Genomic DNA, 56,071 nt, shown 5'->3' on the forward strand with positions numbered 1-56,071 from the left:
GCGACGACACCCTCGGCGACCACCGGGTCGGCGAGCTGGACAAGGCCTGCGTCTCCCTGGGGGTGCGCGACCACCGGTTCCTCGGCGGCGCCGGGCACTACCGCGACTCCGGGATGGCGGGCACGCCCTCCGCGGAGCGCCCCGAGGCGTTCTGCAACGCCGACGCCGAGGAGGCCGCCCGCCTGCTCGCGGAGATCGTCCGGGAGGTCCGCCCGCACGTGGTGGTCTCCTACGACGAGTACGGCGGCTACGGCCACCCCGACCACGTCCAGGCCCACCGGATCACCCGGCGCGCCTGCGTGAAGGCGGGGGAGCGGTCGATGCCCGGCACGCCGTGGCAGGTCCGCAAGCTCTACGCGATCGCCCAGCCGGTGTCGGTGATCGAGGCGTCCATCGCCCGGCTCAACGAGGAGGCGGGGCCGTTCACCCCGCCCACGGCGGTGTCCGACATCGCCCGGGGCACCCCGGACGAGCTGGTCACCACCCGGATCGACGCCACCGACCACTGGGCGGCCAAGGCGCTGGCGATGCGCGCCCACGCCACCCAGATCACGGTGGACGGCGAGCGCTTCGCCCTGTCCAACGACATCGCCCAGGAGATCGACGCGGTGGAGTACTTCACGCTGCTGCTGGGACCCACCCGGCGCCGCGCGGCCGGAGAGTTCGAGACCGACCTCTTCGAGGGCCTGTGAGCGCGGGCGAGGGCGGCGTCCGGCCCGGCCCCGCCCCGGTGGCGGGGGCCGTCCCGGCACCCTACGAGGCGCCCGGACAGGACGACCCCGTGCTGACCGCGGTGCTGACCGCGCTCACCTTCCCCGTGCTCGCGGCGTCGGGGGCCGCGGTCGGGCTGCTGTCGGCGACCGGCGCGGGCTGGCTGACCCGCTACTGGGAGGCGGGGCCCCTCGCCCAGGTGCTGGGCGTGGCGGGACTGCTGGCACTGCTGGGGGCCCTGTACGGCCTGTGCCGCCTGTGCGCGTGGGGCGCCCGCGGGGTCTCGGGCGGGGTGGCCTTCTCCCTGGGCTTCGTGGCCGTGGCCATGGTGCTCACCATGTACATGCCGGGCGGCGACATCGTGCTGACCGGTCACCTGATCCACTACGGCTACCTCTTCGGGTCCATGGTGGTACTGGCGGTGGCGGTGGTGCGCGGCCTGCGGGGGAGCAACCCCTTCCTGGCCGGGCTCCCGGCCGCGTCCTCCCCGGCCGCCCGGAACGACCGGGCCTGACCCGGACCCGGGCGACGGCACCCCGGGGCACGACACCCCGGGCACGACGAAGGGCCACCGCCGCACGGCGGTGGCCCTTCGCGCACGTCGCGGGGGCGGCGGCTCAGGCGTTCCAGAACTGGAGCAGCAGCTCGCCCAGGAACACGGTGCCCTCGAACGTCGGGTTGGGCATGACGGTCCGGAACAGCGTGTAGACCGCGCCCACCCACAGGTCCCGCAGGGCTGGGAACCACAGGACGGCGAACACCGCCACGGAGCCGAACAGCGCGTTCACCCGGGCGGCGGACACCCACCGCCGCTCGGGCAGCGCGGCGGCGAGCACCTCGAAGCCGTCCAGGCCGGGGACGGGCAGCAGGTTGACCAGCGCCGAGGTCAGGTTGAGGAAGGCCAGGAACGCCAGCCCGGCGATCGCCCAGTTGGTGGTGTCGTTGCCCGGCGGCACCAGGACCGACACGGTGACGGCCAGCGCGGCGGCCAGCACCAGGCTGGCCAGCGGGCCGGCCAGCGCGACCATCGCCCGCCGCCCGCGCGGGATCCGGTCCCACGCCACGAACGCGGGCGGCCCGTTGAGACCGAAGGCGCCGAAGCCCAGGTAGAGCACGGGCAGCACGGTCCCGGCGAAGGCGTGCCGGAACCCGAACGGGTTGAGGCGCAGGTAGGCGCCGCCCCGCTGGGAGCGGTCGCCGGCCAGGTGCGCGGCGAGCGCGTGGGCGTACTCGTGCACGGCGCAGGAGACGATCCAGCCCAGCAGGATGAACAGCGGCGGGAGCAGCGGGGTGACGTTGGTGCCCTCGGGGGCCCAGTCCAGCTCCACGGCCCGCCAGGACAGCCACCCGGCGAACACGGTCAGGCCCAGCACCAGCACGAACACCGGGCTGGGCAGGAAGTCGAACACGCCCCCGGAGCGTTCCCCGTCCTCGCCCCCGTCCCCGGGGCCCGAGTCCTCCGCGTCGTCCCCGCCGCCCTCGCCGGGCTTCCCGGCCTCCTTGGCCGGCGCCCCGGTGCCGGGCCCGCGCTCGGCCAGCTCCGGACGGTTGAGGGCGCCCTCGGGCATGCGCTCCCAGGGGTCGGCGGTGTCCGTGCGCGGGGTGTCGGGCGCGTCGGTCGGCTCCGACCTCGGGGCCGGTTCGGGCGTGGGCATGATGCTCCTGCTGGTCGCGCGGGTTGTCCGCGCTCCAGGTTAGGCCCTGCCGGGCACCGGTCCGCAGCGGGTGCCCGGCAGCGGTGCGCCGTTCCGGCCCCCTCCCGCCGGGCCGCCGGTCAGACCACCGCGCGCGGCGCCACCGCCGACTTGTGCAGGCTGGCCAGCGCGAACACCCGCCCGGCGGCGGTCAGCTCCCGGTGGCCGCAGCCGTCGTCCTCGGTGAGCAGCCCCAGCGCGTCCAGCAGCCAGCTCACCGACATCACCATGGCGCGCACCTGGTCGGAGGCGGCCTCGGCGGTGCGCCGGTGCGAGGCGGCGTGCCGCCCCGACGGGCTCTGCGGCTCGGGCGGCGTCCACCCGGACCCGGTGAGCAGCTGCTCGGCGGCGATCATGTCCGACTCCCCGCGCCGGGAGTGCGAGCCGCTGCCCTGCGGGGTGCGCGACAGCAGCATGCCCAGCAGGGTCTCCGCGGCCGCCTGCTCGGGGCCGCCGGTGCGGCACAGGGTCTCGGTGGCGGCCCGCCACATCTCCTCGGGGTCGGCGCGCAGCTGGCGCCCGCGCCGGGTCAGCACCAGGCGGCGGCCGGACCTGCGCACCACCCGCATCCCCCGCATCATCTGGTGCAGGGCGATCAGCTGGGTGGCGTCGGTCTCGCTGCGCGGCGGCTCGGGGGAGGTGCGCCAGCCGAAGTCCTCGCACATCGACCGCACCACCCCGGGGGAGATGTAGCCGATCTGGGTGAGCGCGATCCCGTCCTCGGCCAGGTCCAGCAGCCGCTGCAGAGGGGCCATGGCGGCGTCGGCGGTGCGCGGCACGTCGGCGCCGGCGATGATCCGGCCCACCAGCGGCCACAGGTGCCTGCGGTGCGGGTGGGCGGGCGAGGACAGCCAGGCCCGCACCCGCTCCTCGCGGATCCGGTCCAGGTGGCTGAGCCCGCGGTCGTCGGGCCGGGTCAGGAAGGAGCGGGTGAACCGCTCCTGGGCGTGGCGCCAGCCCTGCTTCCCGGGCCGCACGTCGCCCAGGACGATCGCCAGCTCCAGCGCCGAGGCGGTCTCCTGCCGGGCCCGGATCTCGGCGTCGCCGACCACGGTGCCCCAGGTCAGCTCGGGCAGGTCCGGCGGCTCCACCCCGGACTCCCACATCAGCCGCTCGTACACGGCCACCCCGGCGCCGTGGTCCCTCTCGTGGGCCGACAGCAGGTGGGCGGTGGCCGGGGCCGCGCAGATCTGCGCGTACCGGTGCAGCTGGAGCAGGGAGAACAGCGAGCCCAGAGCGCGCAGCGCGGGCTCCCGGTCGGCCCGGGAGAACCGGGCGGGCAGCTCGAACCAGCAGAACCGCTGGACGGCGTGCTGGTTGAGGCCCTCCAGGTCGTTGCCCGGAGCCAGCGTGTCCAGGGCCTGCCGGGCCATCTCCGCCGACCGCCCGTCGCGCCGGGCCAGCTCGGCGAGCGCGGACGCTACTGCTTCACCCATGGACGGCGCCGACCTCCCCGAAACCCCGTGGTTGGCGCCCGCGTGTCCGCCGGGGGGTGCCGTCGGGGGCGCGGTACTTCGCGGTGCTGCGTGGTCGCGGACGGCAGGGGGGCGGCCGTCGGGACTGAGCCTGTCCTACCCCGGTGGGGCCGAAGAATGCCTCCGGGCGGACGCGACATGCACGTGCGTTCGCCCGGCGCACACCGCGGACGGGCAGGTCGGCCGCCGCCGGGCGTCCTTCAGGGGGTGCGCCCGGGGGCGCCGCCGCGCCGCCGCGGGGCGGCGTCGGGGACGACACGGCTGGCGGCGATGGACGACTCCTCGACGCGCGCCTGACGGCCGTCGCGCCGGCGCACGGTCAGTACGCCGCCGTCCCATGACTCCAGCACCCCGACGATATCGGTGAAACCCCCGTCGGGGAGGTGGATTCGGACGGAGACCCTGCTGCCCGTGTCCTCCCGGGTGATCCGGTGGACCAGGCGGCCCGCCATGTGCAACGCGCCCCCCGAATGTGCGACGACTCGCCTTCGCCGCCATACTAGGACCACGACATCTGTGCCAATCGTTCGCAGAGGCCGGGAGCAGGGTCCTGGGCGCCCGCACGCCGGACCGCGCCGACCGGCTCCTCTGCGAGGTCCCCGCCTCCCCCGTGGGAACGCGGGGGTGAGATCAAGGAGTACGACGTGACCTACGTCATCGCGCAGCCCTGTGTTGATGTGATGGACAAGGCGTGCATCGACGAGTGCCCCGTGGACTGCATCTACGAGGGCGAGCGCAGCCTGTATATCCACCCGGACGAGTGCGTTGACTGCGGTGCGTGCGAGCCGGTCTGCCCGGTCGAGGCCATCTACTACGAGGACGACCTGCCCGAGCAGTGGTCCGACTTCTACAAGGCCAACGTCGAGTTCTTCGACGACCTCGGCTCCCCGGGCGGCGCCTCCAAGGTGGGCAAGATCGACCGCGACCACCCCCTCGTCGCCAAGCTGCCGCCGCAGGCGGAGTAGCCCGGCCCCTTCCGGTCCGCGCCGGTGCGTCTCCGTGGCGCAGAGGACGTCCCCGCGCGCGACCGCACCGCCATCGCGCCGATCCCCCCGTCCCGGGAGGGTCGGCGCGATGCGTGTCAAGCCCAGCCCCGGACCGCGACGGCCCGGACGACCCGATGGAGACGCGAGATGACCCGGCGGCCCGTGACGGACAGGCTTCCCACCTTCCCGTGGGACCGGCTGACCCCGTACAAGAAGATCGCCGCGGATCACCCCGACGGCATCGTCGACCTGTCCGTGGGCACCCCCGTGGACCCGGTGCCGCCGGGCCTGCGCGCCGCGCTGGCCGACGCCGCCGACAGCCCCGGCTACCCGCTGACCTGGGGGACCCCCGCGCTGCGGGCCTCCATCACCGGCTGGCTGGAGCGCCGCCACGGTGTGAGCGTCCCGGAGGAGGGCGTGCTGCCGACGGTCGGCTCCAAGGAGCTCGTCGCCTGGCTGCCCACCCTGCTCGGCCTGGGGCCGGGCGACACCGTCGTCCACCCCGAGCTGGCCTACCCCACCTACGACATCGGCGCCCGCCTGGCCGGGGCGACCCCGGTGGCGGCCGACGGCCTGACCGCCCTGGGCCCGGCCCCGGTGCGGCTGCTGTGGGTGAACTCGCCGAGCAACCCGACCGGCCGCGTCCTGGGCGTGCCGCACCTGCGCAAGGTCGTCGCCTGGGCCCGCGAGCGCGGCGCGATCGTCGCCTCCGACGAGTGCTACCTCGATCTGGGCTGGGAGGGCGAGGCCCCGGTCTCGATCCTGCACCCGGACGTCAGCGACGGATCCCACGAGGGCCTGCTCGCGGTGCACTCCCTGTCCAAGCGCTCCAACCTCGCGGGGTACCGCGCCGCGTTCGTCGCCGGCGACCCGGCCCTGGTCCAGGAGCTGCTGGCGGTGCGCAAGCACGCGGGGATGATCGTGCCCGCCCCGGTCCAGGCCGCCATGGGCGCCGCCCTGGACGACGACGCGCACGCCCTGGAGCAGAAGGAGCGCTACCGCGCCCGCCGGGACCGGCTGCGCGCCGCCCTCACCGGCGCCGGCTGGCGGATCGACCACTCCCAGGCCGGGCTGTACCTGTGGGCCTCCCACCCCGACCACGACGCCTGGGGCGCGGTGGAGCACCTGGCCGAGCGCGGCATCCTCGTGGCGCCGGGCGAGTTCTACGGGCCCGCCGGCGGCGACAGCGTCCGCGTGGCGTTCACCGCCACCGACGAGCGCGTCGGGGCCGCCGTCGCCCGCCTGTCCGCCTGACCCGCGCCGCGTACGCCTCCGGGGCGTCCCGGCCCGCCGTCCCCGGCGCGGCCGGGACGCCCCGGGACACCGGGGGTCACTCCAGGACGAGGACGCCCCTGGTGTCGGAGACGCCGGTCTGCCACTCGGCGGCGTCCCCGGTGCCGTCGGAGGCGCGCCACACGCGGTCGTTGTAGGCGACCGAGGTCAGCCCGTACTCCTGGGCGTGGGCGACCGCCCACAGGGCCATCGCCCAGCCCCGGTCGCCGGTGGCTGCCTCGGGGGTGTCCGCCAGCGCCGCGGGCTCCACCCCGAACACACGCGCCAGCTCCTGCTCCGCGCCCGCCACGTCGGCCTCGCCCGAGGTGAGCGACTCCAGGGTCTCGCGGTCGTACCAGCAGGTCAGCGCCGGGCCGCGGGTGCCGGTGAACACCTCGTTCATGCGCTGCGACAGCTTCTCGTGCTGGTCGTAGGCGAAGCCGTCGGCGCTGCGCTGCACCGCCTGGGCGGCCTCGAACACCGGCCTGGTCTCCCAGCCCTCGACCTCCACCAGGGCGTCGTAGAAGGCGCGGCTGGAGTACACCGGGTCGAGGATGTCCTCGGGGTCGCCCCACTCCTGCGAGGGGCGCTGCTGGAACAGGCCCAGCGAGTCCCGGTCGCCGTACTCCAGGTTGTAGAACGCGGTCTCCTGCCACACCGTGGCATAGGCCACGGTCACGGCCTCCGGGGGCAGGTCCATGCTGAACGCCACCCCGCCGACGGTGGTCGCGCTCACGGCCTGTTCGACCTTCATCGAGTACTTGCCGTCGGACAGGTCCAGACGGCACATGGTCTCGGGCTCGGGCTCGGTCGTGATCGGGTCCACGCTGGTCATGACGTAGTAGCCCCCGGCGACGAGGGCCCCACACACGACGAACAGCGCGAACAGGATCTTGACGAACGCGGAGAATCTACGGCGCTTTGGCAACGGAGGACCATCGGCTAGGCAACAAGGGACGAGGCGGTCCGCGCCGTGCCGGGGAGACAGGCCGTGCGGCGCTTCGGGCGCATTGTAGTCAACGCGGCCCCGGACGTGCTCCGACCGAGGCCGCCCGGGCACGCCGACGGGGGAGCCCGGGGCCCCGGGACGCCCGGAGGACTACTAACGTGGAACCCATGACCAGCTCCTACTCCAGCCCGCTGCCCGACCGGATCGACGAACTCTGGGAGCGGCGTTCCGAACTGACCCCGGGCCACACCGAGGCGCGCGAGATCATCACCTCCGCCATCGACCAGATCGACGAGGGCAAGGCCCGGGTGGCCTTCGTCGACCCCGCCACCGACGCGGTCGTGGTCGACGAGCGCGCCAAGCGCTCCATCCTGCTCGGTTTCAAGGTCCTGGACATGAAGGAGTCGCAGGTCGGCGACTTCTACCACCACGACCGCATGCCGCTGAAGACCCGCTTCGACGGTGTCCGCGTCGTCCCCGGCGCCATCGCCCGCTGGGGCTCGTACCTGGCCCCGGGCGTCGTGCTCATGCCGTCCTTCACCAACATCGGCGCCTACGTCGACTCCGGCACCATGGTCGACACCTGGGCCACGGTCGGCTCCTGCGCGCAGATCGGCCGCAACGTCCACCTGTCCGGCGGCGTGGGCGTCGGCGGCGTCCTGGAGCCGCCGCAGGCCTCCCCGGTGATCATCGAGGACGACGCCTTCCTGGGCTCGCGCAGCATGGTCGTCGAGGGCGCCCGGGTGCGCACCGGCGCCAAGCTCGGCGCGGGCACCATCCTCACCTCGTCGACCCGCGTGTTCGACGCCGAGACCGGCGAGGAGCTCGCCCGCGGCGAGGCCCCGGCCTGGTCGGTGTGCGTCACCGCCAACCGGGTCAAGAGCTTCCCCGGCGGCGACTTCGGCATGCCGGTGCTGCTCGTCCTCAAGCGGCTCGCCGAGGGCCAGGAGCACGACAAGCTCGCCCTCAACGACCTGCTCCGCGAGCACGGCGTCAACGCCTGACCCGCGGACCCCGGTCCGTGCGGGGCGCCCTCCCACCGGGGGCGCCCCGCCCCGTTCACGCGCGCTCGGCGCGGGCGCCGAGCCGCACGAGGGCACCCACCGGACACGCCCTAGGCTGGTGAGCCGCAACGCCCTGCGGTGCCCGCCCGCGCCGCGCACCACGACCATGGAAGACGGGGACGCCCTCATGCTCGACCTGACCTCGGACGTCGCGGACCTCGCCGCCGCACTCGTGGACATCCGCTCCGAGAGCGGCACCGAGAAGATCCTCGCCGACGGGATCGAACGGGCGCTGTCGGCGCTGCCCCACCTGACGGTGACCCGCGACGGCGACGCCGTCGTCGCCCGCACCGACCTGGGCCGCGAGCGCCGCGTCGTCATCGCCGGCCACATCGACACCGTGCCCATCGTCGACAACGTCCCCTCCCACGTCGACGGCGACCGCCTCTACGGCTGCGGCACCTCCGACATGAAGGCCGGGGTCGCCGTCCAGCTCAGGCTGGCCGCCCTGGTCGCCGAGCCCGTGCACGACGTCACCTACGTCTTCTACGACAACGAGGAGGTCGACGCCGAGCGCAACGGCCTGCTGCGCCTGTCCCGCAACCACCCCGAGTGGCTGGCCGGGGACTTCGCCATCCTCATGGAGCCCACCGACGGCGTCATCGAGGGCGGCTGCCAGGGCACCATGCGGGTCGAGGTCGTCGCCAGGGGCGAGCGCGCCCACAGCGCCCGCTCCTGGATGGGCGTCAACGCCATCCACGGCGCCGGGGCCGTCCTGGACGTGCTGCGCGCCTACACCCCCCGCGAGCCCGAGGTGGAGGGCCTGCGCTTCCACGAGGGCCTCAACGCCGTCTTCATCGAGGGCGGGGTGGCCGGCAACGTCATCCCCGACGAGTGCGTGGTCAAGGTCAACTACCGGTTCGCCCCCGACCTGTCCGTGGCCGACGCCGAGGCGCACCTGCGGGAGGTCTTCGACGGGTTCGAGGTGCGCCTGGCCGACGCCGCCGCCCCCGCCCGGCCCGGCCTGGACCACCCCGCTGCGGCCGCGTTCGTCGACGCGGTGGGGGAGGGGCGGGCCCGGGCCAAGCTGGGTTGGACCGACGTGTCGCGCTTCTCCGAGCTGGGGGTGCCCGCGGTCAACTACGGCCCCGGCGACCCGACGCTCGCCCACACCCGCGACGAGTACGCCGAGATCCCGCGCATCCGCGAGGCCGAGGAGCGGATGGTCGCCTGGCTCACCGGGGCCCGCTGACCCGTCCGGTCCGGGACGGGTCCGCCCTCCCGGGAGGGAGATGGCCGCCAGTGGCCACCACCGGTCCACACCCGGTTCAGGTGTGATCCGGCCCGGCGCGGATAGCTTTAGGCCATGACGGAAGAAGCACATGGAAACGAGCAGGTGAGGAACGCGGGGCCCCTCACCTACCGCGGCGAGTCGATCCCGGGCACCACCACCGACCAGCGGCTGCTGGACCGGCGAGGCCCCGCCGACTGGGTGCACACCGACCCCTGGCGGGTGCTGCGCATCCAGTCGGAGTTCGTGGAGGGCTTCGGCCTGCTCTCCGAGCTGCCCTCGGCGGTGAGCGTGTTCGGGTCGGCCCGCATCAAGCCGGGCACCCGCTACTACGACCTCGGCGTTCAAATGGGCGCCCGGCTCGCGGAGGCGGGCTACGCCACCATCACCGGGGGCGGCCCCGGGATGATGGAGGCCGCCAACAAGGGGGCCAAGGAGGCGGGCGGGCTGTCCGTGGGGCTGGGCATCGAGCTGCCCTTCGAGCAGTCCCTCAACCCCTACATCGACATGGGGATGACGTTCCGCTACTTCTTCGTGCGCAAGACCATGTTCGTCAAGTACTCCCAGGCGTTCGTGGTCCTGCCCGGCGGGTTCGGGACCCTGGACGAGCTGTTCGAGGCGGCCACGCTGGTCCAGACCAACAAGGTGACCCGGTTCCCGGTGGTGCTGGTCGGCTCCGAGTTCTGGGGCGGGCTGGAGAAGTGGGTCCGGGAGAGCCTGCTGGAGAACGGGCTCATCAAGCCGAACGACCTGGACCTGGTCCAGGTGGTCGACGATCCCGACGAGGTCGTGGACATCATCCGGAAGGCGCACCTCGACATCGCCCGCGAACAGGACGAGCAGGAGCGCGCGCGGACCGACGGCTCCTGACGCCCGCCTCCCGGCCGCCCGCGGCTCCCGCGGGGCGGCCGGGTGTGGCACGATCGGAGCCGTGCCTTATCTCATCCTCTTCCTGGTCGCCGCGGCCGCGCTGGCCGTGCTCGTCGGCGTCGTCTACGTCGTGCTCGGCAAGGGCGGGCGCCTCGCCCGGTTCGAGGCCGACTACCCCCCGCTCGACCTGTCCGCCGACCGCCCCGTGAAGTCCGTGGAACTGGGCCGCCTGCTGCTGCCGCTGGCCATGTGGGGCTACCACGTGCGCGCGGTGGACGAGCTGCTGCTGCGGCTCACCGCCACCCTGCGCGACCGCGAGGCGCGGATCGAGGACCTGGAGTGGCGCCTGTCGCGCCTGGACCCGTCCTACGTCCCGCAGGGCACCGGGCCCACGCCGGGCTCGCACCTGCCCGGCGACGCCCCCGATGCCGAGGACTCCGGGGGCCCCGAGGCCGGGGACGACACCCCGGACCGGGACGCCGGCGCCGCCGGGGACGACACGGTCGCCGCGACCGCGGACAAGTCCGCCTAGTCCGTGCTCTTTTGAACCTCCGCTGCGCTGCGGCCCGCCCGTCGCCCGCCACCGCCCTCAACGGACGGCCTGCGGCCACAGGCTTTCCTCGAGGATGTCTCCTCCGGGCCTCCAGAACCCCGCCGGGCGCCTCACGAACCCCCGGCGGCGCAGGAGGACATCCAAGGAACAGGTCCTAGTCGGCGGGTTCGGGGGGCGGAGGGCGTCCGCCCGCGGACCGGTCCCGGTATGTCGTGCATCACACGGCCGCCGTCCTTCTCGGGCGGATCCGCCGTGTTCGTGTGCTCTATCCTCGGTCGCTGTACTCGTGTACCCCCGCCCCACCCCTGGAGCGGGCGCATTCTTTGTGAGGATGTCGAGGATGGACGCAGCAGCCGAGCTGGAGTCGGGAGCCGAGGACCGGAACGGCGCCGCCGCGCCGTCGACCTCCGCCGTTCCCGTGCAGCAGGTGTCCCTGTGGTCGCCGCCCCGCGCAGTCCAGGGCAGTGCCCGGCGCCGCCGCCGGATCACCGGGCTGGCCGTCGGGACGGCGGCGGTCCTGCTCGTCGCGGGCGGTGCCGCCGCCGCGTGGGCGCTGATCGGCGGGGACGCCGAGGACGTTCCGGACGCCGCCGTTCCGGCGGAGGACTTCGTCGGCTCCTGGGCGGGCGAGATGACCCAGGTCGACACCGAGGGCGCGCACGTCGCCGACTGGCACGCCGAGGTCCGGATCGAGGAGGGCGCCGAGCGCGGCAGCACCGCCTGGACCACCTTCACCTGCTCCGGGACGCTCGACCTGACGGCGACCGACAACGACCGCCGGGTCTACACCTACACCGAGACGGCCGACCCCGAGGAGCGCTGCGTCGACGCGGCGGAGCTGACCGTCTGGCCCGTGGCGGGCGGGCTCAACGCCGAGTGGTCCTCCGTCACCCGGGAGGGGACCCGGATGGTCTCCACCGGCCTGCTCTCCGACGGCTCCTGACGCCGCGGGCCGCCCCGCCGAGGGGGCGGCATCGTTATCGGGAAAAGCCGGTCCGGTGCGGTTCAAGCGCCCCGTGAGGGGGAGGAGAACGGTCGGCTCCCCACGCTCTCGCGGGGTTTCGGCTAGGACCGATATAACCTTACTGACCGACGATTCCTCGTTGGCCGGTGTGCGCGAAGTCCTCGGGCGCCGTGGTACGTCGCACACACGGGGGCGAACCTCCGAGATAATGGTCGAAGAGTGATTCACGCCCCTTAAGTCACACGGGCGCGAGTCGCACGGAACCGGCCCACGGTTTCGGAGCCGAGACGGACCCAGCGGATCGGCGTCGGTGCTGTGGCCCGGCCACCCGCGAGGAACACGAGAAAGGGGAATGGCATGGCGGCAATGAAGCCGAGGACCAGTGACGGGCCGTTGGAGGTCACCAAGGAGGGTCGCGGCATCATCATGCGGGTTCCGCTCGAGGGCGGCGGCCGCCTGGTCGTCGAGCTGACCCCGGACGAGGCCACCGAGCTCCGGGACGCGCTCCAGGGCGTCGTCGGCTAGCACCCGTTCTTTGAACGCCCTCCCGTGCCGCTGGGGTCCGCGAGGCGCCGGCGGGGCTCCGGAGGCTCCCGGGGAGCGGTCCGAGGACCGCGACACGGGGCCGAGGTCCCCTGCCCTCCGAGGGCGCCGACCACGGGCCGGAGCGGAGCGGGGGTTCGAAGAACACGGCCGGCACCGGCACCACCGTCCCCCACCCCGGGCCGGATGAGCCCCGAAACCCCCGAGGTGGTCACACCTCCCAACGAGTGAACGATTGTGAGCGACCTGTGCCCTTCGCCACGGAGATCAACCCCGTCACCGGGACCCTCGACGACACCGCGGCCGACCTCCTCGTCCTCCCCGTGCAGGCGGCGGACGAAGGCCCGGCGGCGGTCCAGGGGGTCGAGGAGGGCGGCCTGGGCCGGGCGCTCCCGGCCGCGCTCACCGATCTGTTCACGCATTACTCGCTCACCGGCAAGGCCGGTGAGTCGGTCCAGTTCCCGGTGTCCCGGGACCAGGGTCTGGCCAGACTGGCCCTCCTGGGGGTCGGATCGGGTTCCCCCGACGACCTCCGGAAGGCCGGGGCCGCCCTGTCCCGGGCCGCTCGGGGCCGCGAGCGCGTCGCGTTCGCGTGGCCCGCCTCCCTCGCCGACGGGGCCGCCGCCACGGCCTTCGCCGAGGGGGCGCTGCTGGCCTCCTACACCTTCACGCTGAAGACCGCGGAGCCGGAGGCCGCCCAGCGCCCCGCCCCCGCGATCGACGTCGTCGGGGACGCCCCCGCCGAGGCCCTGGCCCGGGGCGTCGTCCTGGCCCGCGCCACCGCCCTGGCCCGCGACCTCATCAACACGCCCTCCCAGACCAAGGACCCCGCCTGGATGGCCGAGCGCGCCCGCGAGGTCGCCGCCGAGTCCGGGCTCGACATCAGGGTCTGGGACGAGGAGGACCTGGAGAACGAGGGCTTCGGCGCCATCCTGGCCGTCGGCCGGGGCTCGTCCCGGCCGCCCCGGCTGGTCCAGGTCTCCTACACCCCGCAGGACCCCGACGCCCCGCACGTCGTGCTGGTCGGCAAGGGGATCACCTTCGACACCGGCGGCCTCTCGCTCAAGCCGAACGAGAACATGTCGCTGATGAAGACCGACATGAGCGGGTCGGCGATCGTGCTGGCCGTGCTGTCGGCGCTGTCCGCCGTGTCCGCGCCGGTGAGGGTGACCGGTCTGCTGGCCCTGGCCGAGAACGCCTTCTCCGGGGACGCCACCCGCATCGGCGACGTCCTCACCACCTACTCCGGCACCACCGTCGAGGTGCTCAACTCCGACGCCGAGGGCCGCCTGGTCCTGGCCGACGCGCTCGGCTACGCCGTCGACCGCCTGGGGCCCGACACCCTGGTGGACGTCGCCACCCTCACCGGCGCCGCCAAGGTCGCCCTGGGCACCGGCACCGCGGCGCTGTACAGCACCGACGACGCCCTCGCCGAGCGGATCACCGAGGCCGGGAAGGCCGCGGGCGAGCCGCTGTGGCGGATGCCCCTCACGGAGGAGTACGTCCCCACCACGAAGTCGCGGGTCGCCGACCTGGCCAACATCGGCACCCGCAAGGAGTTCGGCCCGGCGGGCGCCACCGACGCGGCCCTGTTCCTGCGCGAGTTCACCGGCGGCCTGCCCTGGGCCCACCTGGACATCGCCGGTCCGGGCCGGTCCATGAAGGAGAACGGCATCCTCACCCGGGGCGGCACCGCGTTCGCCACCCGCACGCTGCTGCGCTGGCTCGCCGGGGCCTGACCGAAGGCGCCCGCGGGGCACCGGAGGCCGGGAGCGGACATCCGGGGAACGGGGACGGCCGCGCAGGGCCGGGGGCCCCGCCCTCCGGGCGCCGCGGCGCGGCCCGAGGCGAAGCCGGGGACCGGAGCACGCACGAGGGGCCGACGCGCGCCGCGCGTCGGCCCCTCGCCGGCTCCGTGCCTCCGGTCCGTGCCCCCGGGCCGGCCCCGGTCCCCGGGCGGCGGACGCCTCCGGGGCCGCCCGGTCAGCGGCGGATGGCGGCGAGGAGGCCCTCGCCCAGCGGCATCAGCAGCGGGATGAACGCCTCGTCCTCGCGGATGCGCCCGATGACCTCGCGGACCGCCGTCTCGGCCGGGTCCGGGGCGCGCAGCGGGCCGTCGGGGCCGCCGGGGCCGGACAGGACCCCGTGCAGCACCACCATGCCGCCCGGCCGCAGCAGGCGCAGCGCCTCGTCCAGGAACGCCGGGTAGGAGCGCCGCTCGGCGTCGACGAACACCAGGTCGTAGCCGCCGTCGGTGAGCCGGGGCAGCACCTCCGCCGCCGTGCCGCGGATCAGCCGGGCCCGCCCCGCGCCGAACCCGGCGCGGGAGAACACCGACCGGGCGTGGTCCAGGTGGACGGAGTCGGAGTCCATGGTGGTGAGGATGCCCTCGCGCGCCATACCGCGCAGCAGCCACAGCCCGGAGGCGCCGTACCCGGTCCCGATCTCCACCACCGACCGGGCGCCGATCGAGGCGGCCAGGAACCGCAGGGCGGACCCCGCGGACGGATCGACCGGAGGGGCGAGCGATCCCGCCGCCGCGTCGTAGGCGTCGGCGAGAGCGTCGTCCCGCAGGGCCTCCTGCTCGAACCGCTCCTGCTCGGTGCGGACCCAGCCGAGCCGGGCCGCTGTCTCTTCCACGCCGGTGATGACGCCCTCCAGCTGCGATGGTCTGTGGGAACTGTGGCCGGGGCGTCCGACCGGCGCAGGGTCACCCACCGTGGAAGGATGATCGCGATCGGGTCACGGCCCAGGGAAAGCCTAACGTGATCCGGTGGACGGACCGAGCGTGGCGGCGGGAACTTAATCGGCGCTCCTCGGCGTTGAACCGGGAGGAACGTACGTTGATCGCCACGAAGCAGGACTCCCCCCGAGCTCACTGCCCGAGCGCTTCGACGGGATGAAGGGAGAAGCGGTGCCAGAATCCGGCCCTGCCGCGGAGTTCGAGGCATGGGAACCGCCGAGCTGGGACGAGGTCGTCCGCACCCACTCCCCCCGGGTGTACCGACTCGCCTACCGGCTGACCGGCAACAAGCACGACGCCGAGGACCTCACCCAGGAGGTCTTCATCCGCGTCTTCCGCTCCCTCGCCAACTACACCCCCGGGACCTTCGAGGGGTGGCTGCACCGCATCACCACCAACCTCTTCCTGGACATGGCCCGGCGCAAGGCCCGCATCCGGTTCGAGGGCCTGGCCGACAACGCCGACGAGCGCCTGGAGGGCCGCGAGCCCTCGCCCGCCCAGCGCTACGACGACCGGCACTTCGACGCCGACGTCCAGGCCGCCCTGGACGCGCTGCCCGCGGAGTTCCGCGCCCCCGTCGTCCTCTGTGACATCGAAGGCCTCTCCTACGAGGAGATCGCCGCGACGCTCGGCGTCAAACTCGGCACCGTGCGCAGCCGTATCCACCGGGGCCGCGCCCAGCTGCGCCGCGCCCTGGAGCACCGGCGGTCCCTGGCCGCCGCCGAGAACAACGGGGAGGCGGAGTGAGCAGAGAACACCTGGGGGAGCGGCTCTCCGCGCTCATCGACGGAGAACTGGGCCCCGCCGACCACGAGAGCGCCCTCATCCACCTGGCCAAGTGCGAGAGCTGCCGGTTCGAGGCGGACATGATGCGCCGCCTCAAGCGCCGGCTGCACGGCCTGGGCGAGCCCGAGCCCGACCTCGACTTCATGGGACGCCTCGTGGGGCTGTCCCGGGGGGACGGCCCCGGAGGTCCGGACCGGGGCCCTTCTGAGCCGCCGACCGGAGGCGCGGGCTTCGGCGCCCGACCGCCTCTGGGCTCCTCCCGCCCCCTCGGCGGCTTCCCGGACCCGGGACCGACCCCGCCTGCGGCCCCGATGATCCCCGAGGAGACCGTGGTCGCCCCGGAGCGGCGCACCCGCCGCCGCGGCGAGCGGTTCTCCCACCTGTTCCCCACCCTCCCCGGCGGCCGCTACGCGGTCGCGGGGGCCGCGGTCACCGCGGTCCTGCTGGGCGGCGCGTTCGTCGCCGGGGGAGAGACCGGCGACGCCCCGGTGGTGGAGCCCCGCCTGTCGGACTTCGCGGTCGAGCACGCGGTGACCGGCCGGGTCATCCCGGTCGTGGACACCCCGCCGTTCCCGGACCACTCCGGGCCCGGACCGGATCTGCCGACGCGGTGAGCGCGGGGGGACCCTCCGCGCACCCGGTACCGGCCGCCGTCGCGGCCGTGGTGCTCGTCTGCCTGCTGCTGACCGGCGGCGCCCACCCGTGCGCCGACGCGGTGCCCGGGGACGGCCCCGACGACGGCATGGCGGTGCTGCGCCGCTCGGCCGCCGCCGGCGTGGCCTACACCGCGGTCCGCGAGATGACCGGGGAGGCGGGCGACGGCGCCCCGCCCACCCGGGTGGTCGTCCGGCCGGGCGAGGGCGTGGCGCTCATCCCGATGAGCGGGGACTCGGTCCCCTTCGTGGCCGACGACCCGTTCAAGGAGCTCGACGAGCGGCTGCTCACCACCCTGGAGCGCGTCTACACGGTCGCCGACGCCGGGATCGAGGAGGTGGACGGCCGCCCCGCGCACACGGTGGAGGCGGTCCGCGCCAACGGCACGGTCGCGGGCCGGTTCTGGGTGGACGCCGACACCGGCGTCCTGGTGGGCGGCTCGGTGTACGAGCGCGACGGCCGGGACGTGCTCGGCTTCCGGCTGACCGACCTGGAGCCGGGGGACCGGCACTGGCCGGAGGAGGCCACCGAGGACTCCCCGTGGGGCGACGTCCTGACCCCGGACGAGCGCGAGGAGCTGCGCGCGGACGGCTGGGCCCTGCCCGAGAACCTGGCCTGGAACCTGAGCCTCATCGACGCGCGCGGCACGGTCCACGCCGGACAGAGGGTCGTCCACGCGGTGTATTCGGATGGATTGTCGCAGGTGTCGGTCTTCTCCCAACGTGGGAAGCTGGAGGAGGACGCCCGGACCGGGGTCCGCGGCGGATCCGTCGGAACCGGAACCGGGGGAACGGGCGTCACACCACAACATGACACGATCTTCGGCGGCGAGGGCGGCCGGTACCACGGCATGTGGCAGGCGGACGGGTTCGTCTACACCGTCCTGGCCGACGCACCGGAGGACCTGACCGCCTCGGCGGTGACGGCCCTGCCGGGTCCGGACGACTCCGGTTTCTGGTCCCGGGTCCACCGGGGCCTGTCGCGCCTGGGGCTGATGTAGGTCCCCGCCGCCTCCGACCGAAAGCCACAGCGACACACGGAGCAGGTCTTGACTGAGGAAAACGGCCGTTCGGAACAGGGGAGCGGCCCGGGGCGGCCGACCCCGCCGGGGGGCGCGCCCCCCGGCTTCGGCGCCCCCGAACCGATGTCGGGCCGTCCGCTCCCCGCTCACCGCCCCCACGCTTCGCCTCCCGGCAGTGGAGAACCCATGCACCCCGATCCCCAGGGCCGTCCCCCCTTCGGCGCCCCCGAACCCGCACCCGGACACCCTCCCACCGGCCGACGGCCCGCCCCCGGAACCCCCGCCCCGGGCACCCCCGGCCCCGGCGCGCCCACCGGCAGGCAGGCGTCCTTCGGCACCGGCGACCCCAACGCCCCCGGCGCGCCCGCGGGCGCCGGCGACCCCCACGTCCCCGCGGCGCCTCCCGGGCCCGGGTTCGCGGCCCCGACGGGGCAGCAGGCGTCCTTCGGCGCGGGTGTTCCCGGCGGCCCAAGCGGCCCCGGCGTTCCCGGCGGCCCCCTGGGCGGAGTCCCCGGCGACCCCGCCGGGGCGGACCCGGCCGGGCCGTACGCGTACGCGGCGGCGGGCGCGCAGAGACGGGAGAAGCGCGGCGTCCCCCTGTGGGCCGCGCTCAGCGGCATGCTGGTCGTCGCCGTGGTCGCGGGCGGCGTCGGCGGTGTGGCGGGCGGGGTCTTCGCGGGCGGCACCGCCCAGGAGGCGCAGCCCCAGGCCGAGGGCCCGACCATGAACGAGCCCCCGCCGGAGGCGCCCCAGCGCGACCCCGACACCATCGCGGGCGTCGCGCAGCGGGTGAGCCCCAGCGTGGTGTCCATCCGCAGCGCCGACCGGAGCATCATGGGCGGCGGCTCCGGGTTCATCATCGAGGGCGACTACGTCGTCACCAACGACCACGTCTCCTCCGAGCTGGAGGACGACGGCATCCTCGTCGAGTACAGCGACGGCAGCCTCTCCCCGGCCACCGTCGTGGGCGCCGACCCCAGCTCCGACCTGGCCGTGCTCTCCCTCGAAGAGCCCATCGACGTGGAGCCCCTGGAGTTCGGCGACTCCGAGCAGGTCATCGTGGGCGACGAGGTCATCGCCATCGGCGCGCCCCTGGGCTACTCGGGCACCGTCACCCAGGGCATCATCAGCGCGGTCAACCGCCCGGTGACCTCCGGCGACGGTCCCGACGCCAGCCGGTTCTACGCGCTCCAGACCGACGCGGCCATCAACCCCGGCAACTCCGGCGGGCCGCTGGTGGACACCCAGGGCCGGGTCATCGGCGTCAACTCGATGATCGTGACCATGGGCTACGCGGGCGAGAGCGCCGGCAACATCGGCCTGGGCTTCGCCATCCCCTCCGTGGAGGCCGAGCGGGTCGTGCAACGGCTCATCGAGGACGGCGAGGCCACCTACGCCGACCTCGGCGCGGAGATCGACGTGGAGCGCACCCTGGCGGGGGCGGCCGTCGACTCCGTCGAGTCCGGGGGCGCCGCCGACCGGGCCGGCCTGCGCTCGGGCGACGTCATCGTCCGCTTCGACGGCCGCACGGTCAACTCCGGCCAGGAGCTGCTGGCGATGATCCGCGACCGCTCGCCGGGCGACGAGGTCGAGGCCGAGTACGAGCGCGGCGGCACCACCGAGGTCACCACGATCACCCTCGACTCCAGCGACTGACCGCGGGAACGGCGAAGGCCCCCGGGTGCGCGCACCCGGGGGCCTCCCCACGTCCTCCCCGCCCTCTTACCTGCGCATGGGGGAGATGCCGAGCTGCATCCCGGCCAGGCCGCGCGGGCGGCCCACCAGGCTGTCGGCGATCGAGTCGATGATCTTGGACGCCTCGGCGTCGGGGTCGGTCAGCACCAGCGGCCTGCCCTCGTCGCCGCCCTCGCGCAGGCGCGTGTCGAGCGGGATCTGGCCCAGCAGCGGGATGTTCGTGCCCAGCGTGCGCCCCAGGGCGTCGGCGACGGTCTGCCCGCCGCCCTCGCCGAAGAGGGGGATCCTCTCGCCGCCGTGCTCGTAGTACGACATGTTCTCGATCACGCCCGCCACCCGCTGGTGGGTCTGGGCGGTGATGGAGCCGGCGCGCTCGGCGACCTCCGCGGCGGCCTGCTGCGGGGTGGTCACCACCAGCAGCTCGGCGGTCGGCAGCAGCTGCGCCACGGAGATGGCGATGTCGCCGGTGCCCGGGGGCAGGTCCATGAGCAGGACGTCGAGGTCGCCCCAGTACACGTCCGACAGGAACTGCTGGAGGGCGCGGTGCAGCATCGGCCCGCGCCACACCACCGGGGTGTTGCCCTGGGTGAACATGCCGACCGAGATGACCTTGATGTCGTGCGCGGTCGGCGGGATGATCATGTCCTCGACCTTGGTCGGGAAGTCCGACGCGCCGAGCATGCGGGGCACCGAGTGCCCGTAGATGTCGGCGTCGACGACACCGACCTTGTGCCCCTGGGCGGCCATGGCCGCCGCGAGGTTGACGGTGACGGACGACTTGCCCACCCCGCCCTTGCCGGACGCGACGGCGAAGACCTTGGTGAGCGAGTTCGGCTTGGCGAAGGGGATCTCCTTCTCCGCCTGGCCGCCGCGCAGCTTGGTCTGCAGCTCCTTGCGCTGCTCGTCGCTCATCACGTCGAGTTCGACGCTCACGGAGGTGACCCCGGCGACCTTGGTCACCGCTTCGGTCACGTCCTTCTCGATACGGCCACGCATGGGGCACCCGGCCACCGTCAGGTAGATGCCGACGTGCACGGAACCGTCGTCGCCGATGTCGACGCTCTTGACCATTCCGAGGTCGGTGATGGGACGGCGGATCTCCGGGTCTTGCACCGTGGCCAGGGCCTTGTGCACCTGATCGGTGGTTGGTGTGGAGGACATGTGCTCAATCGTAGGTCAGCGGGACGGGGTACTCGGTCCGTGGTCTGCCACAACGGACCGTTCATTCCAACGAGGGGGGTTCGCCCCGCTATTCCATGCCGGGCCCGCATGCCCTTCCCGGGCGGCCCGACCGGATCCGCACCGTGACCGGCCGATAACGGCACGGACTTAACGCAGGCAATACATGGCCGGATAGTAATCTCAGCGCACGATGGGAAATGTTCCGCCACCGCCGGGTTCGTCCTGGCCCGCCGCCCCGCAGGGGCAGGAGGGGCAGGCGTCGCGGACCCATGCCCAGGAGCAGACCTGGGCGGGGCCGCCCGGGGGAGGGCGGCTGACCCCGCCCGAGGGGCATCCCGCGGTGAACGCCGGCCACGGCGTGTGGGCATGGCCGCCCCCGAGCCCGGTGCGGACCAAACGGGCGCACCCGTACGCCCCCGCCGCGGCGCCGGAGGGTGAGCCCTATCACAGGCTCGGGCGGACCTCGTGGTACCGCTGGTGGACGCCGCTGCTGACTCTCATGGTGCTCGGCGTCCTGATGTTCTTCCTGTGGGTGGCCATGGCGCTGGCCGTCACCCTGGTCGCGGTGCTGGGCGGCAGCGGCCTGGCCCCGGAGTCGGTGAAGGTCGGCGAGATCGCCGGGCTCGCCTTCGGGCTCCTCAGCTCGGCCCTGTTCATCCCCATCGTCGTCTTCCTGGTGCGGGTGGTGCAGTGGCGCCGCGTGGGCTCGCTGATGTCGGTGGCCGGGCGCACCCGCACCCGCTGGCTGCTGCGCTGCGCGGCCCTGGCGGTCGCCCCGGTGGTGCTGAGCACGGCCGCCTACGTCCTGCTGGCCGACCGGTTCGACGCGGTCCCGGTCACGGCCGGGGCGGCGGGGAGCGGCCGGGTCCTGGTCGCCGCGCTGGCGGTCATCGTCCTGCTGGTGCCGTTCCAGTCGCTGGCCGAGGAACTCACCCTGCGCGGCCTGGTCATGCAGCTGGTGGGCGCGCTGGGCGCCCGCCCGGACGAGCCCCGGGGCTCCGGCCCGGTCGCCCGCGTCCTGCGCTCGCCCTGGCCCGCGATCCTGGCCGGGAGCACGCTGTTCCCCGCCATGTACGCCTCCACCCACCAGGACCAGCCCTGGACCATCGCCGCCCTGGCGGTGCTCGGGCTGGCGCTGTCCTGGCTGACCTGGCGCACCGGCGGCCTGGAGGCGGCGATCGGCCTGCACGTGGTCGCCGCGCTGGTGCAGTTCACCCTCACCGTCCTGGCGGGCGGCATCGCCGCCATCGGCACCGGCGTCGTCCTGGGCGCGGGCCTGGCCCCGGGGACGGGGACCCCGCTGGTGCTGGTGCTCACCGCCGCCCAGACCGGGCTCTACGTCCTGCTGGTGCGCCGGGCGGCGCGCCGCGCGGGCGTGGGCCGCCTGGCCGCGGCCTGACCCCTCAGGCGCTCTCCCGGACCTCGGCGGGCCGCTCGGGGAACACCCACGTCCGGTAGGAGAAGAACCGGAACAGCGTGCCCAGCCCCACGCCCACCACGTTGCCCGCGATGTTGCGCGACAGCGGGTCGTCGAACCCCAGCACGTACACCGAGAACGCCTGGCAGCCCAACTGGATGAGCAGCCCCACCCCGTTCATCGCCAGGAACAGCAGCGTCTCCCGCCCGTACCCGGTCCGGGCCCGGTCGGCGAACGTCCAGAACCGGTTCCCCACGAACGCCACCGCGATCGACACCAGCGTCCCCAGGACCTGCCCGGGCAGCGCGGCCATCCCCGCCGTCTCCCACAGGAGGTTGGTGACGGCCAGCTGCACCACGTACGCCACGGCCCCCACGGAGCCGAACTTGCCCAGCTGGGCGATGAGCGCGGCGAGCCGCGGATGCCGGGTCAGAAACGCGCGCACGGGGCCTCCGGAACGGGGATCACCTGGGGTGACGGGGCGGCTCGGGCGGGGCCCCGGGCACACCCTAGACTTCTGACCGGGGGTAGGAGCAACCCCGGCCGCGGGTTCCGAGCCGTTCCGGCCAGGCTCCGTCGTGCGCGGAGCCGTCCCGTCACCGCGGTTCGAGCAGATGAGTTGAGGAACTGTGAGCGAGCGTAACCGCACCGTCCCCCGCGTGGGAATGGTGGGAGGGGGGCAACTCTCCCGCATGACCCACCAGGCCGCGATCGCACTGGGGGTGGACTTCGGGATCCTGTCCACCGGCCCCGCCGAGAGCGCCGCCCTGGTGTGCGGGAACGTCACCCTCGGCGACGACCGCGGGCTCGACGACGTCCTGGCCTTCGCCAAGGCCAACGACGTGGTGACCTTCGACCACGAGCACGTTCCCGAGCCGGTGCTGCGCGCGGTGGAGGAGCAGGGCGGCCTGCTACGCCCGGGCCGCGACCCGCTGCGCTTCGCCCAGGACAAGCTCCGCATGCGCACCCGCCTGACCGAGCTGGGCGCCCCGGCCCCGCGCTGGCGCGCCGTCTCCTCCACGGAGCACGTCACCGCGTTCGCCGCCGAGACCGGGTGGCCGGTCGTCCTCAAGGCCGCCCGCGGCGGCTATGACGGCAAGGGCGTCTGGGTGGTGGACGACGCCGCCGGGGCCGCCGGGGTCGTGGAGCGCGCCGCGGCCGAGGGCGTCCCGCTGCTGGTGGAGGAGAAGGTCGCGTTCGAGCGCGAACTCGCCGTCCAGGTGGCCCGCTCCCCGCACGGGCAGGTCGCCGTCTACCCGGTGGTGGAGACCGTGCAGCGCGACGGCATCTGCCACGAGGTGATCGCCCCGGCCCCGGGCCTGCCGGAGGAGAAGGCCACCCGCGCCCAGCAGCTGGCCATCGAGATCGCCCACGCCCTGGACGTCACCGGCGTGCTCGCGGTGGAGCTGTTCGAGACGGCCGACGGCGTGGTCGTCAACGAACTGGCGATGCGGCCGCACAACTCCGGCCACTGGACCATCGAGGGCGCCCGCACCTCCCAGTTCGAGCAGCACCTGCGCGCCGTGCTGGACCTGCCCCTGGGCTCGCCCCGCACCAACGCCCCCTACACCGTCATGGCCAACCTGCTGGGCGGCGAGGACCCCGAGGTCTACCGCCGCTACCTGCACGTGATGGCCGCCGACCCCGAGATCAAGATCCACTTCTACGGCAAGGACGTGCGTCCGGGCCGCAAGATCGGGCATGTGACAGTGACCGGCGACGACCACCGCGACCTGCTGGAGCGGGCCCGCGCCGCCGCCGACTACCTGCGAGGAGACGACCAGTGAGCAAGGACCCCGTGGTGGGCATCGTGATGGGCTCGGACTCCGACTGGCCGGTGATGCGGGAGGCGGCCGAGGCCCTGCGCGAGTTCGGCGTCCCCTTCGAGGCCGACGTGGTGTCGGCGCACCGGATGCCGCACGAGATGGTGTCCTACGGCGCCGACGCGGCGGGCCGGGGCCTGAAGGCGATCATCGCCGGGGCGGGCGGGGCCGCCCACCTGCCGGGCATGCTGGCCTCGGTGACGACGCTGCCGGTCATCGGCGTCCCGGTGCCGCTCAAGTACCTGGACGGGATGGACTCGCTGCTGTCCATCGTGCAGATGCCCGCCGGAGTGCCGGTGGCGACGGTGGCCGTGGGCGCCGCCCGCAACGCGGGCCTGCTGGCGGTGCGGATGCTGGCGGTGCACGACCCCGCGCTGGCGGAGAAGATGGCGGAGTTCCAGGTGGAGCTGCGCGAGCAGGCGCACGCCAAGGGCGAGCGGCTGCGCCGCGAGGTCGCCGAGGGCTCCCGGCCGGCCGGATTCGGCCTGTAGGCCGGAGGCCGAGCGCCCCGGTGCCCGCTCGGGCGCCGGGGCGCCGCCGTGTCCCGGGCCCGCCCGGCCCCTCAGGAGGGCGCGGTGAGGGCGCGCAGCCCGGCCAGCGCCTGTTCGGTGGTGGGCAGGGAGTCGGGGGCCACCAGGTACTGGAGCACGTAGCCGGCCACGAGGTTGTAGAGGACGGAGCCCACCCCTGCGACGACGCCCGGGTCGATCCCGTCCGCGGGGAGGTCCAGGACGAGCGCGGCCAGCTCCCGGCGGCCCTCGTCGATCCCGGCGGCCAGGGCGGCGCGCATGGACTCGTCGAACTGGGCCTGGCTGAAGGCCTGGACGCTGGAGACCAGCAGGTCGCGCTGCTCGGGGAGGGTCTCCACCAGCGAGGTGAGCAGGACCCGCATCCGTTCCTCGGGGGCCTCGGCCCGGGAGGCGCGGACCGCCCGCGTGAAGACGTCGCCCCACTCGCCGCTGGCCTCCAGGACCGCGGCGTTCATCAGCGCGTCCTTGGAGCCGAAGTGGTAGCCGATCGAGGCCAGGTGCGCGCCCGAGGCGGCCGCGATGTCGCGCGCCGTGGTCTTGGCGTAGCCCTTCTCGACCAGGCAGCGCCGCGCTCCGGCGAGCAGGTCCTCACGTTGACTCATGGGTGCAGCCTAGCATTTTTAGACGTACGTACATATTGACGCGAGATTTTGACGTACGTACGATCAAAGCCATGGCGACCGAACCTCCTCCCCGCGCCGCGCGCGCCCTGGCCGGGCTGGCCTTCCTGCTCATCCCGGCCCTGCTCGTGTCCATGGACCTGTCGATCCTCTTCGTGGCCGCACCCGCCATCGCCGAGGACCTGGCCCCCACGGCCACCCAGTGGCTGTGGATGCTGGACGTCTACGGCTTCGTCCTCGCCGGCCTCCTGGTCGCCATGGGCTCCCTCGGCGACCGGATCGGCCGCCGCCGGCTCCTGCTCGCCGGCGCCGCGCTCTTCGGCGCGGCCTCCGCGCTGCTCGCCCTGGCCGACAGCGCCGGCTGGTTCATCGCGGGCCGGGTCCTGCTCGGCGCCGCCGGCGCCACCCTCGCCCCCTCCACGCTGTCCCTCATCCGCTCCCTGTTCGCCGACCCCCGGCAGCGGGCCACCGCGGTCGGCGCCTGGACCGTCGCCTTCACCGGGGGCAGCGTCCTGGGACCCGTCCTCGGCGGGGCGCTGCTGGAGTTCTTCCCGTGGAACTCGGTGTTCCTGGTCAACCTGCCGTTCATGGCGCTGCTGCTGGCCGGCGCCCCGTTCCTGATCCCGGAGTCGCGCGACCCCCGCCCCGGCGGATTCGACCTCCTCGGCGCGGCCACCTCGCTGGCCGCGGTGCTGGGCCTGGTCAACGCGGTCAAACGGTTCGCCGAACACGGGGCCGACCCCTACGCGGCCGCCTCGCTTGCGGCGGGCGCCCTGTTCCTGGTGCTGTTCGTCGTCCGCCAGCGCCGCTCCGCCCACCCGCTCATCGACGTGGACCTGTTCGCCCGCCCGACGTTCGCCGCGGCCGTCGGCGGCAACACCGCGGTCTCCTTCGCCGCCGCCGGGATGGGCGCGCTCACCTTCACCTTCCTCCAGACGGTCCACGGCCTGAGCCCCCTCGTCGCCGCGCTGTCCTCACTTCCCGTCTTCGTCGGCACCCTGCTGGGGGCGGTCCTGGCCGGGACCCTCGCCCACCGGGTCCGCCCCGGGTTCCTGATGGCCGGCGGCCTGGCGACGGGCGCCGCCGGCTTCGGCACCGTCGCGACCCTGGAGGCGGACACCTCCCTGTGGGTGCTCATCGCGGGGTACACCGTGATCACCCTCGGCGTCGGCGTGGTCGCCACCCTGGCCAACACGCTGGTGCTGGCCTCCGCCCCGCCCGAGCGCGCGGGGGCGGCGGCCGGCATCTCCGAGACGAGCACCGAGTTCGGTGCGGCCCTGGGCATCGCGGTCCTGGGCACGGCGGCCGCGGGCGTCTACCGCGACGCCATGCTGGCCGGTGGCGCCACCGGCCCGGCCGCCGAGACCGTCGCCGCCGCGGTGGCCGGGGCCCCCGCGGCGCCCGACCCCGGGGCCCTGCTGGAGCTCGCCTTCGCCGCGCAGACCTCGGGGTTCACCACGGCGGCCCTCACCGGCGCCGCGGTCCTGGCCGCCGTCTCCGCGGTGGTGGCCGTGGCCCTGCGCCGCCTCCCCCCGGGCACCGGGGAGCCGGCCCCGGGGGAGCGGGCTCAGGAGACCGTGTAGCCGGGGAACGCCACGCACTCCTCGACCGGGCGGCTCTCCAGGTGGCCCAGGTCGAGGAGCTCGTTCACGCGGGCGTACTCGCCCTCGACCGGCTCGGGCAGTTCCCCGGCCGGGACCAGCACCTGCCCACCGCCGCCCGGCTGCTCGAAGTGCGGGGCGATCGGGCCGGTCAGCACGGTCAGCTCCGCCGACACCTCGAAGCAGGTGTAGTTGTTCTCGGGGCCGTCCGGCCAGGTGTTCAGCGAGTCCGGCGGCAGCGCCCGCTGCGCGTACGGGGCGCCCGCCGGCGCCAGGAACGTGCCCCAGGCGGACCCGAACCGGTCCAGCATCCAGCCCTCGGGAAGGACGGTGATCTCGGTGACCGGCTCGCCGTCCACCACCTCGAAGCCCATGTGGTCCGGGTACTCCCAGCCGTCGGGCCCCCACCACCGGTCGATGAACCCGGCCGGGGACAGCCCTCCCAGCCGGTCGTAGTCCTCCAGCAGCTCCGCGACCGGCCCCTGACCGGGCAGCTCGGCCGGGCCCAGGCGGCGGTCCCCGCACAGGTACCTCTCCAGGTCCTCGGCGGTGGGCGGCGGGTCGAGCACCGGGCAGTCGGCGGGGAGGGCCGGGGCCCCGGAGGAGGGCGAGGGGGCTGCGTGGGCGGGGGCGGCCCCCGCGAGCAGGGCCAGGGCTGCCGCCCCCGCGGCCAGGCGGAAGTTCACCGGTCGGACTCCGTTCGTCACCGACGCACGGCCCGCGGCCGAACGTCATGGAATGCGTACGGAGAGTAGTCAAACACGGCCGTGTCGTATCCGGGTCGCATCCGGGGCGGGACCGGGAACGGCGACGGCCGGGACCCCGCGGGGTCCCGGCCGTCGCCGTTCGAAGAAGGGGATGGGCTACTGGCGGCCCAGCGCCCGGTAGGTCCAGCCCGAGGCCCGCCAGAAGGTCGGGTCCAGGGCGTTGCGCCCGTCCACGATCCGCTTGCGCGCCACCAGGCCGCCCAGCTCGTCCGGGTCGGCCTCGCGGAACTCCGCCCACTCGGTGAGCAGCAGCACCACGTCGGCGTCGGTGACCGCCCCGCGCATGGAGTCGGCGTAGTTCAGCTCCGGGTGCGCCGCGCGGGCCCGCTCCAGCGCCGCAGGGTCGTACACCGTCACCTGCGCGCCCAGCGAGGCGATGGTGGCGGCCACGTCCAGGGCGGGCGAGTCGCGGATGTCGTCGGAGTTGGGCTTGAAGGCCGCGCCCAGCACCGCCACGCGGCTGCCCGCGAAACCGCCGCCGATGAGCTGGCGGGCGATGTCGATGGTGCGCGCCCGGCGCCGCTGGTTGATGGCGTCCACCTCGCGCAGGAACGACAGCGCGGGCTCCACGCCCAGCTCGTCGGCGCGGGCCATGAACGCGCGGATGTCCTTGGGCAGGCAGCCGCCGCCGAAGCCCAGGCCCGGGCCCAGGAACTTGCCGCCGATGCGGTCGTCGTAGGACAGCGCCTGCGCCAACTGGATGACGTCGGCCCCGGCCACCTCCGACACCTCCGCCATCGCGTTGATGAAGGAGATCTTGGTCGCCAGGAAGGCGTTGGCCGCCACCTTGACCAGCTCGGCGGTCTGGAGGTCGGTCACCAGGAACGGGACGCCGCCGTCGATCTGCTTGTGCCACAGCGCCCGCACGGCCTTCTCGACCCGCGGCGAGTCGGTGCCCAGCACGATCCGGTCGGGCTTCAGGGTGTCCTCCACGCCGAAGCCCTCGCGCAGGAACTCCGGGCTCCAGCCCAGCTCGGCCTCCTCGCCCGCGGGCGCCAGCGCCGCCAGCCGGGCGGCCAGGGTCGCGGCCGTGCCCACCGGCACCGTCGAGCGGCCCACCACCACGGCGGGGCGGCTCAGGTGCGGCGCCAGCCGGTCCACGGCGGAGTTCACGTAGCTCAGGTCCGCGGCGCCCGACTCGTCCTTCTGCGGCGTGCCCACGCAGATCAGGTGCAGGTCCGCGAACTCGGCGACCTCTGCGAACGAGGTCGTGAAGCGCAGTCTCCCGGACTCCAGACCCGAGACCACCAGGTCCTCCAGCCCGGGCTCGAAGAAGGGCACACGACCGGAGCGGAGCATCTCGATCTTGGCCTCGTCGACGTCCAGGCCCAGCACCTCGAACCCCAGTTCGGCCAGGCAGGCCGCTGTGGTGGCGCCCAGGTAACCGGTACCGATGACGGAGACGCGCATACGGTCCGCTTCGATCACTGGTTGAGTCCTTCCTCGCTTTCGTCCGCGCCCGTATCCCATGGTTGTTCCCGCTCGTGGCGGTGAGCACCCGGGGGAGGGCGGAAAGGCGGACATGAGTCGGCGTCGGGGGAGACCCGCACGCGGAGCCTCACCCTACGCTCCGGGACATGGCCCGTACCCGAACAGGGCGTGAACACATCAGGCGCTCAGGTTACCGGTGCGCACCCGGTACCGGACACAGGGCCCCGGAGCGCCTCAATCCCGGCGTCCGGACTCCCCGTCCAGCGGTGTCCACCCACCCTCGCCCCGGGAGAACGGCGTGGTCGTCCTGGCCGGATCGCCCTCCCGCGGCTCCCAGACCTCGGTCGCGGTCCGGCGGCCGGGGACCTCGGGCACGGTGTCGCCGACCGGCGGTTCCGGCAGCTCCTCCCGGGGCCCGTGCACGCGTTCCCAGGGGGCGGCCATCATGGCGGGCCCGGCCTCCGCGGGGGAGCGCCAGCGGCCCGGCAGGGCCGCCGAGAACAGCAGCAGCGCGCCCAGCGGCAGCGCCACGGACACCCCGGGCCCGCCCGGGTACACGAAGCTCTCCGGATTGAGCCATGACAGCGCCGACCCGAGCGACGCCGGGTGCACCGCAGGCCACAGCGCCAGTGCGGCCAGCGGCAGCCCGGCGGCCCCGGCGGTGAGCGGCGAGACCCGGGCCGCGGCCAGGTACGCGCAGGCGAAGCCGGCGAGGACCAGCAGCACCGCGGCCGCGACCGGGGCGACCGACACACCGCCCTCCAGGAGCCCCGGGAGTTCGCCCGCCGACCAGGACACGGAGATCCACAGCAGGGGGGCCAGGGCGATGCCGACCAGCAGGCCGAGCAGGTGGCGGAGCACGGGAGCACCTTCCTTCGCGGGGATCACCCGCAGATGTTGTCCCGGGCGGTCGAGGTGGTCAGCGGGGCGTCCCCGGCCGAGGGGGACTCCTCCGGCTCGGGGGCCTCGACCTCCGGAGCGTTGAACGTCGTGTAGTTGAAGCCGATCACGATCTGGATCTCGCCGTCCAGGGTGGTGTCCTCCACCACCTCGGCGCCCGGGATCGTCCCGGCCACGTACTCGGCGGCCGCGGCGTCGCCGGCGCCGTGCCGGACCTGGGTGGCGGGCACGTCCCTGCTGCTCCAGTCGGAGGCGGGGTCGGGCACCTGGAACCCGGCACCGGCCAGGGAGCCGTCCAGGGAGGCGCCCAGCCCGGGGGTGCCGGTGCCGTTGAAAACACGCACCCGGATGTCGGCCGGGACGGGCTCCGCCGCTTCCTCCTCCTGCGCGGAGGGCTCGTCGGAGGGCCCGGTGATCGGGCGGTCGGCGTTGATGTCGGCGAACAGGTCGCGGGCGGCGGGCTCGTCCCACAGCAGGGCGACGTCGCCGCGCGGGGTCCAGAAGTCCATGTCGGCGATGGGCACCTGCGCGAAGGTCACCGCCGCCATGTCCAGGTCGCGCATCTGGTAGGCGAGCTCGTTGATGGTGGAGGTGTCCAGCCCCTCGTCGACGGTCACCGACGACAGGGCGCTGTCCAGGAACGCGGTGAGCTTGCCGGGGTCGGACAGGGTCTCGCTGCTCAGCGCCTGGTCCAGCATGGCCGCCAGCACCTGCTGCTGCCGGTCGATGCGGTCCAGGTCGCCGCGCGGGGTGGCCCGGGTGCGGGCGAAGGCCAGGGCCTCGGTGCCGTCCACCCGGTGGGTGCCCGCCGCCATGTCCAGGTGGGCCTTGGGGTCGTCGATCGCCTCGGGCAGGCACACCTCGATGCCGCCCAGCGCGTCGACCACGCCGACGAACCCCGAGAAGTCGACCTCCACGTAGTGGTCGATGCGCACGTCCGTGACCGTTTCCACGGTGCGCACGGCCAGCTGCGGGCCGCCGTAGGCGTAGGCGGCGTTGATCTTGTCCTCGCCCTCGCCGGGGATGTCCACCCACAGGTCGCGGGGGATGCCGACGACGGTGATCCGGTCGCGCTCGTGGTTGAGCCGGACCAGCATCATCGTGTCGGAGCGGCGCCCGGGCGTGGAGCCCACGCTCAGCGCGCTGCGGTCCTCCTCGGCCAGGGTCTCGCGGCTGTCGGAGCCGATGACCAGGAACGTCAGCCCGCCGGTCTCCTCGGGGCGGTCCCCGTCGGCCAGGCCGCCGAAGACGTCGAAGCGGTTGAGGGTGCCCGACATCCACCCGGTGATCGCCCAGGAGGTCCCCGAGGCGAGCAGGACCAGCACGGACAGGACCGACATCACGACCAGGCCCGCGCGGCGGCGGCGGACGGCGGGGGAGGGCACGGTGATCCGGCCGGACCGGGAGGAGCGCCGGTCCCCGGGCGGGATCGGCCGGGACCGCTCACGGCGGAACTCGCCGCCGCCCGGTCGATTCCGTCCCCCGTTGTCGTCGTTCATCGGTTTCCCCGTCCCGCCCCGGTCAACGGTGTCCTCAACCCTTAGGTTGTCACCCGATCCCCCGCATCGTGTGAGATGTCGATCCTCGGCGTGTTGTTCTCGGCTTGGGGCGTCACCGTCGGGATGGGGGAGAAAAGGGGCGGGGTCTCCACTGCAGGTCGAAGACCCGGCTCTGTGGTACTTTGTCGCCGATCTGACCGGTACCCGGCGCCGCCCCGCACGGCGCGGGACTCCCCGCCACCGGTTCCCTTCCCGGACACGGACGCCTTCATGTCCGCCGTTCCCCCTGATATTCCGGAGAAACCGATGACGCATCCCCCCGTTTCCCCCAAGAACTGGCTCGTCACCGTTCTGCTGTCCTTCTTCCTGGGCTACCTCGGCGTCCACCGCTTCTACGCGGGCAAGATCGGCACGGGCGTCCTGATGCTCGTCACCTGCGGCGGTGTGGGCGTGTGGGCCCTCATCGACTTCATCATGGTGCTGCTCGGCAGGTTCCAGGACTCCGACGGCCTCCCGATCAAGAACCAGGCCTGACCCCGCCGGCCGCGCCGGGAGACCGGCGCGGCCGCCGCCCCCGGTGCAGTACCTTGGACGCGCGCGGGCGTCGATGCCCCCACGCATCCGCCGCGCAGTCCGACACGTCTCGATCTTGGGAAGTGCCCGTGTCCTGGCCGCCGGTCTCCGTCGTCATGCCCGTCCTCAACGAAGAGCGCCACCTCGCCGCCGCGGTGGAGCACGTCCTCGCCCAGGAGTACCCGGGCGAGCTGGAGGTCGTGCTCGGCGTGGGGCCCTCCGAGGACCGCACCCGCGAGGTCGCCGACGGCCTGGCCGCCGCCGACCCCCGGGTCAAGGTGGTGGACAACCCCACCGGCAGGACCCCCTCGGGCCTGAACGCCGCCATCGGCGCCTCCTCCCACGACATCGTGGCCCGCATCGACGGCCACGCGATGATGCCCTCCGACTACCTCCGCGTGGCCGTGGAGACCCTGGAGGAGACCGGGGCCGACAACGTCGGCGGCATCATGGCCGCCGAGGGCACCACCCCCTGGGAGAAGGCGGTCGCCGCCGCCATGACCTCCAAGGTCGGCGTGGGCAACGCCCGCTTCCACACCGGCGGCGAGGGCGGCCCGGCCGACACCGTCTACCTGGGCGTCTTCCGGCGCTCGGCGCTGGAGCGCGTGGGCGGCTACGACGAGGCCTTCCTGCGCGCCCAGGACTGGGAGATGAACCACCGCATCCGCGAGAGCGGCGGAGTGGTGTGGTTCCAGCCGCGCATGCGCGTCTCCTACCGCCCGCGGCGCAATGTCAGGCTGCTGGCCAAGCAGTACTTCCACTACGGCCGCTGGCGGCGCGTGGTGGCCCGCCAGCACAAGGGCACCATCAACCTGCGCTACCTGGCGCCGCCCGTCGCCCTGACCGGGGTGGTCCTGGGCCTGCTCGGCGGCCTCCTGTGGTGGCCGCTGTGGCTGGTGCCCGCCGCCTACCTGGCCCTCGTGGTCGCCGCGTCGCTGCCGCTGGGCCGCGGCCTGCCCGCCGCCTCGCTGCCGCTCATCCCGGTCGCCCTGGCCACCATGCACATGTCGTGGGGCGCGGGCTTCATCACCAGCCCGCCCGGTCTGGGCTCGGACTCCCGTACCGCACGGGCCTCCCGGGGCGCCCAGGCCTCCTGAACCGGGCCCGGTTCCGGCATGATGTCCCCATGGACGAATTGCGCGGAGACCAAGCGGATTGGGGCTTCGACGGGGAGACCGTCGACATCGTCTACAAGAAGTCCTGGACCGGCAGCGCGCTCCTGAAGGAGCTCGGCCGCCTGAGCGTCCCGGTGGGAGCGATCGCCGAGGTCGAGTTCACGCCGGGCGGCGGCCGCCGCAAGGGGTGGCTGCTCCGGCTCTCGCTGCGCGAGCGCATGGACCCCTACGCCGCCGTCGGCGCCATGCTCCGGGACGACCTCCAGCCCTTCCGGCTCACCGGTCCCGCCAAGACCGAGCTGGTCGCCGAGTACCTCGCCGACCAGATCCGGTTCGCCGCCGAGCAGGCCGAGGGCGACCCGGCCCCGGAGACCGTGACCCGGCTGGTCCCCGCCGTCCCCCTGCACATCAAGACGCGGGAGGGCACCGCCACCCTGGACGGCTCCACCCTGCGCCTGGTGTGGTCCGGCGACTACGCGAGCGCGGCCAAGCGCCGCGCGGGCCGCCGCGAGTACGACCTGTCGGAGATCTCCAGCGTGGACTGGGGGCCGCCGGACGGCTGGGGGTGGGGCTTCCTGCGCGTGGTCCCCGCCGGCGAGCCGACACGGGACGGGCGGCCCAAGCACGACCTCGGCATGCTGCGCTCGGCCGACGACGGCGGCGAGATCTACAAGGTGTTCCTCATGGCCGCCACGGTCACCGCGCACGTGTGGGCCCGGGGCGGCCCGGCCCCGGCGGGCCCCGGCGGCCGCTGGCGGGAGATCGCCCGCGGCACCGTCCGCGCGCTGACCGGGGCGCCCGCGCTCCTCGGCGCCGACACCGGCCGGGACGCTCGGCCGGACCCGGACGCGCGGGCGGAGGAGGCCCCGGACGGGGCCGAGGGGGAGCGCGGCCCCGACACCGCGTGGATCTTCGCCCAGATCGAACGGCTGGGGGAGCTGCACGCCAAGGGACTGCTCACCGACGAGGAGTTCGCCGCCAAGAAGGCCGAGCTCCTCGACCGGATCTGACCCCCGGCCGGCCCCGGCCGGCGCCTCAGGCGGCGCCGTTGAGCTCCGCCTCGCGCAGCGCGGCCACCGCGCCGGGCACGTCGTCCACCACCACCGCGTCCATCCCGGCGGCCGCGAACATCGCCGCGTCCTCCGGGGCCGGGCACCAGGAGGCCACCTCCAGGCCCGCCTGGTGGGCCAGGTCCACGGTGTACTCCACCGAACGCCGACCGGGCAGCGGGCCGTCGTCGGTGAGGCCGAACGACCGCACGTCCACGGCCACGATCGGGCAGCCCAGCCCCACCGCGCCCGCGACCGCCTGGTCCAGCGGGTTGCGCACGAACGGCATCCACGCCGTGGGCACCTCCGGGGCGCCCTCGTGGACGGCCAGCAGCACACCGGGGTCGAACGAGCACACGAACACCCGGCGGCGCTCGGCCTCCCGCCGCAGGTACGGCATCAGCAGCGAGGCGGTCCTGCGGGCGGGGGCGTCCACGGCGTCCTCCATCACCGTCTTGACGTCCACGTCCAGGCCCACCTGCGGGGGGATGGCGGCCAGGCCCTCCTCCAGGCCCACCAGCCCGGCCCGGGCGCACTCGGCCGCGGTCAGGTCCACCACCGCGCGCCCGTCGTCCAGCGCCGCGTTGTGGTAGAGCACCAGCTCGTCGTCGGCGGTGCGCCGCACGTCGATCTCGATCCAGTCGGCCCCGGCCGCGACCGCGGCGCTGAAGGACTCCGGTGTGTTCTCGCGGGCCTGGTCGACCACTCCGCGGCCCACGCCGCGGTGGCCGATGACCTCCGTCGTCCCGCCGAAGACCCCGCTCACGGCGCCGCCTCGTGTAGGGGGGCCTCTCCCCGGGACCGGCGCAGCAGCGCTTCGGCCACCTCCACGTCGCCGGGGTTGGTCACCTTGATGTTCGTCTCTTCGCCCGGCACGATCCGGACCTCCTTCTCGGGCAGGTAGCGGAGCACGACCCCGCAGTCGTCGGTGGCGACCAGGCCGGGGTCGGCGGTCGCCAGGGCGTAGGCGCGGCGCACCGTCCCCAGCCGGAAGCCCTGCGGGGTCTGCATGCGGCGCAGCGAGGAGCGCGCGGGGACCTCGGCGACCGCCTCGCCGCCGGGGCCCTCGACCACGCGCACCACCGTGTCCGCGCTGGGCACCGCCACGCCCACGGCGTCCGCCCGGGCCAGGGCGGCCACACAGGCGGAGACGGTCGCGGGGGAGACGAGCGGCCGGGCGGCGTCGTGCAGCAGCACGAGGTCGTCGTCGGCGGCGCCGGACACCGCGGCCAGGGCCGCCACGGAGGTGTCGGTGCGGGTCGCGCCGCCCGGCAGGACCCGGGTCAGCTTGGCGAACCCGGCGTCGGCCAGCAGCTTCTCCGCCCGGGGAACGTACTCGTCCACCATGAGCACGATGATCTCGTCCACGTCGGGGCACGCCTCGAACGCGGCCACGGCGTGTTCCAGGATCGTCCGGCCGGCCAGCGGCAGGAACTGCTTGGGGGTGTCCGCGCCCATGCGCGCCCCGACCCCGCCGGCCAGGACCGCCGCGATCACCCGCGGGCGCCCGGCGCCGTCCACCTCGTCCACCGATCTCCTCCTCATGGCGGTCTCCCCGCCGGCGGCGAACCGGCGGGGCCCGTGCGCGGAACGGAGGGTGACGCGGCGCGGACGCGACGGTTCCGGCTCCCGGCGGGGAGACCGCGGCCGCGGCGGCCCGGATGTTGCGCGCGTGTTTCCGTTCCCTAGGAGCCGAGGCTAGTCGACCGGCCCCGGGCACGCATGGTCACGGTCCGGACACGGATGTGCGGCAGGTTGGTGGGCGCGCCCCGTCCGTCGCAGCGGTAATCTATGCACGCCTGTTCAATGTGCCCGGTCCGACCGCGACCCACAGCGGTCGTCGAGCCGGGCGCGGTCCGTGACAATCCCCCGGTCGCCCGGACACGTCCCCCCGTTTCCCCGGTCGTCGTCCGACCGGGGCCGTGGACCGCGCGTGTCGACCGGTGCGCGCAGGCACGAGCACCCACCTGTCCGGTGGCGCGAGCGTGGACCGGACGGCAATTCTTTCGATCCTTGGAGGTGGCGGTGGCGTCAAGGGCGCTGGCCGTCTGGGAGCACCGGAAGGTCGTCGGCCTCCTGGTCCGACGCGACCTGAAGGTCAAGTACCAGCAGTCGATTCTCGGATACGCCTGGACGATGTTGGAGCCGCTGGCTCTGACCCTGGTCTACTTCTTCGTCTTCGGGGTCATCCTGGGGGCCGACCGCGGGATGCCCGCGAACGCGATGGAGTACGGCGGTTTCCTGCTCTTCCTGGTGGCCGGGATCCTGCCGTGGAACACCTTCGGCGCGATCCTCAGCGAGGCCCCGCGCGCGATGATCACGCACTCCAAGCTGATCACCACGATGAAGGTGCCCCGGGAGATCTTCCCCACGGCCACGGTGGGCACCAAGTTCATCGAGTACCTGCTCACCTGGCCGGTGCTGATCCTCTTCGTGATCTTCCTGGGCGGCCGCCCCTCCTGGGAGGGCGTGCTGGTCTGGCTGCCGCTGGCCATCCTGCTCCAGTTCACCATCGGCCTGGGCCTGACCCTGCTGCTGTCCTCGATCAACGTGCTGGTGCGCGACGTCGAGCGACTCGTGCGCATCGCCTCCCGCATCCTGTTCTACGGATCGGCGATCCTGTACCCGGCGTCCATGGTCCTGGAGTCGGCCCGGGTGCCGGAGTGGCTCAAGGTCGCCTACCAGTTGAACCCGCTGCTGGGTATCTTCGAAATGCACCGCGCGGTGTGGTTCGCCGGGTTCGAGCAGCTGACCCCGGGGCCGATCGCGATCACCTCTGCGGTCGTCGGTTCGCTGCTGATGCTGGTCATCGGATACTGGACGTTCCGCCGCCTGGAGATGTCCGTCCTGAAGGAGTTGTGATGGCCCAGACCGACTACGGCACCGACCTGGCGAGCGGCCCGGTCATCGAGGCCAAGGGCCTCGGTGTCAAGTTCGCGGTCAACCGCCGTCGCAAGCGCAGCCTGCGCGAGATGTTCATCCACGGCACCAAGCGCGACCCCAACGCCGAGGGGGACGAGTTCTGGCCGCTGCGCGACGTGTCCTTCGAGGTCGCCCGCGGCGACTGCGTCGGCATCGTCGGCAAGAACGGCACCGGCAAGTCCACCCTGCTCAAGATGATCGCCGGGGTGCTCATCCCCGACGAGGGCGAGGTGCACGTGCGGGGCAAGGTCGCGCCGCTGCTGGAGCTGCGCGCGGGCTTCAACGACAACCTCACCGGCCGCGAGAACGTGTACCTGGTGGGCTCGCTGCACGGGATGACCGAGAAGCAGATCGACGAGCGCTTCGAGGAGATCATCGACTTCGCCGAGATCAAGCAGAAGTTCGTGGACACCCCGGTGCGCCACTACTCCAGCGGCATGAAGGTGCGGCTGGGCTTCGCCCTGATCTCCCAGCTGGAGCACCCGATCATGCTGGTCGACGAGGTGCTGGCGGTGGGCGACAAGGCCTTCAAGCGCAAGTGCTACGAGGCCATCGAGCGGATGCTGGCCAACCACCGGACCATGGTGCTGGTCTCCCACAACGAGGGCGACCTGCGCCGGTTCTGCAACCGCGGCCTGTACATCAAGGGCGGGGCCCTGGCGCTGGACACCGACATCGACGCCGCGCTGGCCGCCTACAACGAGGACACCAAGGCCGAGATCGCCAAGCGCAAGAAGGCCGAGGAGGCCAAGAAGAAGCGCGCGGAGGAGGCCGAGAAGAAGGCCGGCGGCGACAAGGACGGCGGCCAGGCCGCCTGACCCCCGCCGCGCCCCGAGGGCGCCCCAGGGGGCTCTCAGGGCTCGGAGAGGACACACGGTGCGCACTGCCGGAGGATTCCGGCGGTGCGCACTTTGTCATCTGACCCGACCGAAATGGCGCCACGCCGCTCTGAACAGGCCAAACGGACACCTGTGGCGTGTCAGTGATTGATTGACCACAGAGCGTGGGTGACGGTTGCTCTCACCGAGAACTCGAGAGGGACACGCCCATGGCCAACGGCACCGTGGCGCGCTCGACCGCGCGCCTCCTCGAACGCAGGCACGTCACCCGGGCGGGGATGAGCCGGATCGCCGTGATGGTCTCCGTCGGCGCCGCCGTCTGGTTCACCCGCCCGGACACCGTCGGCGGGCTGGCCGGCTCGGCCTTCCTGGTGGCGGTGCTGTTCTGCGACTCCGTCCGCGAGCGCATGCGCGCCGGGCGCTACGACGCCCTCACCCTGTGGCTGTCCGCCATGCTCTCCCAGCTGCGCGAGTACATCGTCTACCTGGGCCTGGCCGTGGGCGCGGTGCTGGCCGGGGCCGGCGGGGCCTGGGGGTGGGCCGCCGGGGCCCTGGTGGCCCTGGCGCTGCGCGACGCGCTCCTGGTGGCCCGGGAGGCGCCTCCCGCGCCCTCGGTGCCGTCCCGGCGCGTCCGGGGCGCGGGGACGGCGGCCGGGGAGGCGGCGGTGGCGCCCGCGGCGGCCGGACTCGTCCCGCGCCCGGCCACCGGGGGCCACGACCGGGACGGGGCCGCCGCGCCGTCCGGCCACCGGACCGCACGGCCGGGCCCCCGGCCCGCGTCCGGGGCGGTCCCCGGGGGCGCCCCGCGGCCCCGCCCCGCCGCGTCGCCGGGGCAGGGGGCGCGGCGGCGGGCGCCCGCCGCCGACCTCGCCCGGCGGCTGCTCGCCTTCCCCCAGCCGGTCCGCTTCCTGGCGATCGCCGTCACGGCCACGCTGTGGGACCCGCGGATCTCCTTCGTCACCCTGATCGTCGGCTGCGCCATCGCCATCACCACCGCGCTCGTCGACCCCGCTGCGGCCCACGGGGGGCGGCGGTGAACGGGGCGCAGAGGGCCGCGGGCACCGCCGGGACCGTCCCGGACCTGCGCGCGCTCCGTGATGACGGTCACTTCTGCCGCCTGGTGGGGCGCGTGGCCCCGGGCCTGATCCCGCCGCTCCCGACCGCGGCGGCGGCCGCGATGGTCGTCCTCGTTCTCCTGGCGGCGGACCGCGGGCTTCCGGCAGGCATTACCCTGTTCGCACCGGTCGCTGCCCTGCTACTGTCCGGAACGGCCTCGGGCCACCCCCACGACGGACGGTTCGACCGACTCGTTCCGCCCGTTCTGCGCGTCATGGAGTACGCGTACCTGATGGTCGTGGGGCTCGCGTCCGGTGTACCCGGTCCCCTGGTGTTCGTACTCTTGATGACGGTGGCCTGTCACCACCGCGACGACGCCGTCCGCCCCCCGGTCGGTGTGGCGAGGTCGCCGCGGACGCGCGCGGCCGCCCTCGGCTGGGACGGGCGCATGCTCGTCGTCGCGGCGGGGAGCGCGCTGCACGCGCCCGTTCCGGTCTACGGCATACTCGCCGGATACCTGGCGGTGCTGCTCGTCACCGAGGCGGTGCGCACCTGGAGCGCCACGCCGGTGGCCGACGTGCTCCCGGCCGGCACCGTCCCCGAGGACGGCGCCGGGCCCGGACACCCCCGGCCCGGGTACGGCCAGGAGGGCGACCCTGCACCGGTCGCCGAAACGTTCGGGGAGGCGTAGGACCTCCCCGCTAAGGAGGAACACGCCCGCATGCTCGGAATGGTTCTCGCCGCAGGCGCGGGGCGGCGTCTGCGCCCCTACACCGACACGCTGCCCAAGGCCCTGGTGCCCGTCGACGGTGAGACGACCATCATGGACATCTCGCTGCGCAACCTGGCCGCGGCCGGCCTGACCGACGTGGTCGTCGTCGTGGGCTACCGCGCCGAGGCCGTGGAGGCCCGCAAGGAGGCGCTCGAGGAGCGCCACGGCGTGAAGCTCACCCTCAGCTACAACGACAAGGCCGAGGAGTGGAACAACGCCTACTCCCTGTGGACCGCGCGCGAGTTCTTCTCCGAGGGCGTCCTCCTCGTCAACGGCGACACCGTGCACCCGGTGAGCGTCGAGGAAACGCTACTCGCCGCCAGGGGTCCGGAACTCCTCCTCGCGGTGGACAACGTGAAAAGCCTCGCCGACGAGGAGATGAAGGTGACCCTCGACGACGACGGCCACCTCGCCACCATCACCAAGCTCATGGACCCGGCCACCGCCGCCGGCGAGTACATCGGCGCCACCCTGTTCGAGGGCTCCCTGGACGCCCGCCTCGCCGACGCCCTCAAGGCCACCTGGGAGCGGGACCCGCAGCTCTACTACGAGGACGGCTACCAGGAGCTCGTCCGCCGCGGCGAGAAGGTCTCGGTCGCCCCCATCGGCCGGGTGGAGTGGGTCGAGGTCGACAACCACGACGACCTGGCCAAGGCTCGGGAGATCGCGTGCCGCTACTAGCCCGAATGCTGCCCTCGCCGGTGGCCATCGACGTCCGGCGCGGGGCCATCGCCTCGCTCGGCTCGGTGCTCGCCGACCGGCGCATCGCCACCGAGGGCCGGATCGCCGTCGCGGTCGGCCCCGGCCAGGGCGAGCAGATCGCCGCCGACCTCGACCTGCCGCACTGCGAGGTGTTCCGGGTCGAGGAGGGCACCGTCGACGCCGCCAACGAGCTGGGCAGGAAGCTCCGCTCGGGCGCCTACGAGGCGGTCGCCGGGATCGGCGGCGGCAAGACCATCGACGTCACCAAGTTCGCCGCCACCATGGCCGGCATCCCGATGGTGGCGGTCGCCACCAACCTGGCGCACGACGGCATCGCCTCCCCGGTCAGCTCCCTGGAGCACGAGGGCGGCAAGCCCTCCATCGGGGTCACCATGCCCATCGCCGTGGTCATCGACGTGGACTACGTCCGGGCCGCGCCCTCCCACCTGGTGCGCTCGGGCGTCGGCGACGTGGTCAGCAACATCTCGGCCATCGAGGACTGGGAGCTGTCCGGGCGGATCAACGGCGAGCCGGTCGACGGCATGGCCGTCACCTTCGCCCGGGTCGCGGCCGAGGCGGTCCTGCACCGGCCCGACTCGATCGAGTCCGACGCCTTCCTCACGGTCCTGGCCGAGGGCCTGGTCCTGTCCGGGATGGCCATGTCGGTCGCCGGGTCCAGCCGGCCCGCCAGCGGCGCCTGCCACGAGATCCTGCACGCCGTCACCCAGCTCCACCCGGGCAAGGGCAACCACGGCGAGCTCGCCGGCCTGGGCGCGCTGTACGCGTCCTTCCTGCGGGTCCGCCACCTGGGCTGGTCCGAGGCGCGGATGGGCGAGATCCGGGACTGCCTGGTCCGCCACGGGCTGCCCGTGGTGCCCTCCGACGTCGGCCTGGACGATGAGGCGTTCGCGCGGGCCGTGGTGCACGCGCCGGACACCCGTCCCGGCCGGTTCACCATCCTGGAGCACCTCGGCCTGTCCGAGAGCGAGATCGGACGGAGCGTCGCGGACTATGTCAAGACCGTCGGTCGCTGAGGTCCGCGCGGGTGGCCAGCCCGCGGGGATCAAGGAGCGCACGAACGAGGAGCACTGGGCGGGCCGCCTCTACATGAGGGACCTCTCGCCCTACGTCAGCACCTTCTTCGTCCGGCTGGGCGTGCCGCCGAACCCCATCACCTACCTGATGATGGCGTTCGGCGTCCTGGCCGGCGTGGTGGTCGCCTTCGGCGGGCTGTGGTCGGCCCTGGCGGCCGCCCTGCTGATCCAGGTCTACCTGCTGCTGGACTGCTCCGACGGCGAGGTCGCCCGGTACACCGGCCGCACCAGCGTCACCGGGATCTACCTGGACCGGATCGGGCACTACGTGGCCGAGATCGCCCTGCTCATCGGCCTGGGCGTGCGCGCCCAGGGCGGGCTGGAGCCGGGCGGCTGGGTGATCCTGGGCATGGTCGGCGCGATCGGCGTGGCCCTCATCAAGGCCGAGACCGACAACGTCGTGGTGGCCCGAGCCAAGGCGGGGCTGCCCGAGAAGGTGACCGACGAGGCGATGCGCCCGCGCTCGTCCGGGCTGAGCCTGGCCCGGCGGCTGGCCTCCGCCCTCAAGGTGCACCGGCTGATCCAGGCCGTCGAGCTGTCCCTGATCGTCGTGGTGGCCGCGGTGGCGGACCTGTTCCTGGGCGACCTGCTGGCCACCCGGGTCCTCGTCGCCGCCTGCGCGGCGGTGGCGGCGCTGATGAGCGTCGCGCACTTCGTGAGCGTGGTGGCCTCGCGCCGCCTCGAATAACGCGTCGATGACGTTCGCGTCACATACGGGGCCGCGGCCCATACCCCGCCCGCGGCCCCGTACACCGGGCTTTTATTCTTTCGTTAGCCTGTTCCTGCGAATGTCGGTCTTCGTCAACCTGCAAGAAGCCTGTCGTCCACTGATACGGTCCCGAACATGACCACACCCGTGATTCCGCCCCGGACCGAGGGGTCCGCGACGGAGGTCTCCCGAGGGCCCAGAGCCGAACGGAGCCGTCCCCAGGTGTCCGGTGCCAGCAAGCCCACCCTCTCCTGCGTTCTGCTCACCATGGGCAACCGCCCGGCCGAGCTGCGCCGCGCCATCACCAGCGTGTTCGAGCAGGAGGGCGCCGACGTCGAGGTCGTCGTCGTGGGCAACGGCGCCGACCTGCCCGAGCTGCCCGAAGGCGTGGTCACCGTCCGCCTGCCGGAGAACGTGGGCATCCCCGAGGGCCGCAACCACGGGGTGCGCGCCACGAAGGGCGACGTGATCCTCTTCCTGGACGACGACGGCTGGTACCGCTCCACCGACCTGGCCCGGCACGTGCGCGAGCGGTTCGCCGCCGATCCGTCCCTGGGCGCCCTGTCCTTCCGCATCGCCGACCCGGACGGCGGCCCCGACCAGCGCCGCCACGTGCCGCGGCTGCGGGTGGGCGACTCCCGCCGCTCCAGCGTGGTCACCACGTTCCTGGGCGGCGCCAGCGCGGTCCGCCGCACCGCGTTCGAGGCGGGCGGCGGCCTGCCGGGCGACTTCTTCTACGCCCACGAGGAGACCGACCTCGCCTGGCGGATCATGGACGCCGGGTACACCATCGAGTACGACGCCGACGCGGTCATGTACCACCCGGCGGTCGCCCCGACCCGGCACGAGAACTTCTACCGGCTCAACGCCCGCAACCGGGTGTGGCTGGCCCGCCGCAACCTGCCCTGGCCGCTGGCCTTCGCCTACCTGGGCACCTGGGTGGCCCTGACCGTGCTCCGCGAGCGCGACCGCGCCTCCCTCAAGGCCTGGTTCGCCGGCTTCCGCGAGGGCTGGCGCGAGGACGCCGGCCCGCGCACCCCGATCCGCTGGTCGACCGCCTGGCGCATGACCCGCGCCGGCCGCCCCCCGATCATCTGAGCCGCCTGAGAGCGGCGGGCCGACCGGAAGGGGCCCGCCACTCTCAGACGTGCGGCCACAGGGTGACTTGCACGATCACGATCTCTCGCAGGTGCCGGGCCACGATGAACTTGAAGAATCCCACATCGTCGCCGAGTGGGAACTCGCGTAGACCCCCTGACCGGTCGTGCGGTCTACCCGCCTGCTCGGCGTCGGGGCCGAGGGCGGACAACTCGGTGGCGAGGCGTTCGATCTCGGCCACCGCCCCGACGGGCAGCCCTGAGGAGAGGTCGGGCGGCTCGAAGCACCAGGTCCAGTCGTTCACTCGTCAAGCCTGGCATCAGCCCAGGCTTGGATACGGGAGATCTCCGAAACAGCCTCTTTGGTCTCGGGGGAGCCGGAGTCGACCAGGGCGAGGAGTTCGCTCCGACGGCGCGCCACCGCCGGATGGCGTTCGACCTCGATGAACTGGGCCCAGGAACGGCAGAAAAGCCACAGCGGGCCGATGCTCTCACTGGTCTGGGCTCGGGTGCTGGCCTCCAGGAGCCTGCGGTCGAACTCGGGAACCTGCGATGGTGCGATCCTGGTCAGGGCATCCCGGAGCGCCGCCGGTGTCGGCTCGGGCCTGCGGATCGTCGGTTCCTCGGAGTTCCAGACCACGGGCTGCTCGGACATCACTGCTCCCACCCAGGTGGCGACCCCTGTATATACAGGATTCCTGATGTTCTGTAGCTACAGATTATCCCTTGGGGCGCCGTCGAGGAGGCGCTCTGAGAAGTGGCCGGGCGTGCCATGATGGGCGTCCCCGCCCCGTGAGCCTCGGGGCCGTACCCCCTGGGAGGCAGTGTGGCTTCCAGCCTGCTCGGTCTCATCATCCTGGTCGTGGTCGCCCTGGGCGGCCTCGCACTGGTCGGCGGACTGGTCTTCTTCATCGTCCGGGCGGCCAGGCCCAAGACGCCGCCCGCGCGGCAGTACCACCCGGGCGCCCCGCAGCAGCCCCACCCGGGGCAGGGCGGGCCGCAGTACCCGCAGGGCCCTCCCGGACAGGGGTGGGGGCCGCCGCCGGGCGGCCCCGGACCGCGCTGAACACGGCGACGGGCCCCTCGCGGTGCGAGGGGCCCGTCCCGTTCCCTCCCCGGCCGGGTGGCGGTCCGGTCGGGGACGGGGATCAGACCTCGGTGACGACGGCGTCCCGCTCCAGGCGCGGCAGGCGGTCGAACCAGGCGTCCGGCCCGGGGCGGCCGATGTTCATCACCACGACCGGGCGCAGCGGCGAGTCCTCGCCGAAGAACTCCTTGCGCACGCCCTCGGCGTCGAAGCCGGTCATCGGCCCGGCGGCCAGCCCGGCCGCGCGCACGCCGATGATCAGGTAGGCGATCTGCAGGAACGCGTTCTTGACGGCCATGTCCTCGCGGGCCCCGACCGGCATCTGCGCGAAGTTCTCGCGGGCGTCGGGGGCGACCGGGAAGGTCGTCGGGAAGTTCTCGTGGAAGTCGGTGTCCGCGGACAGGATGAGCGTCAGCGGGGCCGCCGCGGTCTTGGGCGCGTTGTTGCCCGCCATGTGCGGGACCAGGCGCTCGCGGGCCTGCTCGGAGCGGACCGCGGTCACCCGCAGCGACTGCAGGTTCATCGCGGTGGGGCCGTACTTGACCAGTTCGTAGATCTCTCCGAGCTGCTCCTCCGTCACCGGCTCGTCGGTGAAGGAGTTGGCGGTGCGGGCGGCCCGGAACAGAAGGTCCTGGGCGTCCTTGTCGAGCAGCAACTGGGTCATGGTCGTACCTCGGTCGGTCGTGGGGTGTGACCGGCACGAACGTGCGCCGGTCGGTACACCCGCACCCAACCTGCTTGACCAGGAAGATATTTCCTATGCCAAGTAAGTGTGGTCGCCCTCACTCGCCGGAGCCCGCTCGTCACTGCGCTGACGCGGTATCCGCGGCGTCGGACCGCCCGCCTCGTCCACCCACTCCTCGAGCTGCTTGACGAACGCCCGGGCCTGGACCGGCCAGTGGTACGAGGTCTGCGCGATGCGGTGGCCGGTCCGCGCCAGCCGGCCGCGCAGGCCCTCCTCCGCGCGCAGGCGCAGCACCGCGTCGGCCGCCGCGGCCGGGTCCTGGAACGGCACCACCAGGCCCGCGGGCCCCTCGGGCCGCTCGGTCACCAGCCGGACCGCCACCGGGCTCGGCGAGGTGACCACCGGCAGCCCGTGCGCCATGTACTCCACGACCTTGGTCGGCATCGAGTGCCGGTAGTTGGGGGTGTCGTGCAGCAGGCTGATGCCCGCCATCGCCCCCGCGCACATCCGCAGCGCCCGGTCGTTGGGCACGAACCCGTACCAGGTCAGCGCGTCCTCCTGCTGCGCCTCGCGCAGCAGCGGCCGCACGCCCGCGTCGGCGCCGCCGATGATCTCCAGGCGGACCCCGTGCGGCTGGAGCAGGCGCCCCAGCTCGACCATCTCCCGGGCGCCCCGGGCCAGGGACACGTGCCCCAGGTAGACGACCCGGTCGTCGCCCGGAAGGCGGGTCGGGGAGTCGGGGACGTCGGTGGTGTTGGGCACCACCGGGTGCGGCCGCCGGAACCGGTCCCGGTACCCCTCCTCGGCGAGCAGCAGCTTCATCCGCCGCTCCGCCCGCCGCTCGAAGGAGCGCACCAGCATCCCCAGCGGGCGTCGCGCCGGCCGGGGCACCCACGGCTTGGTGAGGACCGCCGCGGCGGTGTCCTCGTGCACGTCCCACACCGTCACCGGGCGCTCGGCCGGCAGCGCCAGCAGCAGCTCGGGGTCGTGGAAGAGCAGCAGGTCGGCCTTGGGCGCGTGCTCGGCCAGCACCGCCCGGGCGGCGCGCAGGGCGGACAGCCGCTCGCGCCCGGAGGCGCGCGGGACGTCCACGGAGCGCAGCTCGCTCCACGGGGTCACGCCGCACTCGCGGAACGGCGCGACGTAGGTCACCGTGTGTCCTGCGTCCAGCAGGGCGCGGATCTGCCGGTGCAGGATCCGGGCGTCCTCCGGGTGGTGGACCACTGTGGCCACAAGCGCGTGCATCACATCACCTACCTGTGTCGCCGGTAAGGCGCATCTGAGAAGATGATCCGCTTTTGGGCAGCGGTACCGGCTGTGCGACACGGTATTCATCTGCGGAAACACGCAAAGGTCGGCGGGGTGGACGCCCGGGGGGCAACCGGTGAACCTTGGTGCGACGGCGAGTGAACACGCGAGGGCACGCCGTCGGACACCGGGTGTCCGGGACGGCGCGCCCCCGTTCGTCGGGCCCGTGTACGGGCTCTCGGGCGTGTTCGGTGGATGCTTTCGTGAGTCTCGGCGCTCGCGCCGAGTGCCGGGAGCGGTCGTCGGGCGATCTCTCGCGAGCCGCCCGGCGGCCGCGACCCGGGATGATCCGCCGAACAGCCCTAGAGGACCTGGATGCCCTCGCGCTGGACGTAGCGGCGGGCCTGCGCGGGCACCACCGTCGGGTCCTCGTCCTTCGGGGTGCGGCGCAGCACGCCGCGGGTGTCCAGCAGCAGCCGCGCGTACTCCTCCAGCAGCTTGGGCCGGTACTCGCTGTGGTCGGTGAGCAGGATCACCAGGTCGGCCTCGGCCAGCGCTCGGTCCAGGTCGGTGGACCGCTCGATGTCCTGCCCGTCCACCTGCCAGGACTCCACGTGCGGGTCGTGGTAGGTGAGGGTCGCGCCCTTGGCGAGCAGCTTGCGCGCCACCGGGCGGGCCGGCGACTCGCGCTGGTCGGCGATGTCGGCCTTGTAGGTCACGCCGAGGAGCAGCACCTTGGACCGCGACAGCGCCAGCCCGGACTCGTTGAGCAGCTCCTGGGCGCGCTGGATGACGTAGGACGGCATCCGGCTGTTGATCTCCTGGGCCAGCTCCACGAACCGGAACGGGTAGCCCAGGGTCTTGACCTTGTACGACAGGTAGTTCGGGTCGATCGGGATGCAGTGCCCGCCCACGCCCGGACCCGGGTAGAAGGCCTGGAAGCCGAACGGCTTGGTGGCCGCCGCCGCGATCGAGTCCCACAGGTCGACGCCCAGCTCCTGGCAGAAGATGGCCATCTCGTTGACCAGGGCGATGTTGACGTGCCGGTAGGTGTTCTCCAGCAGCTTGGCCATCTCGGCCTCGCGGGTGCCCCGCGCCCGGACCACGGTGTTCACGAACCGGCCGTAGAACGCGGCCGCCGCCTCCCCGCACTCGGGCGTGAGCCCGCCCACGACCTTGGGGGTGTTGGCCACGCCGAAGGTCGGGTTGCCCGGGTCGATCCGCTCCGGCGAGAACGCCAGGTGGAAGTCGGCGCCCGCGACCAGCCCGGACTCCTCCAGGATGGGGCGCACGACCTCCTCGGTGGTGCCCGGGTAGGTGGTCGACTCCAGGATCACCAGGGTGCCGGGGCTCAGGTGCGCGGCGATCGACTTGGCCGCGGAGGTGACCGCGCCCAGGTCGGGGCCGCCCTCCGGCGACAGCGGGGTCGGCACGCAGATGACGATGGTGCGGGCGGTGGCCAGGACCGACGGGTCGGTGCTCGCCGTGAACCCGCGGTCCAGCATGGCGCGCACGTCCTCTTCGGACAGGTCGTCCACGTGCGACACACCGCTGTTGAGGCCGCGGACGACGCGCTCGTTCACGTCGAGTCCGGTGACCTTGAGACCGGCGGAGCAGGCTTCGGCGGCCAAGGGCAGACCGACGTAACCGAGACCGATGATGACAAGGTCGCCGGTCACCGCGGACTGCTCGGCTGCAAGGGCTGGGTTGGAGGCTGCGGCATCCACTTCGTGGTCACACTCGCATTCGTTTCGTGAACGGGCGCACTTCATCGAGGACAGCCGGGAACGTCACTGCAAGCGGGACGTTCGAGTGTAGATAGCCGTTGTCCGCGATCACGGGATCTGGCCTGGTTCGGACATTCTCCGGATAAGGGCCCGGTACGCGTGGTTGTAGCGGTATACGGCCCCGGTCCATGTTCGGTTCGCCCCGATAAGGCTGCGACCTGCGAGACCGTAGGCCTCTCGCCTTTCCCGACTGTAAGCGAGTTTTGTCAGGACATCAGCGAGACCTGCCGATTCGCCTGGAGGAATTAACTCACCGGTCACCCCAGGTTCCACGATCTCTCGCAGAGCCGGAAGATCACTGGCCACAACCGGCAATCTTCCGGCCATGGCCTCCACGGGTTTGAGCGGTGTCACCACCCGGCACACGCGGTCGTCGCGCCGCGGCACGGCGAACACGTCCATCGCGGCGTGGTGCTCGCGCACCCGGTCCGCGGGGACCCGGCCGGGGAAGTGGGCGGCGCCGGCCAGCCCCAGCTCCTCGGCGCGGGCGCGCAGCGCCGCCAGCTCGGGGCCGTCGCCGACGATCAGGGCGTGCGCCCGCTCGCCGGCCCCGCGCATCCGCGCCACGGCCTCCAGCAGGGTGTCCAGGCCCTCGTAGCCGTAGCAGCTGGTGGTGGTGCCGACCACGAACTCCTCGGGGCCGATGCCCCATTCCGCCCGCACCGCGGTGCCCGGCGGCAGCGGCTCCAGGAACGACTCGTCCACCGCGTTGGGCACCACGAGCAGCCGCTCGGGCGGCACCCCGCGCGCCTCGATGTCGGCGCGCATCGCCTCGCCCAGCGTCACCACCAGGTCGGCGGCGAGCATGCACTCGGTCTCCTGCGCCCGCTCGTGGCGGTAGAAGGCGTCGTCCACGCTCCGCGAGGGGTCGCGGGACAGCCACGACTCCTCCAGGAAGCCCCGCACCTCGTACACCACGGGCAGGCCGAACCGCTGCCCCAGGGCCAGCGCCAGCCGGGCGTTGCGGTGGTTGCTGGCGGCGTGCAGCACGTCCGGCCGCACCTTCTCCACCAGCTCGGACGCCAGCTTCAGCCCGGACGCCAGCTCCTGCCCGGGGTCGGCCGGGGCGGTCCACGGCAGCAGCCGGTGGTAGGGGATCCCGTCCACGCGCACCAGGGTGCGCGCGTCCCTGCTCCCCTTGTCCAGGGGGTGCCCGACCCGGCTCACCACGTGCACGTCCATGCCCGCCTCGCGCTGGGCGACGGCGATGCGGTGGGTGCGCTGGGTGTACCCGGCGTTGGTGTGCGGCAGTGCGTTGGTGACCAGATGCAGCACCCGCACACCCGACCCGTCCACCGGACCCTCCGGAGGCGATGCGAGACGTTCACCTGCGGGGCTTTCCGGTCGCCGAGCGTTCACCGTGTCTTCGGGCCGCGTTGGGGCATCGCGGGTTAACGTGATCCCGTGGTGGACGGGCGACGGGGACGCGGCGACGGCCCGCCCCGTGGCCAGGTCCGTCCGGTGGACGGCCCGGTCGCGGACCGGCCCCGAAGGAAGGCGTTCGAGCAGTTCGCGCGCCGTCCGGGTGTCCCCGGCGGCCAGGCAGGCCGCCACCAGGCGCCCCACCCTGCGGGGCCCGGCACCGGACGCGGCGGCGAGCACCGCCTCGCGCGCCTCGGCCCGGCGCCCCTCGTCCCACAGGGCGTAGGCGCGGGCCTGACCGCCCACCCGGGCGGCCGCGCCGCGCGCCGCGCGCCGGACCGGCCCCGGCATCAGCCGCAGCGCGAGCAGCGGCGTCCGGGCGGGGTCGGAGCGCAGGTGGCGCCAGGCCGTCGACGCGGTGAACGTCACCGCCCGCAGCCTGCGGGTCCGGGGACGGGGCGCTTCGGAAACAGGGATGTCATGCACGGTCAGTCACCCAACCACGCGGATGTGGCCGGATGGTGACACCACGGCGACACGGACGGGACGTCCCGGCGAGGAACGCCCCACCGGACCGCCACGGCCCCACCGGAACCGGTGGGGCCGAACGACGAACAGAAGGAGACCAGAGAGCCGTGGCAGCGAGCGCCCCCCTGGGCAGCCGGGACACCGCGATCGTTCACGTGGTCGGTGCCCGCCCCAACTTCGTCAAGGCCGCCCCCGTCGTCTCCGCCCTGCGCGACCGCGGAGCCCACCAGGCGGTGGTGCACACCGGCCAGCACTACGACGACCGCATGTCCGCGGTGTTCTTCCGCGACCTGGGCCTGCCCACCCCCGACGTCGACCTGGGCGTGGGCTCGGGCTCGCACGCCGCGCAGACGGCGGCGCTCATGGTCGGACTGGAGCAGGAGTTCACCGCCCGCGAGCCCGGGATCGTCGTCGTGTACGGCGACGTGAACTCCACGGTCGCCGCGGCCCTGGTCTCCGCCAAGCTGCACATCCCGGTGGCGCACGTCGAGGCGGGCCTGCGCTCCTTCGACAACACGATGCCGGAGGAGGTCAACCGCCGGGTCACCGACCAGCTCAGCGACCTGTGCTTCGCCACCTCGCCGGAGGCGATCGGCCACCTGGCCGCCGAGGGAATCTCCCCGGACCGGGTCCACCTGGTCGGCAACCCCATGATCGACACCCTGCTGGCCAACCTCGACCGGTTCGACGCCGAGGCCCTGCGCGCCCGCCTGGGCCTGCCCGAGCGCTACGTCGCCGCCACCCTGCACCGCCCGGCCAACGTCGACGACCCCGACACGGTGGCGCTGCTGGTCGCCCGCCTGCACGAGATCGCCGACCTCGTGGACGTGGTCATGCCGGTGCACCCGCGCGGCAAGGCGGCCTTCGACCGCGCCGGGCTGGGCGACCACCCCCGCGTCCACCTCCTGGAGCCCCTCGGCTACCTCGACTTCGTCGCCCTGGTCCGCGGCTCCGAGGCCGTCGTCACCGACTCGGGCGGCGTGCAGGAGGAGACCACCGTCCTGGGGGTCCCCTGCCTGACCCTGCGCCCCAACACCGAACGGCCCATCACCATCACCCACGGCACCAACCGCCTCGTCACCGAGGCCGACCTGCTCCAGGCCGTCACCAAGGTCCTGCACGGCCACGGCTCCGAGGCACTGCTCGACACGACCCCGCCCCTGTGGGACGGCCGCGCCGGTGAGCGCATCGCCGCCGTCCTGACCCAGTGGTCCAGGTGATCCCATGCCCCGTCCCCTTCCTTCCCGAAGAGCCCCCGGCCCCCGTCCCCCGGCGGACGACGCCGGGTCCGGCGGTGCGCCGCGGCGGTACCCGGCAGGGCACCCGGCCCAGGGCCCGACACGACACAAGGCGGGCGAATCCACCGTTCCGCCCTCTTCCGGCGGTACCGTTCCCCGACAGAGGGGCAGGTGAGCCGCCGTGTCGTACCAGCACACACCACCGACCGCGCCCCGCGAGCCCGCGACACGGCTCACCAAGGGCATCCGGACCCGTCCCGGGACCCGGCGCGGACCCCACCCGACGGGGTGCTCCCGCACGGTGATCCCGGCGGTTCCGCCGATCCGATCCGAACACAAGGTGGCAGACCGTGAAACGGCGTGAACAGAGCCAGACCGAACAGCTCAGGCAGGCCCTGGCCGAACGCGAGGCCCAGCTCCAGGAGGCCCGCGCCCGCCTTGCGGCGCTGGAGGACTCCACGTCGCTGCAGGTGGGGCGCGCGCTCACCGCCGCGGCCAAGAAGCCCGGCCGTTCCCTGGTCCGCCTCCCGCGCGACCTCTACCGCCTGTGGCGGCGCAGCGGCACCACCCGCCACTCCCAGCAGCAGCGGCGCCCCGGCGCAGAGCCGGTGCGCTCCTTCGACGCCGACCGCCAGGAGGCCCGCCTGCTGGCCGGGGCCGCCGGCGGGGCCTCCGACCTGCTCATCGCCGCCACCGCCCTGGGGCCGCAGGTCCAGCGCGCCCTGGACCCCTACATCCGCTCGATCCCGCTGCGCCCCCACGACGCGCAGATCGTCATGGACGGCGTCGACGTCGACCTCGTCCTGGTCTCCGCCTCCGCCGCGGCACCCGGCTCGCCGTGGGCGCACGTGGGCGACCCCGCCGCGGCGGACCGCACCCGCGCGCTGCACTGGGTACTGGAGTCCGCGGCCGCCCGCGGCATCCCCACCCTGCTCCTGGACGACGCGCCCACCGCACCGGGCCTGCGCGCCCTGGGCTTCACCCGCGTCCACCGGGGCGACGCGGGGGTGCCCCTGCACCTGTTCAACCCGGTCGCGGCCGAGCTGGCCGAGGGCCCCGAGACCGTGTTCGTCCGCGACACCCCGGCCGAGCCGGTCCCCGACATCCTCACCGGGCTGGGCGCCGGGGCGGTCGACGCCGACGCCCCCGGCCTGGCCGACGCCCTGCGGGCCGCACGCGTCGCCGTGGTCCCCGCCCGGGGCCCGCGCGCCGAGGCGCTGGGCCGCCGCGCCCAGGCCTGCGGTACCCGGCCCGTCCCGCACGACCCGGTCGCCGAGGAGACCGGCGAGACCGAGGGACTGGCCGTCACCGTGCCCCGGCTGCGCGCCGCCGCGCCCACAGCCTCCGAGCAGCGCACCATGCTCCGCGAGGTCTTCCTCGCCGACGCCACCCCGGTCCGGCTCGCCGAGATCCTCGCCGGGTTGGACTTCCCGCCCGGCACGCCCGGCCCCGAGCTGCCCCTGCGCGGCCGCGCCGTCGCCGTCCTGGCCGACCCGGCGGGGGAGTCCGAGGCCGAGGACCTGGCCGACTCCCTGCTGGCCTCGCGCCTGCGTCCGGCCGAGGTCGTCGTCCCCGACACCGCCGGCCGCCTGCCCGGCGTCCAGCGCCTGCGCTCCGAGGGCGTCACCGTCCGCACGGCCCGGTTCAGCACCCCGGACACCCCCGAGGAGCTGACCCGGGGCGACGACCGCACCGTCCACCTGGGCGGGCTGGGCCCCGAGCGGTGGGCCGTCCTGGCCGACCGCGCCACCGCGCCCTGGGCCCACCTGTGGACCGGTCCGGTGGGTCCGGACCGCCTGGTGGACCTGGTCTGCGCCGTGGAGTGCTCCGACGCCGACGCCGTGGGCACGGTCGCCGCCCCGGCCGCCGCGGCGGGGGACCGCGGCCTCTTCGACCGCCCCACCGGCGAGCAGTACGTCTTCGTCAGCTCCCTGACCCCGGAGCTGGCCCGCACCGCCCTGGTGCGGCGGGGCTGGAACCCGGCGGAGTGGAACCGCCGCGGCACCCGCCTCCTGGCCCTGGGCCCCGACCACGGCCCCGGGACCGACCGGGACGCCAGGGGACCCGCCCACACCGCGGCGGACGCCCCGACCGGCGCCGTCGGATGACCCCCGGCCGCCTCGACCGCCCGGTACGGGCCATCCGCAAGCATCCGAAGGGAAGAACGTGAGCACACCTCCTCCGCGCGCACTCTTGTACGGGGACGTGGACCTGAACATCATCGACGGTTCAGCGATCTGGGCGCAGTCGATGGCGCAGGCCCTGGCCGCCGCCGGATGCGAGGTCACCCTGCTGTTGAAGGCCCCCGTGCGCACCGACCGCCTCATCGCGCCGCTGGCGGGGGCGCCCGGCATCCGCCTGCTGCGCCCCTACGAGGACAAGCTGGTCCCCGACGCCGGGCCGCGCGGCCTCACCCCCGAGCAGGCCGTGTCCCTGCTGGTCTCCCGGCACGAGCGGACCCCGTTCGACCTCGTGGTCGTGCGCGGCAAGCGGCTGGCCGGGCTGGCCGCCCAGGAGGAGTCCCTGGCCGGACGGCTGTGGACCTACCTCACCGACTTCCCGCACGCCGTGGACGGGCTCACCGCCACCGCGGTCGCCGAGCTCACCGAGATCGCCCTGGCCTCCCGGTTCCTGCTCTGCCAGACCGAGGAGCTGCGCGCCTTCCTGGAGTCGTCGGTGCCCGCCGCCTGCGGCCGCTCGGTGCTGTTCCCGCCGGTGGTCGTGGTCCCCGAGGACGCCCGCGCCGACGGGCAGGTGCACGCCCGCGCCCGCCTGGCCTACACCGGCAAGTTCGCCCCGGCCTGGAACACCCTGGAGATGACCGGGCTCCCGGCCGCCCTGGAACGCCGCGGTGTGGACGCCGAGCTGGTGATGATCGGCGACAAGGTCCACGCGGACCCCGCCGACTGGTCCAAGCGCATGCGCAAGGCCCTGGAGAACACCCCGGGCGTGGACTGGCGGGGCGGCATGCCGCGCGCCGACGCGCTGCGCGCCTCCGCCGAGTGCGACTTCGGCCTGTCCTGGCGCGACCCCTCCATGGACGCCAGCCTGGAGCTGTCCACCAAGGTCCTCGAACTGGGCGCGCTGGGCCTGCCGGTGATCCTCAACCGCACCCCCATGCACGAGGCCATGCTGGGCGCCGACTACCCGCTGTTCGCCGGGGCCGACCTGGACTCGGTGGCCGAGGCGGTCGCCCGCGCCTACCACGACCGCTCCGTGTACGCCGACGCGGCCGCCCGCTGCCGGGCCGCCGCCGAGGACCACACGCTGGAGCGCGCCGCCGAGCGCCTGCGCGGCCACCTCGCCGAGGCGCTGCCGCCCGCCCCCGCCGGCGCGGACACCGAGCGCCCGCTCAAGGTGGTCGTGGCCGGGCACGACATGAAGTTCTTCACCCGGCTCGCCGAGTACCTGTCCTCGCTGCCCGGCCTGGACGTGCGCATGGACGAGTGGGAGGGGCTGGGCACCCACGATCAGTACCGGTCCCGGGAGCTGGCCGGATGGGCCGACGTGGTCATCTGCGAGTGGTGCGGGCCCAACGCCCTGTTCTACGCCAAGTGGAAGCGGCCCGACCAGCGGCTCATCGTCCGCCTGCACCGGTTCGAGCTGTACGCGGAGTGGCCGCGCAAGCTCGACATCGACAAGGTCGACGCGGTGGTGTGCGTCAGCCCGCACTACGCCGACCTCACCCGGGAGATCACCGGCTGGCCCGCCGACAAGGTCGTGGTGGTCCCCAACTGGGTCGACGACGAGCAGCTGGCCCGGCCCAAGCTCCCGGGGGCGGAGTACTCCCTGGGCATGATCGGCATCGCGCCCTCCCGCAAGCGGCTGGACCGGGGCCTGGACGTGCTGGCGGAGCTGCGCCGCATGGACCCGCGCTACACGATGTCGGTCAAGACCAAGCAGCCCTGGGACTACTGGTGGATCTGGAACCGCCCGGAGGAGCGCGCCTACTTCGAGCGCGTCTACCGGCGGATCCAGCGCGACGAGAACCTGGCCGGGGCGGTGGTGTTCGACCCGTTCGGCCCCGATGTGGCCACCTGGCTGCGCCGGGTCGGGTTTATGCTCTCCACCAGCGACGACGAGTCGTTCCACCTGGCTCCGGCCGAGTGCGCCGCCTCGGGCGGCGTGCCCGCCCTGCTGCCCTGGCCCGGGTCCGACACCATCTACGACCCGCACTGGATCCACGGCGACGCGGTGGCGATGGCCGAGGCCATCCACGCGACGGTGCGGGAGGGGCGGTTCGCGGCCGAGGCCGAGCGGGCCCGCGCCGAGGTGGTCAAGGCGTACGGCCTGGGCCGGGTCCGGTCGCTGTGGACCGACCTGGTGGTGCGGGGCAAGGTCCCGGTCCCGGCCGGAGCCTGAGCACGCCGTCCGCCGCCGCACGCCACCGCTCCCGGCGGGTCCCGCGGCCCGCGGGACCCGCCGGGAGCGGGCCGTCCGCGGCCGCGGGGCGGGTCATACGGGGCCGGTCATCTTGGACAGGCCGCCGGCCCCGGCGGGCAGGAACAGCGCGAAGGTGGTCGGCCGGGCCTGCACCAGCTCGATCCGGGCGCCCTCGGACTCGGCGATGTGCCGGGCCAGGGCCAGCCCCAGCCCGGTGCCGCCGCCCCCGCTGACCTCCCGTTCGAAGATCCGGCCGGACAGGTGCTCGGGCACGCCCTCGCCCTCGTCGCTGACCTCGATGCGCACCGACTGCCCGGTGTCGATGCGGCGGATCGTCACCGTGCCCGCCCCGTGCTTGTAGGCGTTCTCCACCAGGGTCGCCAGGATCTGGGCCAGGTCGGTGGGCACGGTCATCGCGGTCAGCCCCGGCGACCCGGTCACCAGGAGCTTGCGGTTCTCCTGCTGGAAGACCGGGGCCCACTCGGCCTGGAGGTGGTTGAGGACCGGGTCCAGCTGGACCGCCTCCACCTCCGGGTTCTGGCTCTTGCGGGCCCGGCCCAGCAGGCTCTCGACGGTCTCCACCAGCCGCTCGGTCTGGGCGAGGGCGGCCTCGCCCTCCTCCCGGACCACGTCGGGGTCGTCGGCCTCGGCGACGATCTCCTCCAGGCGCATGGTCAGCGCCGTGAGCGGGGTGCGCAGCTGGTGGGAGGCATCGGTGGCGAAGTGGCGCTCGGTCGCGATCAGCCCGGCGATGCGCTCGGCGCTGCGGTCCAGCACCTCGGCGACCCGGTCGGCCTCCGGGATGCCGTAGCGGTGGCCCCACGGCGTGGTCACCCCCGACCCC

At 73.8% G+C, this 56,071-nt stretch carries 55 protein-coding genes (2 of these 55 cut by a window edge); 34 read left to right on the top strand and 21 right to left on the bottom strand.

Annotation, left to right across the window (positions count from 1 at the left end; all coding sequences use genetic code 11):
• Together mshB and ABZ249_RS02890 are read left to right on the top strand one after the other, a co-directional pair.
• Positions 1-692, top strand: the 3' portion of a protein-coding gene (mshB, locus tag ABZ249_RS02885; protein ID WP_355256403.1) for an N-acetyl-1-D-myo-inositol-2-amino-2-deoxy-alpha-D-glucopyranoside deacetylase. Its footprint begins 175 nt before the window's first position; only the last 692 of its 867 coding nucleotides appear in the window; the start codon falls outside the window, past its left edge; the stop codon is at positions 690-692.
• Positions 689-1,225 (top strand): hypothetical protein, encoded by a 537-nt coding sequence (locus ABZ249_RS02890; RefSeq protein WP_355256406.1) that lies wholly within the window; start codon positions 689-691, stop codon positions 1,223-1,225. Before mshB ends, ABZ249_RS02890 begins: the two co-directional genes overlap by 4 nt.
• Positions 1,226-1,328: 103 nt before the next feature.
• Here the strand turns inward: ABZ249_RS02890 and ABZ249_RS02895 are convergent, their stop codons facing one another.
• The 3 genes from ABZ249_RS02895 to ABZ249_RS02905 all read right to left on the bottom strand — a co-directional run bounded on the left by ABZ249_RS02895 (position 1,329) and on the right by ABZ249_RS02905 (position 4,338).
• The gene (locus tag ABZ249_RS02895; protein ID WP_355256409.1) at positions 1,329-2,366 is read right to left on the bottom strand and encodes a site-2 protease family protein; all 1,038 of its coding nucleotides are present in this window, start codon (positions 2,364-2,366) and stop codon (positions 1,329-1,331) included.
• Between the two features lie 119 nt (positions 2,367-2,485).
• A complete protein-coding gene (locus tag ABZ249_RS02900; protein WP_355256412.1) occupies positions 2,486-3,841 on the bottom strand; it encodes a hypothetical protein in 1,356 nt (451 codons plus the stop codon).
• A 239-nt stretch (positions 3,842-4,080) separates the two neighbouring features.
• On the bottom strand, positions 4,081-4,338 hold the full coding sequence (locus ABZ249_RS02905) for a hypothetical protein (protein WP_220564929.1): 258 nt from the start codon (positions 4,336-4,338) through the stop codon (positions 4,081-4,083).
• A 186-nt stretch (positions 4,339-4,524) separates the two neighbouring features.
• Between ABZ249_RS02905 and fdxA the strand changes: the two genes are divergently transcribed.
• Entirely contained in the window at positions 4,525-4,845 is a 321-nt protein-coding gene (gene fdxA / locus ABZ249_RS02910) for a ferredoxin (protein ID WP_220564930.1), read from the top strand.
• A gap of 168 nt (positions 4,846-5,013) precedes the next feature.
• On the top strand, positions 5,014-6,120 hold the full coding sequence (gene dapC, locus ABZ249_RS02915) for a succinyldiaminopimelate transaminase (RefSeq protein WP_355256416.1): 1,107 nt from the start codon (positions 5,014-5,016) through the stop codon (positions 6,118-6,120).
• Positions 6,121-6,196: 76 nt separating this feature from the next.
• Here the strand turns inward: dapC and ABZ249_RS02920 are convergent, their stop codons facing one another.
• Positions 6,197-7,066 (bottom strand): hypothetical protein, encoded by an 870-nt coding sequence (locus ABZ249_RS02920; RefSeq protein ID WP_355256419.1) that lies wholly within the window; start codon positions 7,064-7,066, stop codon positions 6,197-6,199.
• A gap of 188 nt (positions 7,067-7,254) precedes the next feature.
• Between ABZ249_RS02920 and ABZ249_RS02925 the strand changes: the two genes are divergently transcribed.
• The 7 genes from ABZ249_RS02925 (at position 7,255) to ABZ249_RS02955 (ending at position 14,051) form a co-directional block, all read left to right on the top strand.
• Entirely contained in the window at positions 7,255-8,091 is an 837-nt protein-coding gene (locus tag ABZ249_RS02925; RefSeq protein WP_220564933.1) for a 2,3,4,5-tetrahydropyridine-2,6-dicarboxylate N-succinyltransferase, read from the top strand.
• 187 nt (positions 8,092-8,278) lie between these two features.
• Positions 8,279-9,343, top strand: a complete 1,065-nt coding sequence (gene dapE / locus ABZ249_RS02930; RefSeq protein WP_220565543.1) for a succinyl-diaminopimelate desuccinylase — start codon at positions 8,279-8,281, stop codon at positions 9,341-9,343.
• A gap of 114 nt (positions 9,344-9,457) precedes the next feature.
• The gene (locus ABZ249_RS02935; RefSeq protein ID WP_220564934.1) at positions 9,458-10,252 is read left to right on the top strand and encodes a TIGR00730 family Rossman fold protein; all 795 of its coding nucleotides are present in this window, start codon (positions 9,458-9,460) and stop codon (positions 10,250-10,252) included.
• A 61-nt stretch (positions 10,253-10,313) separates the two neighbouring features.
• Positions 10,314-10,784 carry a hypothetical protein gene (locus tag ABZ249_RS02940; protein WP_355256423.1) on the top strand — a complete coding sequence of 157 codons (471 nt, stop codon included), beginning with the start codon at positions 10,314-10,316 and terminating at the stop codon, positions 10,782-10,784.
• A 361-nt stretch (positions 10,785-11,145) separates the two neighbouring features.
• Complete coding sequence (locus ABZ249_RS02945) at positions 11,146-11,748, top strand: hypothetical protein (RefSeq protein ID WP_355256426.1); 603 nt, start codon at positions 11,146-11,148, stop codon at positions 11,746-11,748.
• 378 nt (positions 11,749-12,126) lie between these two features.
• On the top strand, positions 12,127-12,294 hold the full coding sequence (locus tag ABZ249_RS02950) for a DUF3117 domain-containing protein (protein ID WP_220564937.1): 168 nt from the start codon (positions 12,127-12,129) through the stop codon (positions 12,292-12,294).
• Positions 12,295-12,560: 266 nt separating this feature from the next.
• Entirely contained in the window at positions 12,561-14,051 is a 1,491-nt protein-coding gene (locus ABZ249_RS02955; RefSeq protein ID WP_355256429.1) for a leucyl aminopeptidase, read from the top strand.
• 244 nt (positions 14,052-14,295) lie between these two features.
• Here the strand turns inward: ABZ249_RS02955 and ABZ249_RS02960 are convergent, their stop codons facing one another.
• Positions 14,296-14,886 (bottom strand): O-methyltransferase, encoded by a 591-nt coding sequence (locus tag ABZ249_RS02960; protein ID WP_220565544.1) that lies wholly within the window; start codon positions 14,884-14,886, stop codon positions 14,296-14,298.
• 325 nt (positions 14,887-15,211) lie between these two features.
• Between ABZ249_RS02960 and sigE the strand changes: the two genes are divergently transcribed.
• The 4 genes from sigE (at position 15,212) to ABZ249_RS02980 (ending at position 19,172) form a co-directional block, all read left to right on the top strand.
• A complete protein-coding gene (sigE, locus tag ABZ249_RS02965) occupies positions 15,212-15,802 on the top strand; it encodes an RNA polymerase sigma factor SigE (protein ID WP_220564939.1) in 591 nt (196 codons plus the stop codon).
• On the top strand, positions 15,799-16,455 hold the full coding sequence (locus ABZ249_RS02970) for a zf-HC2 domain-containing protein (RefSeq protein ID WP_355256433.1): 657 nt from the start codon (positions 15,799-15,801) through the stop codon (positions 16,453-16,455). The genes sigE and ABZ249_RS02970 overlap by 4 nt, the downstream gene beginning before the upstream one ends.
• Positions 16,452-17,495, top strand: a complete 1,044-nt coding sequence (locus tag ABZ249_RS02975; RefSeq protein ID WP_355256436.1) for a transcriptional regulator — start codon at positions 16,452-16,454, stop codon at positions 17,493-17,495. The genes ABZ249_RS02970 and ABZ249_RS02975 overlap by 4 nt, the downstream gene beginning before the upstream one ends.
• A gap of 207 nt (positions 17,496-17,702) precedes the next feature.
• A complete protein-coding gene (locus ABZ249_RS02980) occupies positions 17,703-19,172 on the top strand; it encodes a trypsin-like peptidase domain-containing protein (protein WP_355256439.1) in 1,470 nt (489 codons plus the stop codon).
• A 66-nt stretch (positions 19,173-19,238) separates the two neighbouring features.
• Here ABZ249_RS02980 and ABZ249_RS02985 read toward each other — a convergent pair whose 3' ends face one another.
• On the bottom strand, positions 19,239-20,372 hold the full coding sequence (locus ABZ249_RS02985) for an Mrp/NBP35 family ATP-binding protein (RefSeq protein ID WP_355256442.1): 1,134 nt from the start codon (positions 20,370-20,372) through the stop codon (positions 19,239-19,241).
• Positions 20,373-20,583: 211 nt separating this feature from the next.
• Here ABZ249_RS02985 and ABZ249_RS02990 point away from each other — a divergent pair, with 211 nt between their 5' ends.
• Entirely contained in the window at positions 20,584-21,792 is a 1,209-nt protein-coding gene (locus tag ABZ249_RS02990) for a CPBP family glutamic-type intramembrane protease (RefSeq protein ID WP_355256445.1), read from the top strand.
• 4 nt (positions 21,793-21,796) lie between these two features.
• Here ABZ249_RS02990 and ABZ249_RS02995 read toward each other — a convergent pair whose 3' ends face one another.
• On the bottom strand, positions 21,797-22,255 hold the full coding sequence (locus tag ABZ249_RS02995; protein ID WP_355256448.1) for a GtrA family protein: 459 nt from the start codon (positions 22,253-22,255) through the stop codon (positions 21,797-21,799).
• Between the two features lie 184 nt (positions 22,256-22,439).
• On the opposite strand from ABZ249_RS02995, the gene ABZ249_RS03000 reads away from it, so the two are divergent.
• Complete coding sequence (locus ABZ249_RS03000; protein WP_355256451.1) at positions 22,440-23,597, top strand: 5-(carboxyamino)imidazole ribonucleotide synthase; 1,158 nt, start codon at positions 22,440-22,442, stop codon at positions 23,595-23,597.
• Between the two features lie 26 nt (positions 23,598-23,623).
• Positions 23,624-24,124: a 5-(carboxyamino)imidazole ribonucleotide mutase gene (purE, locus tag ABZ249_RS03005; RefSeq protein WP_220565545.1), complete on the top strand. Its 501-nt coding sequence runs from the start codon at positions 23,624-23,626 to the stop codon at positions 24,122-24,124.
• A gap of 71 nt (positions 24,125-24,195) precedes the next feature.
• Here purE and ABZ249_RS03010 read toward each other — a convergent pair whose 3' ends face one another.
• Positions 24,196-24,765 carry a TetR/AcrR family transcriptional regulator gene (locus tag ABZ249_RS03010; protein ID WP_355256454.1) on the bottom strand — a complete coding sequence of 190 codons (570 nt, stop codon included), beginning with the start codon at positions 24,763-24,765 and terminating at the stop codon, positions 24,196-24,198.
• 71 nt (positions 24,766-24,836) lie between these two features.
• Here ABZ249_RS03010 and ABZ249_RS03015 point away from each other — a divergent pair, with 71 nt between their 5' ends.
• On the top strand, positions 24,837-26,366 hold the full coding sequence (locus ABZ249_RS03015; RefSeq protein ID WP_355256457.1) for an MFS transporter: 1,530 nt from the start codon (positions 24,837-24,839) through the stop codon (positions 26,364-26,366).
• Here ABZ249_RS03015 and ABZ249_RS03020 read toward each other — a convergent pair.
• The 4 genes from ABZ249_RS03020 to ABZ249_RS03035 form a co-directional block, all read right to left on the bottom strand.
• Positions 26,351-27,070 (bottom strand): TNT domain-containing protein, encoded by a 720-nt coding sequence (locus ABZ249_RS03020; protein WP_355256460.1) that lies wholly within the window; start codon positions 27,068-27,070, stop codon positions 26,351-26,353. The genes ABZ249_RS03015 and ABZ249_RS03020 overlap by 16 nt on opposite strands.
• Positions 27,071-27,247: 177 nt before the next feature.
• Positions 27,248-28,579, bottom strand: coding sequence for a UDP-glucose/GDP-mannose dehydrogenase family protein (locus ABZ249_RS03025; RefSeq protein WP_355256463.1), 1,332 nt, complete (start codon positions 28,577-28,579; stop codon positions 27,248-27,250).
• A gap of 237 nt (positions 28,580-28,816) precedes the next feature.
• Positions 28,817-29,443 carry a YIP1 family protein gene (locus tag ABZ249_RS03030; RefSeq protein ID WP_355256466.1) on the bottom strand — a complete coding sequence of 209 codons (627 nt, stop codon included), beginning with the start codon at positions 29,441-29,443 and terminating at the stop codon, positions 28,817-28,819.
• Positions 29,444-29,466: 23 nt separating this feature from the next.
• Positions 29,467-30,981, bottom strand: coding sequence for an LCP family protein (locus tag ABZ249_RS03035; protein ID WP_355256469.1), 1,515 nt, complete (start codon positions 30,979-30,981; stop codon positions 29,467-29,469).
• Between the two features lie 306 nt (positions 30,982-31,287).
• Here ABZ249_RS03035 and ABZ249_RS03040 point away from each other — a divergent pair, with 306 nt between their 5' ends.
• From ABZ249_RS03040 to ABZ249_RS03050, 3 genes are all read left to right on the top strand, one after another.
• Positions 31,288-31,515 carry a TM2 domain-containing protein gene (locus ABZ249_RS03040; RefSeq protein ID WP_220564952.1) on the top strand — a complete coding sequence of 76 codons (228 nt, stop codon included), beginning with the start codon at positions 31,288-31,290 and terminating at the stop codon, positions 31,513-31,515.
• 128 nt (positions 31,516-31,643) lie between these two features.
• Positions 31,644-32,651, top strand: coding sequence for a glycosyltransferase family 2 protein (locus tag ABZ249_RS03045; protein ID WP_355256472.1), 1,008 nt, complete (start codon positions 31,644-31,646; stop codon positions 32,649-32,651).
• A gap of 29 nt (positions 32,652-32,680) precedes the next feature.
• Positions 32,681-33,679, top strand: coding sequence for a DUF4429 domain-containing protein (locus ABZ249_RS03050; protein WP_355256475.1), 999 nt, complete (start codon positions 32,681-32,683; stop codon positions 33,677-33,679).
• A 25-nt stretch (positions 33,680-33,704) separates the two neighbouring features.
• Here the strand turns inward: ABZ249_RS03050 and ABZ249_RS03055 are convergent, their stop codons facing one another.
• Positions 33,705-34,484 carry a glycerophosphodiester phosphodiesterase gene (locus ABZ249_RS03055; RefSeq protein WP_220564955.1) on the bottom strand — a complete coding sequence of 260 codons (780 nt, stop codon included), beginning with the start codon at positions 34,482-34,484 and terminating at the stop codon, positions 33,705-33,707.
• Positions 34,481-35,263: an IspD/TarI family cytidylyltransferase gene (locus ABZ249_RS03060; RefSeq protein WP_355256478.1), complete on the bottom strand. Its 783-nt coding sequence runs from the start codon at positions 35,261-35,263 to the stop codon at positions 34,481-34,483. The genes ABZ249_RS03055 and ABZ249_RS03060 overlap by 4 nt, the downstream gene beginning before the upstream one ends.
• 468 nt (positions 35,264-35,731) lie before the next feature.
• Here ABZ249_RS03060 and ABZ249_RS03065 point away from each other — a divergent pair, with 468 nt between their 5' ends.
• The 8 genes from ABZ249_RS03065 to ABZ249_RS03100 all read left to right on the top strand — a co-directional run bounded on the left by ABZ249_RS03065 (position 35,732) and on the right by ABZ249_RS03100 (position 42,910).
• Complete coding sequence (locus ABZ249_RS03065; protein WP_355256481.1) at positions 35,732-36,580, top strand: ABC transporter permease; 849 nt, start codon at positions 35,732-35,734, stop codon at positions 36,578-36,580.
• A complete protein-coding gene (locus ABZ249_RS03070) occupies positions 36,580-37,458 on the top strand; it encodes an ABC transporter ATP-binding protein (protein WP_355256484.1) in 879 nt (292 codons plus the stop codon). Before ABZ249_RS03065 ends, ABZ249_RS03070 begins: the two co-directional genes overlap by 1 nt.
• A 230-nt stretch (positions 37,459-37,688) precedes the next feature.
• Positions 37,689-38,516, top strand: a complete 828-nt coding sequence (locus ABZ249_RS03075) for a hypothetical protein (protein WP_355256487.1) — start codon at positions 37,689-37,691, stop codon at positions 38,514-38,516.
• Positions 38,513-39,226, top strand: a complete 714-nt coding sequence (locus ABZ249_RS03080; RefSeq protein ID WP_355256490.1) for a DUF5941 domain-containing protein — start codon at positions 38,513-38,515, stop codon at positions 39,224-39,226. The genes ABZ249_RS03075 and ABZ249_RS03080 overlap by 4 nt, the downstream gene beginning before the upstream one ends.
• Positions 39,227-39,256: 30 nt before the next feature.
• The gene (locus tag ABZ249_RS03085) at positions 39,257-39,988 is read left to right on the top strand and encodes a phosphocholine cytidylyltransferase family protein (RefSeq protein ID WP_355256493.1); all 732 of its coding nucleotides are present in this window, start codon (positions 39,257-39,259) and stop codon (positions 39,986-39,988) included.
• A 5-nt stretch (positions 39,989-39,993) separates the two neighbouring features.
• A complete protein-coding gene (locus ABZ249_RS03090) occupies positions 39,994-41,043 on the top strand; it encodes an iron-containing alcohol dehydrogenase family protein (RefSeq protein WP_355256496.1) in 1,050 nt (349 codons plus the stop codon).
• Positions 41,021-41,791 carry a CDP-alcohol phosphatidyltransferase family protein gene (locus ABZ249_RS03095; RefSeq protein ID WP_355256499.1) on the top strand — a complete coding sequence of 257 codons (771 nt, stop codon included), beginning with the start codon at positions 41,021-41,023 and terminating at the stop codon, positions 41,789-41,791. Before ABZ249_RS03090 ends, ABZ249_RS03095 begins: the two co-directional genes overlap by 23 nt.
• A gap of 288 nt (positions 41,792-42,079) precedes the next feature.
• Positions 42,080-42,910, top strand: coding sequence for a glycosyltransferase (locus ABZ249_RS03100; protein WP_355257091.1), 831 nt, complete (start codon positions 42,080-42,082; stop codon positions 42,908-42,910).
• Between the two features lie 43 nt (positions 42,911-42,953).
• On the opposite strand, the gene ABZ249_RS03105 is transcribed toward ABZ249_RS03100, so the two are convergent.
• Positions 42,954-43,214: a hypothetical protein gene (locus ABZ249_RS03105; RefSeq protein WP_355256501.1), complete on the bottom strand. Its 261-nt coding sequence runs from the start codon at positions 43,212-43,214 to the stop codon at positions 42,954-42,956.
• Complete coding sequence (locus ABZ249_RS03110; protein ID WP_355256503.1) at positions 43,211-43,576, bottom strand: hypothetical protein; 366 nt, start codon at positions 43,574-43,576, stop codon at positions 43,211-43,213. The genes ABZ249_RS03105 and ABZ249_RS03110 overlap by 4 nt, the downstream gene beginning before the upstream one ends.
• A 159-nt stretch (positions 43,577-43,735) precedes the next feature.
• Here ABZ249_RS03110 and ABZ249_RS03115 point away from each other — a divergent pair, with 159 nt between their 5' ends.
• A complete protein-coding gene (locus ABZ249_RS03115; RefSeq protein ID WP_355256506.1) occupies positions 43,736-43,975 on the top strand; it encodes a hypothetical protein in 240 nt (79 codons plus the stop codon).
• 82 nt (positions 43,976-44,057) lie between these two features.
• Here ABZ249_RS03115 and ABZ249_RS03120 read toward each other — a convergent pair whose 3' ends face one another.
• The 4 genes from ABZ249_RS03120 to ABZ249_RS03135 all read right to left on the bottom strand — a co-directional run bounded on the left by ABZ249_RS03120 (position 44,058) and on the right by ABZ249_RS03135 (position 49,507).
• Complete coding sequence (locus tag ABZ249_RS03120; RefSeq protein WP_355256509.1) at positions 44,058-44,660, bottom strand: malonic semialdehyde reductase; 603 nt, start codon at positions 44,658-44,660, stop codon at positions 44,058-44,060.
• Positions 44,661-44,753: 93 nt separating this feature from the next.
• Complete coding sequence (locus tag ABZ249_RS03125) at positions 44,754-45,926, bottom strand: glycosyltransferase (protein WP_220564966.1); 1,173 nt, start codon at positions 45,924-45,926, stop codon at positions 44,754-44,756.
• Positions 45,927-46,291: 365 nt separating this feature from the next.
• A complete protein-coding gene (locus ABZ249_RS03130; RefSeq protein WP_355256513.1) occupies positions 46,292-47,656 on the bottom strand; it encodes a nucleotide sugar dehydrogenase in 1,365 nt (454 codons plus the stop codon).
• Between the two features lie 108 nt (positions 47,657-47,764).
• Entirely contained in the window at positions 47,765-49,507 is a 1,743-nt protein-coding gene (locus ABZ249_RS03135) for a glycosyltransferase family 4 protein (RefSeq protein WP_355256516.1), read from the bottom strand.
• 206 nt (positions 49,508-49,713) lie between these two features.
• On the opposite strand from ABZ249_RS03135, the gene wecB reads away from it, so the two are divergent.
• The 3 genes from wecB (at position 49,714) to ABZ249_RS03150 (ending at position 55,206) form a co-directional block, all read left to right on the top strand.
• Entirely contained in the window at positions 49,714-50,826 is a 1,113-nt protein-coding gene (gene wecB / locus ABZ249_RS03140) for a UDP-N-acetylglucosamine 2-epimerase (non-hydrolyzing) (RefSeq protein ID WP_355256519.1), read from the top strand.
• A 368-nt stretch (positions 50,827-51,194) separates the two neighbouring features.
• Positions 51,195-52,952 (top strand): hypothetical protein, encoded by a 1,758-nt coding sequence (locus ABZ249_RS03145; RefSeq protein ID WP_355256522.1) that lies wholly within the window; start codon positions 51,195-51,197, stop codon positions 52,950-52,952.
• Between the two features lie 58 nt (positions 52,953-53,010).
• The gene (locus tag ABZ249_RS03150) at positions 53,011-55,206 is read left to right on the top strand and encodes a glycosyltransferase (protein WP_355256525.1); all 2,196 of its coding nucleotides are present in this window, start codon (positions 53,011-53,013) and stop codon (positions 55,204-55,206) included.
• Between the two features lie 93 nt (positions 55,207-55,299).
• On the opposite strand, the gene ABZ249_RS03155 is transcribed toward ABZ249_RS03150, so the two are convergent.
• Positions 55,300-56,071 carry the 3' portion of a HAMP domain-containing sensor histidine kinase gene (locus ABZ249_RS03155; RefSeq protein ID WP_220564970.1) on the bottom strand. It continues 515 nt past the right edge of the window, so only the last 772 of its 1,287 coding nucleotides appear in the window; its start codon lies beyond the right edge, outside the window; it ends in the stop codon at positions 55,300-55,302.

It is taken from the genome of Nocardiopsis sp. NPDC006139, assembly GCF_040614155.1.
Taxonomy (GTDB): domain Bacteria; phylum Actinomycetota; class Actinomycetes; order Streptosporangiales; family Streptosporangiaceae; genus Nocardiopsis; species Nocardiopsis changdeensis.

Coding starts and splice junctions, on each gene's coding strand:
- ABZ249_RS02895 (WP_355256409.1), bottom strand. CDS start 2,366: ATGCCCACGCCCGAACCGGCCCCGAGGTCGGAGCCGACCGACGCGCCC.
- ABZ249_RS02900 (WP_355256412.1), bottom strand. CDS start 3,841: ATGGGTGAAGCAGTAGCGTCCGCGCTCGCCGAGCTGGCCCGGCGCGAC.
- dapC (WP_355256416.1), top strand. CDS start 5,014: ATGACCCGGCGGCCCGTGACGGACAGGCTTCCCACCTTCCCGTGGGAC.
- ABZ249_RS02925 (WP_220564933.1), top strand. CDS start 7,255: ATGACCAGCTCCTACTCCAGCCCGCTGCCCGACCGGATCGACGAACTC.
- dapE (WP_220565543.1), top strand. CDS start 8,279: ATGCTCGACCTGACCTCGGACGTCGCGGACCTCGCCGCCGCACTCGTG.
- ABZ249_RS02935 (WP_220564934.1), top strand. CDS start 9,458: ATGACGGAAGAAGCACATGGAAACGAGCAGGTGAGGAACGCGGGGCCC.
- ABZ249_RS02945 (WP_355256426.1), top strand. CDS start 11,146: ATGGACGCAGCAGCCGAGCTGGAGTCGGGAGCCGAGGACCGGAACGGC.
- ABZ249_RS02950 (WP_220564937.1), top strand. CDS start 12,127: ATGGCGGCAATGAAGCCGAGGACCAGTGACGGGCCGTTGGAGGTCACC.
- sigE (WP_220564939.1), top strand. CDS start 15,212: ATGAAGGGAGAAGCGGTGCCAGAATCCGGCCCTGCCGCGGAGTTCGAG.
- ABZ249_RS02980 (WP_355256439.1), top strand. CDS start 17,703: ATGCACCCCGATCCCCAGGGCCGTCCCCCCTTCGGCGCCCCCGAACCC.
- ABZ249_RS02985 (WP_355256442.1), bottom strand. CDS start 20,372: ATGTCCTCCACACCAACCACCGATCAGGTGCACAAGGCCCTGGCCACG.
- ABZ249_RS02990 (WP_355256445.1), top strand. CDS start 20,584: ATGGGAAATGTTCCGCCACCGCCGGGTTCGTCCTGGCCCGCCGCCCCG.
- purE (WP_220565545.1), top strand. CDS start 23,624: ATGGGCTCGGACTCCGACTGGCCGGTGATGCGGGAGGCGGCCGAGGCC.
- ABZ249_RS03010 (WP_355256454.1), bottom strand. CDS start 24,765: ATGAGTCAACGTGAGGACCTGCTCGCCGGAGCGCGGCGCTGCCTGGTC.
- ABZ249_RS03015 (WP_355256457.1), top strand. CDS start 24,837: ATGGCGACCGAACCTCCTCCCCGCGCCGCGCGCGCCCTGGCCGGGCTG.
- ABZ249_RS03035 (WP_355256469.1), bottom strand. CDS start 30,981: ATGAACGACGACAACGGGGGACGGAATCGACCGGGCGGCGGCGAGTTC.
- ABZ249_RS03040 (WP_220564952.1), top strand. CDS start 31,288: ATGACGCATCCCCCCGTTTCCCCCAAGAACTGGCTCGTCACCGTTCTG.
- ABZ249_RS03050 (WP_355256475.1), top strand. CDS start 32,681: ATGGACGAATTGCGCGGAGACCAAGCGGATTGGGGCTTCGACGGGGAG.
- ABZ249_RS03060 (WP_355256478.1), bottom strand. CDS start 35,263: ATGAGGAGGAGATCGGTGGACGAGGTGGACGGCGCCGGGCGCCCGCGG.
- ABZ249_RS03070 (WP_355256484.1), top strand. CDS start 36,580: ATGGCCCAGACCGACTACGGCACCGACCTGGCGAGCGGCCCGGTCATC.
- ABZ249_RS03075 (WP_355256487.1), top strand. CDS start 37,689: ATGGCCAACGGCACCGTGGCGCGCTCGACCGCGCGCCTCCTCGAACGC.
- ABZ249_RS03085 (WP_355256493.1), top strand. CDS start 39,257: ATGCTCGGAATGGTTCTCGCCGCAGGCGCGGGGCGGCGTCTGCGCCCC.
- ABZ249_RS03090 (WP_355256496.1), top strand. CDS start 39,994: ATGCTGCCCTCGCCGGTGGCCATCGACGTCCGGCGCGGGGCCATCGCC.
- ABZ249_RS03095 (WP_355256499.1), top strand. CDS start 41,021: ATGTCAAGACCGTCGGTCGCTGAGGTCCGCGCGGGTGGCCAGCCCGCG.
- ABZ249_RS03100 (WP_355257091.1), top strand. CDS start 42,080: ATGGGCAACCGCCCGGCCGAGCTGCGCCGCGCCATCACCAGCGTGTTC.
- ABZ249_RS03120 (WP_355256509.1), bottom strand. CDS start 44,660: ATGACCCAGTTGCTGCTCGACAAGGACGCCCAGGACCTTCTGTTCCGG.
- ABZ249_RS03125 (WP_220564966.1), bottom strand. CDS start 45,926: ATGCACGCGCTTGTGGCCACAGTGGTCCACCACCCGGAGGACGCCCGG.